Origin of the sequence: Mycoavidus sp. SF9855 (assembly GCF_024582735.1) — a bacterium.
Taxonomy (GTDB): domain Bacteria; phylum Pseudomonadota; class Gammaproteobacteria; order Burkholderiales; family Burkholderiaceae; genus Mycoavidus.
Map to the genome: position 1 here is coordinate 973,383 of NZ_CP102085.1, position 57,671 is coordinate 1,031,053.

Consider the following 57,671-nt stretch of genomic DNA (forward strand, 5'->3'; position numbering starts at 1 on the left):
GCCTGATCCAACCCGTGTCTAGCCCATGTACGTTTGCTCTGCAAGACTTCAAGCACGCGTTTATAGTTCAGACTTGCATTGTCCCGCGGCTGCTCTTGATGCCATAGATGCAATACTTCAGTGGCATAAAAGCCTTTTTTGCGGCGCACGCCGGCGTTGTATAGCCGCGCGACAAAGTCGGCGTCCTCATGACCCCAACCGCTAAACGCTTCATCAAAGCCATTGATTGCATGCACATTAACGGCCCATGCCGCAAGGTTGCAGCTTTTAATGCCTCGCCATTTGAAGCCATTGACGCGGCGTTGTGCGAAGTCGGGTAACTTTATCAATAAAGGCAAAAGCTTGTTGCTGCGCTGTGCACAGCGCTGGCGGACCCAAAAACGCAGATTGGCGTGCGTTAGCGATAAGCGTTGCGTCAGAAGGTCTGAGGTGAGCGCTTGGTTCAATAAAATACGGCTGCCGGTAACTGTCCATCCTGTTTCGGCAAGCGCTCGGTGACGAGCAATAAAATCACCTTGCGGCACGCAATCGCCATCGAGAAAGATTAAGTATTCACCGCGGGCCTGGGCAATGCCTTGATTGCGAATGGCCGCGGCCCGAAACCCCTGGTCAGGTTGCCAAACATGACTCACTGTAAGATCCGTATGGTTTGCCGCAGATTCAATCACAGTCCGGGTTGACTCACCAGAACCATCGTCAGCGACAATCACCTCATAATTCGTGTCAGTTTGGGCTAGGCACTGTGCAAGCACTAACGCTAGCGCATCTGGCCGGTTATAGGTTGAAACAATAACCGAGATCAGAAAGTTAGCGTGCGCCATTTTTGCTGTTTGGCCGATGCATTAGCATCAGCTTGAGATAGCGGTAATATGTGCCTTCTGCATTAGCGATGGCCAAGATAAAGCCTTCTTTACCATCAAGAAAGCCCAGCTGGATCAGGTAAGTGCGGATGAAGGCCCATAAGCCATGCCCGATTGCTTGACTGAGTGAGGCCTGTTTGCCACGCTCGAAAAGAATTTGCGCTCCGGCGCTTGAATAGGCATTCATTTTATCGAGGGCTTCTTTTATATCCGGAATTGAAAAGTGAATAATCGGCGAATTAAATTTGCCGAGGGTGCCGTCAATGATCAAGCTGGGATGAACGGCCACGTCAGTAAAACGCGCGCTGTCTCGCTTAAATAGGCGCTGGATGCGGTCTGGCCACCAGCCTGAATGCTTCATAAAGCGGCCACAAAAGCTTGATCGGCGTGGCGTTGAAAAACCGGCATGAGGGGTGCCGTTGATCAGTATAGAGTCAATTTCTGCGCGCAATTCGGGGGTCGCGCGTTCATCCGCATCAAGACACAGGACCCAGTCGCTGCGAGCTTGCGCCAGTGCGCGATTTTTCTGAGGTCCATCGCCGGGCCAATCGGTTTCAAAGACGCGTGCGCCAAGTTCCCGGCAAAGCGCAGGCGTTCCATCTGTGCTGCCTGAATCAAACACAATGATTTCGTCAGCCCAATGCCGCACCGACTCAAGGCAGTCGCCAATATCGTGTGCCTCATTCATGGCAACTATAATGACACTCAGGGTCGCGCGCTTCATAAGTTGATTATAGTGCGGGTGTTGGGCCGATGAGCGCAGCCAATCAGTATCCCTGTTAAGAGAACAAACATATAGCCTTCTGAAATATCAAGTAATAAAGAATTCACTAAGCACCCCATGGTAAAGATGAATAGCCAATTGCTCAGCAGTTGGCGGCTTTGCATAGGAAGACGGGCTGCCGCCCGTGCAATTTGCACCAGCAAATACATAAAAAGCCCTAAACCAACTAGGCCCAACTCGACCGCAAACAAAAGATATTGATTGTGCGGATTAGCCGTAACTGCGCCACGGGCGCCACTATAGCCATCAGTCAATTGCTTGAATGCTTCATGCACCCCCATGGCACCGTAGCCAAAAAACGGACGCTGGGTAACCAACTCCAGGCTTTTACGGTACCACTCAAGGCGCAAGCCGGTTGCATTAGGCTGGTTGAGTTGCTGGTAGGCACTGATTTCAGAGCCGGTATCCGCGAGTCGAGCACTCTTAAAATAAAGCGAAGCGCTGGCCGCCGCGATTAAAAGAGCCAAAAACACAGCTTGAGCCGCGGCCCGGCGACGATCATGGCGGAAGTTGAGCAGTCTCAATTTACGCACGATTTGGTAAATGGCCAGCATGATAATAACCACTTGGCCGGTGCGGCCTTGCAACATGACTAACACGTTAACCAGTGCTAGCAGCGAGAGTAAATAATAGAATCCTTTCGCGCGTGCAGACGATGCTGTTTCAGCTATATCCAACGCTAAGCTAAAGAGCAGCGCTGAAAAAAGTCCTGCCGTAATATGATTTTTAAATACCCAGGCATAGGTAATGGGATCATTCGCATTATAGAGTGGGCCAATGGCGGTCAGTCCAAGATAGTTGCTGGTAGAGAGCAGTAAGACAAAACTGAGACTGATACATAAACCAAGGCGCGCGACATTGGCTAGCGGCCGGTCTTGAAAGGCCGCAATCAAGAGTGGAATAAAAAGTAGTTTGCGGTATTTCATTAACCATTTTATGCTTTCGTCGAACGGCGCAGCACTGTATAGCACACTGATGATGAGTGCGAATATAAGAGCAAACGTAGCGATACTCACGGGATGAGAAAAGGCGTTTCGCCAATTACGCCATAACTCTGGCGCCAGCAACACCGCGATAGCGAAAAGACCCAGTGCGATATTGGTCAACGCAGTCGAAATAGGCACGCACCATAACGCAATCAGCGCAAACGACTGCGCTGCCGCTAGCGGATATGAAACAGAAAGCTTGGTGCCAGGCATAATAGAGGTATTCCGTTTTGAGCTTGACCAAAAATTATAGCGTATCTCATCATTTATGAATCAACCTTCCACTGTTACTGTCATCCTAACGCGTATTTGGAGTTATCTGAAAGCGCATCGCTGGATCATGTTGTTGGCGATCATTTCAATGGCTATTGTGGCAGCCAGCGAGGCGGGTATTCCCGCTTTGCTTAAGCCTTTATTAGATAAAGGCTTTGGCGCTAAAGAGCAAGCCTCGCGGCTTAAATGGCTGGTGCCGTTAGCGGTGATTGGCTTGGCTTTAGTGCGCGGCGCGGCGCAATATGCCTCTAATTATCTGCTGTCGTGGGTCTCTAATCGCGTGTTGCTCGATTTGCGTTTACATATGTTTCAGCGCATGTTGCATGCGAGTGCGTTTTTTTTCCAGCGCGAGACCGCCAGCGCCATCATTAATGCGGTAGTTTTTGAAGTGAACCAAGTGCTAAATATACTGACAGGTGTATTGATTACATTGGTGCGAGATTCATTAGCGGTGCTTTTTCTGCTGGCCTATCTGTTTTATTTAAATTGGCAACTGACCTTAATTGTGGCGGTGATTCTACCCATCATCGGCTGGCTCGTCGGCAAAATTAATGTGCGCTTACGGCGCTTAAACCGCGAGCATCAGCGCTTAACCAATGAGCTTTCTTATATTGTTGAAGAAACCGTAGGGGGCTATAAGGTGGTCAAAGTTCATCATGGCGAGCCTTACGAAATGAAGCGTTTTGCGGCGATGAGCACGCGCCTGCGCGGTTATGCGATGCGTATGACCGTTTCCGGTGCGCTCGCGCAACCGCTGACACAGTTTTTGGCTTCAATTGCATTGGCCGCTGTACTGGTGATTGCGGTGATGCAGTCGACCACCGATCAAACTACGATCGGCGGATTTGTGGCGTTTGTGACGGCCATGCTGTTGATTATCTCGCCACTCAAACATCTGATTGATATTAACCAGCCGTTGCAACGGGGAGTGACTGCAGCGGAGTTGATTTTTGGGCTGATTGACGAACCCCTTGAACCCGCGGGAGGCGGACGCGCTTTGCTGCGCGCGCAGGGTAAGGTTGAATTCCAACAGGTGTGCTTTAGTTATGGGCAAGCCAATGCGCCTACGTTGCGCGACCTTTCATTTACGGTGGCGCCTGGCGAAGTGTGCGCCTTAGTGGGTCAATCGGGGAGTGGCAAAACCACCCTGATCAACCTGCTGCCGAGGTTTTTCGACCCTAGTGCTGGCCGGATTTTAATCGACGATGTGCCGCTTACCGAGTATCGGCTAACCGATGTGCGCAGTCAGCTTGCCTTTGTCAGTCAAGAGGTGGTGCTGTTTAACGATTCGATCGCGGCCAATGTTGCTTATGGGCAAACGATTGATCGCGTGCGTGTTCAGCACGCACTCGCCGCAGCTCATTTAACTGAGCTTATGGCAGAGCTGCCTGACGGCATGGATACCTCAATTGGGGGCAATGGCATGCGACTATCGGGCGGACAGCGCCAGCGGCTGGCGATTGCACGGGCAATTTATAAAGATGCGCCGATTCTCATTCTTGACGAGGCAACCTCCGCCTTGGATGCAGAGTCCGAGCGTCATGTCCAAGCCGCTTTAGAGGTCTTGATGCGAGGCCGTACAACGCTGGTGATTGCACATCGGCTGGCGACGATCGAACGGGCCGACCGGATTCTGGTGCTTGAAGCCGGCCAGATTGTCGAGCAGGGTCGTCATGCTGAACTGTTGCAGCAAAACGGACGCTATGCGCAGCTTTATCATTTGCAGCATCAATCGCAGCAGGTAGTTTAAAGCAGGCACACCCCCTTCGAGTGCCGTGGGGGTGCGGTCACCGGATCGTTAGGTGCGGACGAGCAACGCTGCCGGTGAGCGTTGCACGAAACCGCGCAATGCGGCGTAATCTTTGGCGGTATATGGTCATCCGACTTTGAGAGGTTCGTGGGCCATAACGAGCAGTTTGAGGGCTAAAAACACGAGTGAATGTAAATTAAAAATCTCGTATTTTACAAAGCAAATGCAAGGTTGATAATCGGGATTATCAGACAAGGGGGACGTTTTTTTGCAGCTCAGAATTCAGCCGATGGCCTGTCGAATGACTTAAAAAAACCCGGGTAAATCGTGCTATGCGACCAACGCTTGAGTGAAGGAACACTCTAGCAAACGGAAAAGCGTTCATCTAAGCTATTTGAGTGTGGTGTTGATATTTGAAATGGTTTAGTCTAAATCTGTGAAATTACTCTCCAGAATCATTGCTCGAATAGAAATTCGAAGATGCTGAGAGTTGGCCTGATTGAATAACGCAGTTGGGGAAGAGAGATGGATGGGATAGGCAGCTCAACTGGTAGCATTAGAGTCACTTTAATTTCTGCTCATGATTATCACCAAGACGCGCTTGATTATCAGAGGCAAGGTAATCTGACGCAAGCACAAGCAAGTTATATGCAAGCGCTGAAGGAGGCGGATCTAGCGTACTGCCGTATCAATTCAACTAAAGCCGATGTAAGCCGGACACTTGCCCGAATTAATCGGGATTATGCTGGCCTGCTAGAGAGATTAGGTTGTCGTGTTGATGCGAAAGAGGTCTATCAGCAAGCGCAAACATATGGAAAAAAAGCCTGCAAATTAGAGCCGGATCATACTGAAGGCAAAGCGTTGCTCGATGATATTGAGTTTAAGTACAGACAATTTCTAGGGCAGCAGGAAGAAAGCACAGAAATTGAAGAGCCACCTTCTGTGCCGCTGCCTAATTGGGTTCAGCCGGCTTTGCCAGCACAGAGACTACCGGCGGTTGCCGCTATTCAGGAAAAAGGTGCGCTGGTAGATCGTCTATTTGAAAAGGCGCTTTCGATACTTGCCTCGTTGGAGACCCCGAATAAACCCAGCTTATTTCTGGTGTATGCCCATAACAATCCGGCTTGTGGAGAAGCCAAAGCGGATATTTCCAAATACTTAATCGAAAAGCTGTCCACCATCCGCGCTCGCCTGTATGCAGATCAAACGCCGTTGGGGCCAACGTATTCGAGTTCTGTAGAAGAAGAGAAAGATGGCAGGCTCGAAGATATCTTGACTAGCCAACTCTGTTTGTTGCCAGCTAAGTTAAGAGAGGGAATAGAGCCAGTCGATAAAGTGGCGGTGTGCTGCTCAGAGGTATTGGGAAATTATCTAACTTGGTCGCATTATAAAAATTTTTATCAGGCGCTTCGTGCAGCTTACCGTCAAGACCTTGAGCAACGGAGTACTGCAGCCATCCGTGAGGTTGTCAGGAAATTTTCCCAAGAAGATCCTTATCAGTCAGGCTTTCATCATGTGCTGACGGAAATCGCATTTTTGCAAATCCGTGCCAAAGTGCACTCAAATGAACATGGCATTATTCCGATTTCGTTAACCCCACAAAGCTATGAAGAATGCCTGGCGCGCTTTATTTCATCGACGACAGTTCGCATGGAGGATATTGTCCGATTTGAAGAGCAAGCCCAAGCGGGAAGAGAGGTGTATCCCAATCAAAGCCGGTATGGCGTGCTGTTTAAGCTGATTGAACGCTTGTTAGCGGGTAATGATGAGGCAAAAACGTTTTTAGACGAGTTTTGGCAGGGGCATGGCAAGCTTATCGCACAATTAAAGGAGACACCTTCGACCTTAAGTGCGCTGGAGTTTGACAACGTCGTAGAGGGCATTTTCGGAAAAATAGAGACAGCGTTTCTTAAACAATTGGCGCGAATCGTGGAAGAAATTCAAGCAGCGCAGAGACAAGCGCTACAAGCGACTTCCCAACCGCTGGCGATACTGGGTAAAAATATTGAACAATTTAAGCAAGCCTATCAAGAGACCTTAAAAAGAACGGGGGAGAGCGATGTCTTATCCATGTATGTTCCTCTTCAAGGTATCAAAAAAGGCCCGCAGGGCGAAGAGATAGTCGATCTTGACGCAGAATTAGAAAAATTCTTTGTCTCAGAGGCAAACGTATTTTTATTACAGGGGATTGCAGGCTCTGGGAAGTCGACCTTTAATCGGCATTTGGCGCTTAAAAAATTGACGGATTACCAGAATCTCTCTCAAACCTCAAATGATCCGTCATTGGTTTTCTTTATTGAACTCAGAAGTATTGAACATCCCAATAAGCAAGTCATCCAACAATTTTTACAAAGCAAAGGTTTTGCGCCAGCACAAATTGAAGCGTTACGAGTGCATTCGCACCAGCGCTGTATTTTTATTTTTGATGGATACGATGAAATCAAAGAGCGCAATCGTAATTTCTATGAGCTCAACGAATTATGGCGCTGGGAAAAAGCTAAGTTTGTGATCACAAGCCGCCCTGAATACTTGGATGCGAATTATCAAACGTACTTCCACCCTAAGGCATCGCCGCAAGCATTGTGGGAAGTGTCGGTGGCGCCGTTTTCGCCAGAACAACGCTCTCGTTACATTCAGCATTATGTCGAAAAAAACAATCCGCGCTGGAACATAGCGCAATACGAGCAAGCCTTTCATCAATTAACGCCACTTGGCAAGGAATTAGAGCGGCCAGTGGTGTTGCGCATGTTGTTGCAGATTTTGCCTGAATTGGAGGTAAATCATCAAACTGCAAAGAATTTAACGTTGGGCGTAGTCTACGAACAATACTTCCAGCATTGGTGGGGAAACTGGCGAGATCGTTTGGGGGCAATTCCCTTAACTGACGAAGAGAAGAACGCTAAGCGAGAACTTGCTGAACGTGAAGGTGGGTTCATATCACAAGGTCTTACCTATATACAAAATTGTGCACTAACCCTGACTAAGTCAGGGTTGACAATCGCTCAGGATGATAAAAATTTCAAGAAGCGATACGCAGACGTGTACGAAGCATTTTTCGAGGAAGGAGCCAAGACACGACTGCTACGCTTTAATGCGCCATTCCAAATTAAACAAAAACAACATTACGAGTTCCCGCATAAGTCGATGCAAGAGTATTTAGTTGCGCGTGCCATATGTCCACCTAAATTTGAGGCCACGGATCCCCATCCAGAAAATGCATTCAATCAACTTTCATTAGTCAATGAACCGGTCATCCTTGATTTTCTGGTTGAGCAAGCTAAGACACAACCCTCATTTAAAGAGCACCTTCGTTCGTGGATAGAAGCTTCTAAAAACGCTAATGCTCTTGTAACGGTAGGCGCAGCCAATGCGATCACGGTGTTAGTCAGAGCGGGGGTACAGTTTAATGATGCGGATTTACGGGCTATTCGTATTCCTAACGCAGATTTGAGCTATGGCGGATTTGATTCAGCGCAGTTGCAAGGTGCCGATCTCAGTGAGACGAACTTAACTGGCATCTGGTTGCGCGATGCAGATTTAAAGGGGGCGCGCATGAACGGGGTGCAGTTTGGGGAATTGCCGAGCTTGCAACTGGAAGAACCGGTGGGTGCTTGCTGCTATTCGCACGATGGGCGCTACCTAGTGGTCGCAGCAGGCGGGAAGTCAGGAAAGCTTGCGCTTTATGAGGCCGAGACGTTTGCACATGTGCATACGTTCGAAGGACATTCCGACTTCGCGACAAGCGTTGCGTTCTCAAGAGATGGCCAAGTGCTGGCATCGGGCAGTCATGATAAGACGGTGAGGCTGTGGTCGGTAGCCGAGAAAAAGCCGTTGCACACGTTCGACGGGCATATCGGCTTTGTGAGAAGCGTCGCGTTCTCAAAAGATGGACAAACGCTAGCATCGGGCAGTGCGGACGGAACAATGCAGCTGTGGTCGGTAGCCCAGAAAGAGCTGTTGCACACGTTCAAAAGAAATACCTGCTCGGTGAATAGTGTCGCGTTCTCAAGCGATGGAAAAACGCTAGCTTTGGGCAGTGAGGACAAGACGGTGTGGCTGTGGTCGGTAGCCCAGAAAGAGCTGTTGCACACGTTCGTAGGCCATACCAACCAGGTGAAAAGCGTCGCGTTCTCAAGCGATGACCAAATGCTGGCCTCGGGCAGTGAGGACAAGACGGTGAGGTTGTGGTCGGTAGCCCAGAAAGAGCCGTTGCACACGTTCGAAGGACATACCTACGCGGTGACAAGCGTTGCGTTCTCAAGCGATGATCAAACGCTGGCCTCGGGCAGTCGGGACAAGACGGTGCGGCTGTGGTCGGTAGCAGAGAAAAAGCCGTTGCATACGTTCGCAGGACATACCAACATCGTGGAAAGCATTGCGTTCTCAAATAACAGACAAACACTGGCATCTGGCAGTCGAGACAGGACGGTACGGCTGTGGTCGGTAGCCGAGAAAAGACTGTTGCACAGCTTCGAAGGACATACACGCTCAGTGGCAAGCATCGCGTTCTCAAGCGATGGCCAAATGCTGGCATCGGGTGGTGATGACAATACGGTGCGACTGTGGTCGGTCGCCGAGAGAAAACAGGTACACACGTTTGAAGGACATACCAATATGGTGACAAGCGTCGCGTTCTCAAACGATGGGCAAACGCTGGCCTCGGGCAGTGGGGACAATACGGTGCGGCTGTGGTCGGTAGCCAAAAAAGAGCCGTTGCGCACGTTCGAAGAACATGTTGACAAAGTGACAAGCGTCGCGCTCTCACCCAAGGACAAAAGGCTGGCCTCGGTCAGTTATGACGGTCAGGTACTGCTGGGGTCGGTAGCCGATAAAAGGCGGTTGCACAGCTTCACAGGACATACAGGCTCAGTGACAGTGACAAGCGTCGCGTTCTCAAGCGATGGCCAAACGCTGGCCTCGGGCGGTCGGGACAATATGGTGACGCTGTGGTCGATAGCCAATGGAATACGGTTGCGCACGTTCGAAGGGCATACCAACTGGGTGACGAGCGTCGCGTTCTCAAACGATGGGCAAACGCTGGCCTCGGGCAGTTATGACAAGACAGTGCGGCTGTGGGCGATAGCTAAACAAGAGCTGTTGCACGAGTTCAAAGGACATGCCGACTGGGTGACATGCGTTGCGCTTTCAAGCGATGGCCAAACGCTGGCCTCAGGCAGTAGTGACAATACGGTGCGGTTATGGTCGATTGCTTCGGGCCAATGTTTAACCGTGATTCAGGGTATTAATGGGGCCGTCAATTCTGTTACTTGGTGCGCGAACGCTGAAGGAGTCTGGCTGGCAACGGGAAGTTCTGACAATGTGGTACGTATTTGGCAAGTGCATCGAGATGATGGGGCATGTTGCGTGACATTACATTGGGCCTCAGCACAAACAACATTAACGACACCAGGGATGTCCATTCAAGATGTGATCGGACTCAGTGCGAGGAATACAAAACTACTAAAACAACGCGGTGCGACGGGAGAGCCGCACCAGACTGAGGAGCGAGAAGCGCGGTCATTGCCAACAGAAGGAGCAGTAGCTCCAGCAATCACGCTACCTGTCCAAGCGGGTAACCGCTCTGGATCGACTTATCTCAATTTCGCTTGAAAACGAGCGAGTCAACTTGCATTTGAAATGGTTTAGCTCAAAAATTACAGAAAGTTCATTTGGTTAAACCTGTTGCACTTGATTCTTTAGAGCACCGTTTTTCGTTTGCGATGGAGGTGATTTTAGAAGGAAGTAGCTAAGTTAGAGGATTTTTCTTTATTTTTACTATTAATAATTTTCCTATTAAAAATAACGCGAGAAATGGGGTTTTATTATGAATGAAATTATATCCACGGCATCTTCATCAAGATCATCAGTTAATAAGTAGGTCCTGAATAATTCGTAAGCTCTTTTGTGGTAAAGGTTTTGCGTCGAAATAGAGTGGCATAAATTGCAAGAAAATGGCACATTAAGAAAATAAATCCTGCAATTTGTGATGAGGCAAGAATGGGACCGAAGGCGCGAGTGAGTGAAGCAGATTTGTTTAGACAACCGTTAATAGAGCAGATCAATCTAAAACATGAGTTGGTTCGTCTAGGAAATTTGATCAATTGGGATGGATTAAGCGTATCGATGAGCTAGAGCTTTACCTCATCGAGAGGGCGTCCTGCCACCTCACCCCGCCTCATAGCTGGGTTGTTGTATTTGCAATATGCGTTCTACTTGTCTGATGAAGAGGTTGTACGGTCATGGCTAGAAAACCCATACTGGCAGGTATTCACGGGGGAGGAGTATCTGCAAATAGAACCACCGATTGATCCATCGAGTCTAACGCGTTGGCGTAATCGGCTTGGTGAAGCGGGCGTAGAAGAGCTATTAGCGGAGACGATCGAAGCGGCCAAACGTAGTGATGTCATCAAAGCGTCGAGCGTAAAAAGAGTAATCGTTGACACCACGGTGATGGAGAAAGCGATAGCGCATCCAACCGATTCGCGACTGCTAGAGCGTTGCCGAGAGCATCTGGTGAAAGCATCTATCACTCTGGCATGCGTCGGGGTATTACCCGTACGCTAAGCGCGATAATCAAACGACGCAGTGCCATCGAGCCCACTATTGGTCATATGAAAGCGGATGGGAAGCTCGGTCGAAATTGGCTTAAAGGAGCATTAGGCGATGCCATGCACGCTGTGCTCTGTGGCGCTGGACATAACTTACGAATGATCCTCAGAAAGCTTCGGCTTTTTTACCTCTTTCTTTTATTCGCTTTATTCCGTCATACATTGGCTGTTGGTTTGTGCTTTTAGATCAAATAATACGCAAAACTATTTATTCAGGATCGACTAATTACCCGTCTATTAGCGCCGCCAATCAATTTGTGGTTTGAGGTGCAGTGGAACGGTTATGGGAAGCTTGTATGCTTTCAGATCTAAACGATCCAGATGGTGCTGCCACGCCCCCTGATCAGCAAAGCTTGTGCTCTCGTGTTGACGCAGCGCGTCCAGGAACACTTGCGAAAGTCTCTGCTTTTTCATGTACGCGAGCGCGTCTTCGTTGATCTGGTAATCGCCATGGTCCGCACGCAACAACTCCAAGAAATTGGTTCGACTCTTCGTGGACGTGCTTTTGAACCACGCGAAATGCTGGTTACCGGTAGCCGCTCCGGCCTTGATGCCGCGTGCCGGTGTCATCGGCTGTTACATACGCCGAGAGCGCCAAGCCGGTCGATAACAGCCCGTCTTTTTCCGCATGAAACCGCTCCTTGCCTTCTTGCAGCAGCGTGTTCACCTGCCCCGCCGAGATCTCGATGCCCCATTCGCTCAGTTGCTCGCATAGCAGCGGCTGGGTGACGTGACAAGGGTAGTGCTGGTAGAGCACATAGCTTGTCAACTCCACGTATCCAAACAAGCCGAAATATGACATGGCTAGATGCCGGGGAAATGGTGAGGCGTCTGAATCAGAAACTAGGCGGATGGGCCAACTACTTCAGTCTCGGCCCGGTTACTTCCGCATATCGATTTCTCGACAAATACACCACGACCCGGCTCCGCCGGTAGCTATGCAAGAAACATAAGCAGCGCAGCGGGGGAGTCGCGCGCTACCCCGATGAGTATTTCTACCAGCAGTTGGGACTCATTCGTTTGCCGAAACTTGCACAGAACCTTCCATGGGCGAAGGCATGATGTTCTGTCCGAGAGCCGGATGTGTTAGTAGCGCACGTCCGGTTCGATGAGCGGGATGTGGAAATGTAGTCACGGTTTGGCTAGTAAGGCACCGCCAAACGAAAGGGGCGAATACAGATACGCAAGACCTAACGCCAACGTGTCACATTTCGACTCTACACGTTTCGTCAAACGCTCCCTACTTTATTATTCAGACCGCAGCACAGCGTTGAGTTTTATGGTCCGGCTATTTCCCCACCTCCTAACCTAAAATGGCTGTCAACTTGAAGTTGGAGGGCAGCTTTTGCGACAGCCTCCAAGGAGAGGCGATTTTTGTCTCTCGAAATTCAACCGATGACATTCCTAAGCGGCTTGAAAAAAGCCGGATGACTGGTGTCTTGGCCAGAGCTTAGAATTTTTTAGAGTGAAGTAACTCTCTAGCAAACGGAAAAACGTCTACCTAAGCTATTTAAGTGTAGTGTTGATTTATGGTGTTCACATAGATAGAAAAGGTTAACTTTGGACCAGATGTCGGCCCACAATGGTTTAAACCCAGTTATTTCTGACCGAGAACAACTGAGCGGATCACTGAACGATAGTTTTTAGTCAAAGACACAAGGGGAAAGAAATGGAGCAAACAGGAAACGTATCGAATAGCCAGAGAGCCAGCACGATATCGACCCACAACTCTCTCCAAGCGGTGCAAAATTTAGAAGACTTGGGCCATCCCGACGCGGCGGTGCCTGCGTCAGGCCTCCGGTTTTCCCTAGGTCCTCGACCAATTGGCCCAGACCATTACGTTCCCAGAGCGCAGTCGGCCGAATTACTCGAACTGCTGAAGAATCAGCCCACCGCCCTGATTGAAGTTACCGGCCCGTCTGGTGTGGGCAAAACCACGCTGGTTCAGCGCCTGATTAAGCCGCGCCTTGATTCATTCTTCGCATCCTACAAGTTGGTTGCCTGGATTGACTGCAGCAGTGTGAGCTGTGCCCATGCGGATATCCAAGCCATTAGTCAAACGCTCGGTCATATGAACCTACGCCCGCAGGCGGCTATGCAGCAGGTGGAGAAATATGTGCGGGAAAATCCCCGTTCGCTGTTGATCTTGGACGGGTTAACACCAAGCAATGTCGATCTTGTTTTGAGTTGGCTCAAACCGTCCTCCGGAAAGTCCGTTTGGTCCGGCCAACTGATCTATACCACGGCCCAGACCTTGACGGATAAGCTGAGCCAAAACCTAGAACGAGAAGTCGAATCGCTTTCCCTTGGCCTTTTTACTGCGGATCAAGCGAAGGATTTAGTTCAGAAGTGCCTGCCGAACGAGCCGCTCGAGGCATGTGATTTTGCGCAGGTCATTCAGATGACGCAAGGGTATCCCGGAGTCATTCAAGAGCTGTGCCAACACTACCAAGGCGATGTGGTGAGTTTTAGGAACTTTTCCGACTTTTTGGCGCAACCGGAGAAACACCAGGATGTGCGAGGTGACTTACTGAGTAAGATCGCCAAGGCGAGTCTAGAGCCACTAGAAACGGAAGCAGGGACGAACCCGATCACGGCCCGTGCATTGAGTCTCGTTAAGCAGGCATCCTGGCTGGGAGACCACCGTATCCCCTTTGATTTTTTTGTGAATGCCCCCCAGCAGTTTGGTAAAGAAGCCATTCAGATGTTGAACAACCAGAAGCTGGCGATTCTGGACATCGATCGAGAGTCCCGTACTATTAAGCTTAAAACGGCCTTTCTGAGCGTGGTGCAAAAACGGTATCCGTCAGAACAACGCGCACTGCTTGAAAAAAATATCCAGCGACTGTCTAAAGTTTTCAGTTATTTGACGGATAACGAAAGCATAAGGGGTCGCAATAGCCAGCCAGAAGAATTAAAACCCTATGCGGATCTGGTGCATACCCTTCTTTTTGAGACCGGTGCCACGGTCTCTTTGTCTGAGAATCCGTCCTTACGGAGCCAAGTGCTGATGTTGAGCAGCAGTTTGGCCAGACTCTACTACCTGTATCACGGTGAGTTGCAGCTGGCCTACGATTGTCTTCAAAGGGCCCAGCACTTCTTTAAGCAGGGGCTGTCCGAGGAACAGATCGCGCACTTTGAACGGGCGCCAGAGGACTTTACTGCCCCGTCTATCACGCAGGAAGAGACCCAGTTACTCAAACTGTATGCGCAAGAATATCTGTATCAAGCGGCCACCTTCGCTTCTCAACTGGTGCCACGCGGCCAGGTTGCGGTGGAGGTGATTCAGGATTTTGAGAAGAGTTACGCTATTCAAGTCAATTTGGGCCCGCAGGGGGATCCTGAAGCGATTGCCTATACGCTGCGCAATCTCACCCGGGCGTTGCGCAAGCAGGGGCGTTTAGTCGATGCGCTCGAAGAGTATCAAAAATTGACGGAATGGATGGACCGCCATCCGGCGGTGTTCGATGAGCGCACGCGCGCAGAGCTTTTGGTCGATCAGGGGATTATCCAGAAGGAATTGGAAGATGCTCAGCCGGAAGGTCAACGAAACTATCAAGCGGCGATAGATCTTCTATCTGAGACATACCGTATCTACCTGAAACACAAAACGGCCAACCAGCACCAGGCATTGGGGATGCTGTCTATTTACCTTGGCGAGGCCTATCTGGCTGTGGGGGATTTTGAGAAAGGTATCACGCATACCTGCCAGATTCTCCATTATGATGGCAAGCGTCGAGAAAGGCAGGGCCGTGCTTACTTCAATCTAGCGCGGATGTTTGACGAGGCGGGGTATGGGGCCCTGGCTAAGCTCTTCATTGATAAGGCTTTGCCCCTCCAAATAAAGGCTTATCAGTCCACGACAGAAGCCTTGCGTCTCAAAATAGAAAAAAACCTGCTGCAACACCATCAGCAAGCCGCGTCGCGCCTAATCGATGCCCAAACAGCCAGCTGGGAGACCCAAGCGAGCCTGGCCGCGTATTGCGAAGCCGGGCTGCTAGCAGGCAGTGCGCCATCGAAACTTCTTTCACGCGACCACATTGATGCCATAGAGGCCAAGGCCGATAACTGGTTGTGGCAGTATCATTCAAAAACTACCTTCGAGACGCAGCAAGCCGCGCTTGTGCAGAAAATCGCTGCGCTCGAAGCACACGAAAAAGCCAAGGCGGAAAAAAGTGCGCTGCAGCTTGAGCAAGAGAAAGTTTGGTATCGCGCTTTGGCGCAGCGTATTGACTTGGCCGCGCCAGGGAACCGGACTACCCGCCTCTTTGCCCATCAATTTAAAGAAGCGCTCCTGGATCTAATTATTCAGCAGTTGCGACTTGCGTATGGGGAAAAGGTGCCGATGGATAAAATCGCGGTGGCAGAAGGGTTGATCCAAGCGCTCTCCGGCGTGCTGCCCAAAATCGAAGTCAGCGCCACGACGGGGGTCACCGGCACGGTGGATCTGGCGGTCATCGTGCAGGGGTTGACGAAAACACTCAGCGACTGGCAGCGCGGTCATCAACAGGCGGGCGCCCAGCGTGTTGCAGACTTTTACGAGGAGCCTGAGCAGCAGCCAAAAAGTCTGCAAGTGTGTATCCGCATCCAGCAGCAGATAGAGGAGATGGCCTACTATGCGGCCCATTGCTGGCAGCCTGTGTTCTCAAGACAAGACTGGCACGAACCAAAAGATATTCAGACGCTGGCCGCGTATGGTGCGCGCCGCGTGATGGATTACCTGAAAACAGGAAGAGCCGACACGCTCACGCTGTCTTCTCAGGAACGGGTGGTACTCGCCCTGATGACGGGCAAAGCGAATACCCGCTTGACACAACGCGAAGCGGGAGAGCCGGGGCGGTCGTTAAAGGGCCGTTGGAGTGTCCAAGGCTTTTTCGCCCAGCCTGGCGTCAAGGTGGAGACGCAGGAAGAGGGGCAAGCGGTGTATCTCCCGTCCTGGCAGGCGCGTCCTAACGTTTACGGGTATCGATTCGGATCACCGGTGGAGGCGCGTACCCGCCCGTATCAAGGGCCGTTTAAGAGTGAGGCTGAGGCGCAACAGCGTGCAGAAGCGGCGCGACATGAGAAAGGTCGCTGTACGGTCATGTAACCCCAGGGGGATTTAAGCGGCCTACTGCCGGACTAGGGACTTTCATATGAGGAGTGTTGATGATGTTGGATAATCCTGTTTCTCAAACTCTGGCGAACCACCAGGCGCAGATTATGCTAGCGAAAATCTGTCTGGATCAAGCCCGCCAACAAAAGACAGCGCAGCAACTCGATGTGGCGTTAGTCTTATATGACCAGGCAAAAGTAACTTTTAAACGTATATCGGATACACGCAAACTTGCCATTGAGTTATCGGAGGTAAAAAGCGCCTTGAGCCAGGCTCAAACACCTCAGACAGAAGAAGATGAGGCACTGCGGCGGCATATTGCTGATATTTATTTTGAGCGCGCAGAAGTTCTGAATGGTTTGGAGAAATTTGACAAAGCGCGAGCGAGTTATAAAAAAGCGAAAGACTGGGGTCATGAACTGACCGAGGCTGATCCCATTGCCCCTGTCGAGCACGATGCACCGATTTTGGCTCAGACGTCCATGCCTGCTTCAATGTCTGTCCGGGAAAAAGGCGAGTTGGTGGATTATCTGTTTGAAAGGGCCCTGTTTACGCTGGGGTCATTAAATGTATCCAATAAGCCTAGTATTTTTCTGGTGTATGCCCACGACAATCCAGATCCAAATTACGGAGAGGCTGATGCCAGCACCTCTAAATATTTCATCAATCATTTATCTAGCATCCAGGTCACCCTGAATTCCGATCAAACGCCGCTGGGGCAACCGTACTCGGACTCCTTCGAAGATCTGAAAGAGGACGGCAAGCTGGAAGATATTTTAACTAGTCAACTCTGTTTGTTGCCTGCTCAGGTAGAAAAAGAGGTGAAATCGGTTAATAAGGTTGTGGTGTGCTGTTCCGAGGTATTAGGAAAATACCTGAAATGGTTGCACTATGAAGAGTTTTATCTAACACTTCAAAAAGCATATCGTGAAGATCGAGAAGCCTATGGCAAAGACAGGGAACAGTCGAGCGCTCCAGCAATCCGCGAGGTGGTAAGAAAGTTTTCGCAGGAGGCCGAATATAAAGCCGGATTCCATCATGTGTTGACGGAAATGGCTTTTTTGCAAATCCGGGCAAAAGAACTCAAAGATCAACACGGTATTATCCCCGTTTCATTAACCCCAAATGGTTCGATGCAATGCTTGGCGCATTTTATTCCAGCGACGACGGTTCGCATGGAAGATATCCCTAGATTTGAGGGGCAAAAATTATCTCCAAATCAAAGTCGGCACTGGGTGTTATTTAAACTGATTGAACGCTTATTAGTAGGCAGTAATGAAGCCAAAATGTTTCTGGATAAATTTTGGCAGGGGTACGATGATTTTATTTCGCAGTTAAACGCCAGGCCAATGCTGGGCCGACTTGAGTTTGCCAAACAATTAGATGGCATCTTCGACAGCATACGGACGGCGCTGCACAGCCAGCTTTTCTTCAGCGTGCAGCAACACCAGCAACAACTGAGGGAGCTCAATGCTAATCCTCGATCTGCTATAAAGGAGCAATATTTCGATGCTTTGGGGCAAGATGAGGAATTTGAGGAAACCCTACAGCTCTATGTTGAACCCCGCGGCAAAGCGAATTCGCATGAGGCCGACACTTTTAATCTCTTACCCAAAATTCAGGCTTTTCTGAACGATGAAAAAGTGAAAGTGATCTTGTTGACGGGGGACTCCGGAGCAGGCAAAACTAGCTTCAACCGTGTCCTGGAAAAGCAATTATGGAAGGATAAAAAAGAACACGATGCGATTCCGTTGTTTATCTCTCTGGCGAGTATTGACAATCCTTTGCACGATTTGATTTCCACGGCATTAAAGAAAAGGGGCCTGTCAAAAGATCAAATTCAAAGATTAAAGAAAGAAAAGCAAAGGTTCATTTTTATTTTGGACGGCTATGATGAGATTCGGCAAACCAAGAATCTGTATCAGAGCAATGGCATCAACCAGCCTGGTAGCTGGCAGGGTCAAATGGTCATCAGTTGTCGCAGCGAATATTTAGGCCAGGGCCAGGGTTATCGAAAATGGTTTCAACCGGATCAATATCGACAGGGTGAGGCCCGGTCATTTCAAGAAGCCGTGATTGAGCCGTTTTCAGGGGAAGAACAGAATTGGTACTTAGAAAAATACGTTGAGCGCAATCAACCCATCTGGTCAGCGCAACAATTTAAAGAAGCCCTCGAACAACCTCATTTAAAAGAGCTGGTGAGCAATCCATTTTTGCTGCGTGTGGTGCTAGAGGTCTTGCCGTACATCAAGAACGAAGGAAAATCGAGATCAGCTATCCAGTTACGCATGGACCTGTATAACCAATTCGTCAGGCAATGGTTCGAACGCAACGAGCAGCGCTTAATCCTACGCGATTTAACGGAGAACAAAAGAGAGATCTTCAGAGAGATGTGCGATGAGGGCTTTGCCGAACACGGTATTGACTTTGTGGAAGATTTGGCGGTACATCTTTATGTAAAGAATGCGGGTAACCCGGTTGTCGAGTATTCGTCGTTAAAAGACAAGGGGAATTGGAAAAAGGAATTTTTTGCGCTGGATGACAAGAAGCAGCTACTACGAGAAGCCTGGCCCCTGAGCCGAAGCGGCAATCAATATCGTTTTATCCATAAATTGCTACTGGAATATTTTGCGGCACGGGTTCTTTTTGCATCGCTTGATGCGTGCATGATGGTGGATACTCGCCACCTTCGTGCTAACAACACTTCAGTTTATAGTTTTGAAAACCAAACAGCTCTACCTCCTCAAACATTGCGGGATATGTCGTTAGCACCCAAGCATTGGATTGGAGATCTGGGCGTTGTGCGCTTGTTAACTGAGCGTGTTCAGCAAGAAACCGTATTTAAAAAGCATCTCTTAGCAATTATCGAGCGCTCTAAGACAGATGCTGAGGTAAGTCAAACAGCAGCTAATGCAATAACGATTTTGGTTAAAGCTGGGGTGCAGTTGAGTAATAAAGACTTTAATCGGATATGTGTGTCTGGTGCAGATTTAAGTTATGGGGTGTTTGACCATACGCAATTCGAAGAGGCAGATTTAAATCGGGCTAATTTGGTGGGTGCGTGGCTACGAAAGGCCAATTTGCGTAGTGCTAATCTGGCTGGGGTTGAATTCGGCGAGTTGCCTTATTTGGAGATGGGCGCTGGAGTCCTAAGCAGTTGTTATTCGCCGGATGGTCGCTGGTTGGCTGTTGGCACGTATGATGGTCGCATTCATATATATCAGGTTGATACCTTGGCACTATTACACACATTGCCAGGGCATACGGGTGCAGTGAATAGTGTGACGTATTCATCAGACAGTAAGCAGCTGGCTTCAGGAAGTTTGGATAGTACGGTGAAGCTGTGGGATGTGGAAAGCGCAGAGGAGTTGTATACGTTGCTAGGGCATACGGATGCGGTGACTAGTGTAGCGTATTCACCGGACGGCAAGCAGCTGGCTTCGGGGAGTTGGGATAGTACGGTGAAGCTATGGGGCGTGGAAAACGCAGAGGAGTTGCACACGTTGCCAGGGCATACGGGTAAGGTGAGTAGCGTGACGTATTCGCCGAATGGCGAGCAGCTGGCTTTGGGGTGTTGGGATGGTACGGTGAAGCTGTGGGATGTGGGAAGCACGGTGCCGAAGGAGTTGCACCCGTTGCCAGGGCATACGGGTGCGGTGCGTAGCGTGACGTATTCGCCGAATGGCAAGCAGCTGGCTTCGAGCAGTTCGGACAAGACAGTGAAGCTGTGGGATGTGGGAAGCGCAGTGCCAAAGGCGTTGTATACATTGACAGGACATACGGGTTCGGTGACTAGTGTAGCGTATTCACGGGACGGCAAGCAGCTGGCTTCGGGGAGTTGGGACAATACGGTGAAGCTGTGGGACGTAGAAAGCGCGGAGCCGAAGGAGTTGCACACATTGGAAGGGCATAAGGGTGCAGTAAATAGTGTGATGTATTCGCGGGACGGCAAGCAGCTAATCTCAGGCAGTGAAGATCAGACGGTCAAGCTGTGGAATATGGAAAGTATTGTGTCGAAGGGGGTGAATAAGTTGGCAGGGCATACTGAGCGTGTGACTGAGGGGATGTATTCGCCGAACGGTAAACGGCTGGTTTCGAGGAGTTTTGACAAGACTGTGAAGCTGTGGGATCTGGAAAGCGTAGTGCCAAAGGCGTTGCACACGTTTGCAGAGCATACGTGGAGTGTAACGTATTCGCCAGACGGCAAGCAGCTGGCTTTGGGGTGTTCGGACAATACAGTGAAGTTGTGGGATGTAGAAAGCGCCGTGCCGAAAAAGTTGCACACGCTGGCAGGGCATATGGGTGCGGTAAGTAGCGTGGCGTATTCGCGGATTGGCAAACAGCTGGCTTCGGGGAGTTTTGATAATACAGTGAAGCTGTGGGATGTGGAAAGCGCAAAGGAGTTGCATACGTTGCCAGGGCATAATGGTGTCGTGAGTAGCGTGGCGTATTCGCCAGACGGCAAGCGGCTGGCTTCGGGGAGTTTGGATGGTACGGTGAAGCTGTGGGATGTGGGAAGCGCAGTGCCGAAGGCGTTGCACACGTTGACAAGAAATATGGGGCCGGTGGGGAGCGTGATATATTCGCCGAACGGCAAGCAGCTGGCTTCGAGTGGTTGGGACAGTGCGGTGAAGCTGTGGGATGTGGAAAGCGCAGAGAAGTTACACACGCTGGCAGGGCATAAGAGCTGCGTGAATAACGTGACATATTCGCCGGACGGCAAGCAGTTGGCTTCGAGCAGTTCGGACAATACGGTGAGAGTGTGGTCAGTAGCCTCAGGCGAATGTTTGAAGGTGATTGAAGGCTTTGTAGGAGACGTCTTGTCTGTGGCTTGGCGAGAAGGGAGCGCAGAAGTCGACACACTGGTGACAGGTGGGACAGATAAAGCGATTCGCCTATGGCGGATAGAAAACGAAGGAGAAGGCTACCGTATTATCTTAAACTGGACCACGCATCAAGCCGTGCTGACGGTAGATGGAGCGTCAATCGAAGGAGCGACGTTAAGTCCGATGAATGCTCGCCTGCTTGAACAGAGAGGTGTGGTGATACCTTCCGAAGAAGACCCTGCCAATTTCATTCCCACCTCCCCCCCCTCCAGCGTAGAGGCAGACACGTTTGAGGACATGCTTGAGGACATGTTTAAGGACATGCTTAAGCACATGGACCTTGAACTCAAAACCATAGGCTTTAGCGAGCAAAACTTACAGAGTGAAATCATGCGTAACCAATTAGTTGACAGCGGTTCTAGCAAACTCTCCTCCCTTAGCCTGCACTTGATAGAAGATCCAAAACGCCTTCAATCTCTGGCCAAGGAAGTCCAGGCAAACCCTAGTTCTAAAAATTTTCTCTTAAATCTGGTTAAGCGCTCGAAGATGGATGCTAACCTCCAAATTACGGCAGCCAATGCACTCACCATCTTGGTTAAAGCCAAAGTGCCTTTGACTGGAGAAGATTTCAGCGGCATTCAAGTAGCAGAAGCAGATTTAAGTTATGGAATATTTGATCACACCCAATTCGAAAATGCTGATTTAAGCCAAGTCAATTTTCAAGGTGCGTGGTTGCGAAGGGCTAACTTCAAAGGAGCAACGCTGGCAGGTGTTGAGTTTGGAGAAATGCCCACTCTAGCACTGAAAGCCGAAGCTTCTATCTGCCGCTATTCACCTAACGGGCTCTGGTTGGCCATCGCAACGAATATGGGTATTAAACTGTATCATCAAGCCACAACCTTAGAGCCCTATATCCTTGAAGAAGGCACCAATACCGGCGCAGTTCATAGCATAGCTTTTTCGCCAAACAATGAGTGGCTTGCTTGCGGCAAGCATGACGGAACCATCCAGCTATGGTCTATGGAAAAGGACACGCCCGTCCTCCGGCACACGCTTAAAGAACATAATCATAAGGTCCTAGGTGTCGCGTTTTCAGAAGATAGCAAGTTGCTTGCCTCGAGTGATAATGAAACTATTAAGCTATGGAAACTCAACGATATACCCATATTCGTGCATACGTTTATAGGACATACCGATAAGATATTAAGTGTCGCATTTTCACGTAGTGCAGGTTCGGGTATTCAATGGCTAGCATCGGGAAGTAGCGACAATACTGTCAGACTTTGGGATGTTAAAAAGGGAACACTCGTACACATCCTTGAAGGGCATACTAGCTGGGTCAATAGTGTTGCGTTTTCACCTGATAACGAGTGGCTAGCATCTGCCAGTGCTGATAAAATCATTAAGCTGTGGAAACTCGGTGTTAACAAACCACCTTGCGAACATACTCTCGAAGGCCATAGCTATTCGGTCAGAGATGTTGCATTCTCATCAGACAACAAGTGGCTAGCATCGGCTAGCATTGATAGAACTGTCAAATTGTGGACACGCGAGTCATTCGAACCCAAGCACACCTTTGAAGGCCATAGCGATTCAGTTGAAGGTGTGGCGTTTTCATCAGATAGCAAATGGCTAGCCTCAAGCAGCATCGATAAGACTGTCAGGCTAAGGAAGGTCGAAATAAGCACATCTTACCCAATATCTGAAGGGCATGCCGCTTGCATTAAGAGCCTAACATTTTCTCCAAATGGCAAATGGCTTGCTTCAGGTGGGGCAGATAAGACAGTCAATCTATGGGATGCTCAAACGCACAAACTATTGCGCAAGTTCCCGGAGCGGAATGCTGCCGTATTTTCATCGGATAACAAATTAGCCCTAGTCAATCATGAGAAAATCGAACTGCATTCAATCGAGACTCTTTCGTCTATACCTTCATCTACATTAGAAACAGACTCTGGCTCGGCAATTTTGAGCATGGCATTTTCACAGGATGGCAATTGGCTGACTTTAGTTAGCGAGGATAAAACTGCCGAGTTACGGTCATTCCAAGCTGGTAAGTTTAAGAAAGGATATATTAATTCGGCTTGCACTGCATTTTCGTCAGACAGCAAGCGGTTAGCCTCCGTCAATGACGATGGAACTATTAGTTTATATTCACTCGAGAGCAACGAACCTGAATTTCTGTACGATCTTGAAGGCCATAGTGATCAAGTTTATAGCATAGCATTCTCTCCGTCTCCAAACAGCAATTGGTTGGCATCAGCCGGTTACGACAAGACCATTAAACTGTGGAATGTCAGAACTGATCAATCTACACCTAAGGCCGAGCCTTCTAAATGCACGTTTGAAGGACATACTGATTCAGTTTACAGCATTGCATTTTCTCCAAACGGGGAATGGCTAATTTCAGGTAGTGCTGACATGACAGTGCGGCTATGGTCTATTGCCTCAGAGAAATGCCTAGCCGTGATTCAAGGTTTTTATGGCGGCGTTTCGTCCATTGTTTGGCAAGACGACAACACTTTTCTAACTGGTGGAGAAGATAAGGCTATTCGCCTTTGGCAAATAATAAAGGCTAAAGACGATACTGATGCTTTCCAGGTTAATTTACGTTGGGCTTCTCATCAAACTGTGCTAGCCACTGTTGATATATCTATCAGAGAGACAAAGGACTTAAGCGAGATAAATCAACTTCTGCTCACGCAAAAATCTATACAAGAGCGGCCCCTTACGCCTATACAGAGCAAACCAGTACCCAGTTATCTCAAACTTTATCGCTCAGGTTATGCATAAAATGGTGGAAATACTATTGCACACAAGCAAAGATGGCTAGTTAAAGTAGCAGCAATCGCACAGCTATATGCTCTGGATTGCTGCGATAAGCAAAGGGGAAATCCATGACTATCAGTCCGGTAAATAGAAGCATTGGACCAAACCAGGTCTATTCTGGTCAAAGCAATCATACCAGTCAACCTAATTTATTAGCTGTGGGTAGAGACGCCTTGGAAAAAGCTCTCGAATACCACAAGGAAGCACAAAAGAGTAGCCTAAACCAAGCAGAGGCCAGCCTCGACGGAGTAAAAGACAACCTCAAACGAGCAGAAGAGTCATTTGATCAAGCTGCACAATCCAATCCGAGGCCTCAGAATATTGAAGCTTCTCTAGCCGCATCTTATGTGGAACTTGGAGATGTGTTATGTGAGCTTTCTTTATTTTCAGCAGCAGAACGCAATTATAAAAAAGCAAAAGAATACATATCAGACGAAAAAAACAAGGTAGTAGTAGATCGAAAGTTAAATAGCTTACCAAGATTCTTTAAGCAGAACCCTGGACCTAAGAAGGATAGACTGTTTCCCACTACTAAGCTGGCGCCAAGCGATATGATCGATACCGCGCACTTAGCTTATTGCCTACAAAAAGAAAATCTCTCTCAAGATCAAAAAAATGATCTAGTTACTTTAGCAGATAAAATAATCGATATCTTCACACATAGATCCAAAACCATGGAAATTATGCGAGAAATCGTACCGTTATCGAAAATCCCTAATAAAGTCCTTTATGGGAGATTAATTTCTGAAACTGTAAATGTGTTAGCTTCTCCTCAGTATTCAATAATGTCAGAAGTAGCGGCAGGTTTAGCAGTAATGATTCGAAACAGCCCCAGAGAGGCTGAAATAAACCTTAAAGAACTATTGGAAACCTTAAAAAAGTGCCTAGAAAAAGCAAAAGAGACGGGAGAGATGGGAAGGGGGTGTCTCTTGAGTTTATTACAAGCCACCTCGCAACTATTAGATGCGATAGTTCAGAGTAGCATAAGGACAAATGTAAGGATCGAAATTAGTCGCGAGAACTTAAAAAATCCGCTCATGCGCATTCTAAGTGAATTCATCAGGGAACTTAAAGAGCCGGAGTTGACCTATCAAGCCAATTACGCGTATCAAGCGCTTATGAATATTCCCAATGATGAAAGTCATTTGCATCAAATCTGGCGCCACATCTATAATATAGGTGGGAGCGCTGTGCTAATAGCGAGTGGAATAACTTCCCAAGATATATCTAAATTTGTGGATGCTCTTGACCGGTTAAAACCAGAAAGCGATAGTTTACTCCATTGCTATGAAAAAAGCCGTATATCTCTCAATAAGATGAGAAGGAGCTTCAAGGGTGAACGGTCTGCCAACTATAATGAGTTATATATAGAATTAAAAACTATAGATTTTCTGCTTGATGGAAACCAGTTAGACCAGTTTGAATATGTTGTTCGAAAGAGTGGTTATTGTAAGGATAAATTTTATTTACAGGCTTTGTGTCAACGCTTAGAAAGAATTGCCACCACCATCCCAGAAAATGAAATTGCAAAAAAAGCTATCGAATTTTTAGGCGATTTGGTTCACTGGAATAATTCTAAAGATGTAGTACAAAGTGTGGCAAATGCTCTAAAGCGGTTGGAAAAACAGTCCCGACTAAAAAACTATATCACAGATATTAGAAGGAATCTCCGTCTCCAGGATCCGACAGCTAGCTATGATAAAGTAATACACATTTGGGATCCAATTTGGCAGAAAATCCCAAATAAAGGCCTATTATCGGACGTAAAGCAAACCCTCGAATCTGATGAACCACATATTGATTGCTTGCAAAAAGATATTTTGACAGATGCGGCCAAAATAATGCTCAAAAAGAGATATGTGAAACGAACAGCCTATATTGGTATCGATGACAACTCTAGTCACGTCAATTTACGTAAAACTATCCGTACGTTTCTCAACTCAGAAGACAAAAAGATACTCTTATTGTTAGGCGAAGCCGGCTCTGGTAAAACAGTTTTTAACCAGTTTCTCGCACAATTCCTATGGAAAAAGAATCACAATCCAGCTGCAGATAATCCTTGGATTCCTCTCTATATTTTTCTACCCTCTCGAAAAGAGTCTCATCATAATTTAATTCCAGAATACCTTAAAGGTAAGGGATTTTCAGCACAGTATCCCCATCTCAACGCTTGGAGAGACAAGCGCTTTCTTTTTATTTTAGACGGCTATGATGGAGTTATGGATCCCCAAAGAACAATCTATGCTGATGGCACACTCGGGATCTGGATTGATTCTAAATATAAATCTAAAATTATTTTCACTAGCCGTCCATTAAATCAAGAGGGATATCAAGAAAGATTCCATCCATATGGAGAAGAGCAATTGCTCCAGGAATATAAATTATCACCCGTCAATATTCAAAAATATACTAAAAAATATCTAGTTCAGCATGGATCGGTGTCGGAAACTCAAGACTACGATGATGCTTTCCGAAATACACCTGACTTACAAAGGCTACTAAAGAATCCTCTTTTACTGGAGCAGACTTTAGAAATTTGGCCAAAAGCAAGAGATAAAAAAGTTAAATTGTATGACAAGCTTATAGACAGATGGTATAAACATGTCTACTCTTCTTTAGAGAGAGCTAGCCCAGTGGCTTCTACTAAGTTAGAGCGATATGATGATTTTAAAATGCATGCTATCGAGTTTAATAAAGCTCTTGCAGTAGCCATGTATCAGGCTGAGTATCCGGCTGATCAAGACGAAGATCAGCCGGATGAAGACGAAGACTATCCGGAAGCTATAAATCTACCAAGCCGGTATGCAGCTTTCCTGAGGAATACCCTACAACTTTTAAACGCCCCTTTAATCTATAATTACGAAGAGGGAGAGTATCAGTTTATTGATAAATCCCTACGGGACTATTTTGTAGCTCGAGCTCTGTGGGAGCCCGAGCCCGAACCAAAACCAAGACGTTGGAAACGGAACGAAAAGGAAGAAGTCAAACAACTTAATCTCCTGAAATTAGATCAAGAATTAAATCAAAATTTATTAGTACTTGATTTTTTAGTTGAGCGGGTTCAACAAGCGCCGGACCTGAAAGAACGGCTAAGCTCTTTACTCTCGTCACAAGATTCAAGCCAAGAGCTCGCTGCGCAAAATGCACAGGCTATCCTAAATCTAGCCAGACCAGAAGTATTAAATGATTTGGTGTCTAATCCATCGAATTCCAGTGGATCAAATAATGCGCTAACTTTAAGTCGAATGGACGTGCCCTCAATTGCGCAAAGACGGAGTTCAGTCTAATTGAACGCTTGATTGCGAAAGGACCGGAAACTGAATTAGAAATCGCTAATAAAAAATTAACCATCGATAATAAATATTTCCTTGATCAAGAAAGTGTGGCCTAAGACGCAGTGCTCATACTTGCCCTCATCTAAATTTAGATGGAGCAATAGAACAAAGATGAGATTAGGAGAAAAATTTTGGTTAGCCCATTTGGAGGCAGCCAAACACGAAGGCAGCTCATTGAGTAGCCAGTCGGTCCTGAATAATTCGTAAGCTCTTTTGTGGTAAAGGTTTTGCGTTGATATAGGGTGGCATAAATTGCAAGAAAATGGTATATTAAAAAATAAATCTTTATATGGTAGGCTACCGGTTTGCAAGGTAATTTTTCAATAATTTTTTAAGAAAGGAAGGATTGCAGACTTATATCCGGCCTTGAGAAGCAGGCCAAGCCTGCGGGTCCTAATGGAATTCGCCGAGAACGACCTCATCTGCAAAAAGAACTGCACGCGCTTCAGGATTTATCCAATTTTAGATAAATCTGCTACATCGCAGAAAAACGCCCTGTTCATCCAGTACACTCCTGACACAGGGCTTATTGGCTGCTACTTATTGATGGGAAGCCGTGCTCAATAAATAAGCAATGAGAGCGCAGTCCATTCCCACCACCCCCAAATTTTCTAAATCTAGCTATTTTGGTCGAAGAAATGCTTAACTTCTTTTTTGGCTTCTTCAAGTGTCTTGCCATATTTCTCTTGAATCAACCCGGCTAGTCTTTCAGCGTTGCCTTCTACTTTTTCTAAATCGTTATCTGTCAGGTCGCCCCAAAGCACTTTTGCTTTACCAACGATTTGCTTCCATTTACCTAAGGCTATGTCTTGGTTCATGATGCAGTCTCCTTGAAGAATTGTATTGCGGTTTAAATCTGAATCAATTGCTTAAAGTTGACACATTCGCTTTCGCTAAATCTATAGTGCAGGATGTTTGCCCCTTTGTCAAATAGGGCCTGATTCCCGTGTAGGGCGCTCGGGGCCTAAAATCCCTTAAAGCAAAACAATATCGTATTGCTCTTGACTCAGACCTGCCGCGACTTGCAATGAAACGGGCTTACCAATGAAATCACAGAGCATGGCAAGGTGTTGAGATTCTTCTTCGAGAAATAGATCGATCACCGTTTGCGAAGCGATAATACGAAATTCACGTGGCTTAAATTGTCGCGATTCGCGTAGGATTTCACGCAGTACATCGTAGCAAACAGTGCGTGCTGTTTTAACCTGTCCTCTGCCGGTACAGGTTGGGCAGGGCTCGCATAACATGTGAGCCAGCGATTCGCGGGTTCGCTTGCGCGTCATTTCAACTAAGCCCAGCTGAGAAAAACCACTGATCGAGGTGCGAGTGCGGTCGTTCGCGAGAGATTTAGTGAGTTCATTGAGCACAGCCTCGCGATGCTCGGTGTTTTCCATATCGATAAAGTCGGCAATAATAATACCGCCGAGATTACGTAGCTGTAGCTGGCGTGCAATTGCGTGGGTGGCTTCTAAATTGGTTTTAAAAATGGTGTCGTCGAAATTACGCACTCCCACATAGCCACCGGTATTGACATCAATTGTTGTCATCGCTTCAGTTTGATCGATAATCAGATAGCCACCGGATTTTAACTCGACGCGTTTAGCCAACGCCCGCTGGATTTCGGTGTCAATATCATACAGTTCAAAGAGCGGCCGCTCGCCAGTATAGTGCTGTAGCTTTGCCTGCACAGCGGGGGTGAAGGCAGCCGCAAATTCGAGCAAAGTTTGAAAGGTTTCGCGCGAATCAATTTGGATTGCCTTGGTTTTATCTCCAACAAAATCACGCAGCACGCGTGGCGCCAGTTCAAGATCTTGGTAAAGCACGGGAGGAGCCGGGGAGAGCTGGGCTTGCCGTTGAATGGTGGCCCAAGTTTTGCGCAAATAGAGCACATCATTGGCCAGTTCTGCTTGGCTTGCATCCTCGGCAATCGTCCGTATGATATAGCCGCCTTTTTCGTCGGCCGGTAAAACTTCGGCCAAGCGCGAGCGGATTGCTTCGCGCTCGGCCTCACTTTCAATTTTTTGCGAAATACCGATATGGGGTTCGCGTGGCAAATAAACCAAGGTCCGCCCGGCAATGCTAATTTGGGTTGAAAGTCGTGCGCCTTTGCTGCCAAGTGGATCTTTGGTGACCTGCACCATCAGCGTTTGCCCTTCTTGGAGGATTTTTTCGATCGGCTGCGAGGCGACGTTCACTTCCTTGGCACCCGCTTGCCAAAGATCGGCAATATGCAAAAAAGCTGCGCGCTCAAAGCCAATATCGATAAAAGCCGACTGCATACCGGGTAGCACCCGGATGACTCTACCTAAATAAATATTGCCAACCAGCCCGCGTGACAAAGTGCGTTCAATATAGAGCTCTTGCACCACGCCTTGCTCAACAATGGCAACCCGCGCTTCTTGCGGCGTGATATTGATTAGAATTTCTTGGTTCATTATATGGCGTGGGGAACCTTGGCTGTTAAGTTGAGCGGGAAGGGTCTTTTAAGATAGAGGAGGGGATGAGCGGCTATCGTTCTAGGCCCGGTGATAAGGATGCTGTTGAGTGATGCTCCAGGCGCGATACAGTTGTTCGGCAAGGAGCACGCGTACCATGGCATGGGGCAAAGTGAAACTTGACACGCGTAATAATACCTCTGCTTGCTGCTGGAGTGCGCGATCTAGGCCATCTGCACCGCCAATCACAAACGCAATATCACGCCCGTCTTCGCGCCAACTCGGCAGTGCTTGAGCCAGCTGCTGCGTGGTCCAATCTTGGCCATGCTCATCGAGCACGACTAAGCGCGCATTTTTGGGCAGGGCGGCTTCGATCCGTTGTTTTTCAGCATTCAGCAGACTGGCTGTATTGTGTTTGCTTGAGCGGGGTTCCGGTTTGATCTCGCGTAGTTCTAAGGCGAGTTCGGGCGGCATGCGCTTGGCATATTCTGCAAAGCCAAGCTGAATCCAGTGGGGCATTTTATGGCCCACTGCGAGCACCCATAATTTCATTGCAAGGAGGATGGTGGCGCTGAGAGTTTCATGCGTACCGGCTTACTGCCCCAAATGTCTTCGAGCCGGTAATATTGCCGCAGCGGGGGTAATAAAATATGCACAATGGCATCGCCGCAATCGACTAATACCCATTCGCCAGTCTCGTCACCCTCAATGGTCAGGACCTGACCACCCGCAGTTTTCACATGGTCCCGCACGCTGAGCGCAAGGGAGCGGGTCTGCCGGTTTGAGGTGCCGCTAGCGATGATCACTCGGTCAAAACAGTCGCTGAGATGGCTGGTATTAAATACTTCAATATTTTGCGCTTTTCTGGCTTCAAGACCATCAACAATTGCGCGTTGGAGTGTACGTATATTCATATTATGATTCGGATTGATAAAGATGATGTTGGCGGATATAACGCCAAATGGAAGCGGGTAAAAACGACGGGGGCGTTGCTTCGTTTAAGGCCTGAGCAGATTCTCGTATCTGGGCGCGGATGCCGGTGGCGGAAATCTCCAGCGCGAGCTCAGTATCGATAAAAATCAGGCCATGTTCTTGGGCCTGTAGCGCGTGCGCAGGGGCTGCGCGCTGCGCAATTTCTGCTGCAATAATAGGCGAGGCTGCTGCAAGTGAAAAGCCTGGACGCGCCGCGACACAGAGGTGAGCGTAATCGAATAGGCGTGGCCACTGATGCCAGGTATCAAGTTGCACAAGTTGATCAGCCCCCATTAAAAACGCTAGCGAGGCGTCGGCGCCAACCTTTGTACGCCACGAGGCCAGTGTGTCGACCGTGTAACTCGAGCTAGTGCGGTCAATTTCATCGCTGGCGACGATCACTTCGGTCTCAGGCAAGTCAAGCTGGGCCGCGCCCAAGCGCGTCATCGCTAAGCGGTGATGGGCCTCGGATACTGGGTTGAGTGCACCATGCATTTTTTGCCAAGGCTGGCCTGCCGGCAACATAATCAATTGATTGAGCTGCAAGCGTTTGGCAAAAGCGGTGGCCAGCGCCAAATGCCCATGATGAATTGGGTCGAAAGTGCCGCCAAAGATACCCACACGTAGCATCATTTTAATTGCATCATAGCCAATCGCGCGCAATCAGGAAATCACTATACAGCCGAGCCTCAGGCGAGCCAGGTTCTGGTGTCCAGTTATAGCGCCAGTGAGCGACCGGGGGCAGCGACATTAAAATCGATTCAGTCCGTCCGCCGCTTTGTAGTCCAAATAGGGTACCCCGATCGCACACGAGGTTAAATTCAACGTAACGGCCTCTGCGGTACGCTTGAAAGGCTCTTTCGCTAGCGCTAAATGGTATATGGCGGCGGCGGTTAATAATCGGTAAGTATGCCTTGGTTAAGGCATCGCCGACACTTTGCATCAGTTTAAAGCCTTGCTCAAAGCCAAGTTCAGAAAAATCATCATAAAAAATTCCGCCAATGCCGCGCGGCTCATTGCGGTGCTTTAAGAAAAAGTATTCATCACATTCTTTTTTGAAGCGCGGATACAGTTCCGCACCAAAGGGTGCCACCGCATCGCGGCAAGTACGGTGAAAATGGCGGGCATCCTCCTCAAAACCGTAGTAAGGGGTTAGATCCATGCCGCCTCCGAACCAGAATGTAGGCGCTGCATCAGCGCCTGCGGGAGTGGCGACCAGCAGGCGCACATTCATATGCACGGTTGGGCAGTAGGGGTTGTGCGGATGGAGCACGAGTGAAACGCCGAGTGCTTCGAAGCCGCAGCCAACGAGTTGTGGCCGGGCAGAGGTGGCTGAGCTAGGTAAAGTATCGCCACTGACGTGCGAGAAATTAACGCCGCCGCTCTCAAGCAGGTCACCGGGTCCTATGATGCATGAAACACCATCGCCACGCAGGCGCTCGCCCGGCTCGCGGCGCCATGGATCATGCCTAAATCGCGGCTCATCGAGTTGCTCAAAAGAAGTGGTGATCTGTTGCTGCAGATGAAGCAAATAGCTGCGCACACGCGTAATGTCGATTTGAGTATCCATGCCTTGATTGCTTATCAATGAAATAAAAGTGACAGAAGTACGCCAGATTCAAGTGTTAACACTCATAAAATGACGCACCCCAAGCCCCTCATATTTTTAATTCAATGGTTTTCGATTCAATGCACGGTAACCAATATCTCGCCGATATTGCATCCCATCGAAAGCAATCTGATTGACGGTATCGTAGACGGCTAACTGTGCACTGCGCACGGAGTCTGCTAGCCCAACCACACACAGTACGCGCCCGCCCGCCGTCACCAGCTGACCATCTACCAGCGCCGTGCCTGCATGAAAGGTTTGGATGTGCTCAGTTTGGGCTGGGATGCCGGAAATCAAATCACCTTTACGCGGCGCTTCTGGATAGCCGTGAGCCGCCAGCACAACCCCTAACGCAGTACGGCGATCCCACTCCAATTCAACCTTATTTAAGGTACCCGCAATAGCGTGCTCAATCACGTTGGAGAAATCCCCTTTCAAGCGCGCCATGATCGGCTGCGTTTCTGGATCGCCTAAACGGCAATTGAATTCAAGCGTCTTGGGGTTACCTTGTGCATCGATCATAATCCCCGCATACAGAAAACCTGTATAACGAATCCCTTCTTGCTCCATGCCTTGCACCGTAGGCAAAATAATTTCTCGCATAATGCGCGCATGCAATTTAGGCGTCACAATCGGGGCGGGCGAATACGCTCCCATGCCACCTGTATTGGGACCTGCATCACGCTCAAGCAAACGCTTGTGATCTTGGCTAGAAGCCAGGGGCAAGACATATTTGCCATCTACCATGACGATAAAGCTGGCTTCTTCGCCGCTGAGAAATTCTTCAATTACAACGCGCGCACCGGCGCCCTCGGCCAACATCGTATCAATCGCGGCATGTGCCTCAGCCAACTCAGTGGCCACCACCACGCCCTTGCCGGCGGCCAGGCCATCGGCTTTAATGACAATTGGCGCGCCTTGAGCTTCAACGTAACGGTGGGCGGCTTGCGCATCCTCAAAACTAGCGTAGGCGGCAGTCGGAATCTTGTGCCGTAGCATAAAGGCTTTGGCAAAATCTTTTGAGCTTTCCAGTTGAGCGGCTTCCCGCGTTGGGCCAAATACTTTAAGCCCGCGGGCTCGAAACAGATTGACCGCACCGGCGGCCAGTGGTGCTTCTGGCCCGACGACAGTAAAGGCCACTTGTTCTTTGTGCGCAAACTCGGCGAGTTCTTCTAAATCGGTTAGGGCGATATTGCGTAGACGCTCGTCACGGGCCGTGCCGCCATTACCCGGGGCAACGTAGACAAACTGTACACGTGGCGATTGGGCAAGTTTCCATGCCAGTGCATGCTCACGGCCCCCAGAGCCAATAACAAGTAACTTCATGCGTATGTGTATCCTAGAAATGACTTAGATTTCGTCGATCAGTGCATTCGTAAAGACGGCTTGTACATCATCGAGATTTTCGAGGGTATCAAGCAATTTTTGCATTTTTACGGCATCTTCACCGGTAAACTCGACTTCGCTTTGTGGTTTCATGGTGATTTCGGCCAGTTCAGCCTTCAACCCCGCGGCTTCCAGCGCGCTTTTGACTTGGCTAAAATCATTGGGCACGCACAAAATTTCAACACTGCCATCGCTATGGCTGATGACGTCATCAGCGCCCGCTTCAAGCGCTATTGTCATTAAGCTTTCTTCCGGCGCGCCCGGTGCAAACAAAAATTGCCCACAGTGCGTGAACATAAAAACCACAGAACCGTCTAGACCTAAGTTACCGCCATGTTTTGAAAAAGCATGCCGGACTTCAGCGACTGTGCGTGTGCGATTATCTGTCATGCAATCGACAATAATGGCAGCACCCGCCAAACCATAGCCTTCATAACGGATTTCTTCGTAGTTCGCGCCTTCAAGCCCGCCAGCGCCACGTTGAATTGCCCGTTGAATATTGTCTTTGGGCATATTGGCATCCGTGGCTTTATCAATCGCTAGCCGCAAGCGCGGATTGCTATTCACCTCGCCTCCGCCTAAGCGGGCCGCTACTGTAATTTCTTTAATCAGACGTGTCCAAACTTTGCCGCGCTTTGCATCCGCTGCAGCTTTTTTATGTTTGATATTAGCCCATTTAGAATGGCCAGCCATACGCTGTTTTCTCCTTGTCTATGCTAACGATCAACGGTCACGAGGTCGGTTACGAGAGTTACCGCGGGGGGCGGTCGGGTCGCTACGATTACCATTGCTGCGTCCCGCACCCATGCTATTACCGTTGCTGCGTCCTGCACTCATGCTATTACCGTTGTTACTACGTCCCGCCCCCGTGCTATTGCCGTACGAAGCCTCATTGTGGTAACGATTACCATTGCTATTGCCAGTGCGTTGACCGCTGCTGCTACGCACGCCGTCATTAAAAGGTGCTCGCGCTTGTCCATAACGGTTAGGTGCGGTCGAACGGTGATTGTAGTCAGCAAAGCCAAGCGCCGTTTGCATCGGATCAGGCTGGCGGCGGCGAGGCGCAGTTTGGGCTCCGCCCGTTCTGTCGGTGTAGCGCGCTGGTTTATTGCCATGGGCAGGCGGCTTCAATCCCACCGCAGTCAATAATGTACGCACTTGATTTTCGTCCATTTCTTCCCAGCGGCCGCGTTTTAAACCTCGAGGCAAAGCAATTGAGCCGTGGCGGGTGCGGATCAGCCGGCTCACCAGCAGGCCAACTGCTTCAAACATGCGCCGGACTTCGCGGTTGCGGCCTTCGGCCAAGGCGACGTGATACCAGCGATTGGTGCCTTCGCCGCCGCCTGCTTGCAGCCGCAGAAAATTAGCTGGGCCATCATCGAGCATCACACCTTGTAAAAGCTGTTGGCGCGCAGCCTCTGATAATTCACCCACCACCCGCACTGCATATTCGCGCTCAACGTTGTAACGCGGATGCATAAAACGATTGGCTAAATCGCCAGAGGTCGTGAGCAATAGCAGGCCTTCAGTATTAAAATCAAGCCGACCAATCGACAGCCATTTCGCCATTTTTATAATGGGTAATTTATCGAAGACAGAGGGTCGTTGCTCTGGATCAGCGTGGCTGACAATTTCTCCGGCCGGCTTGTGATAGAGCAGCACACGGGGTGGTTGGGTCGAGACTTTACGCGCGACCAATTTGCCGTTAATGCGCACGAGGTCAGTCGGCATAATGCGCTGCCCAATATGGGCTGGCTCGCCATTGACCGAGACTCGGCCGGCCATAATCAATTCTTCCATTTCGCGCCGTGAGCCCATGCCCGCTTCAGCCAGCACTTTGTGCAACTTAGGCACATCCTCGTCCGGGGCCAGCACGCGTTTTTGCGGCATGTCTTTGCGCGGCCGTCCAAGCATTGGAGCGTGTACACTGCCGCCGGTATTATCCGCATCATAAGCTGGCGAAGTGACATAAGAAAAAACATCCTCTGTTGCCTTGCTATTTTGAGCAGATGGCTTTTCATCGGAGATCAGCGCTTTTTCTGGCCTTGGTGAGCGTTTGGGGCGCGGGTTAGCGTCCCGGCGTGGTGCGCCTGGGGGCGCATCTGCCGACTGCGGTCCTTTGGTTTTTTCAGCGCGGCGGCGAGCAATTAAGCTACGTGGGCCACGGCGCAGACCGCGCCGGGCGGGTCCTTCGCTCGGCGCGGTTTCTTGGGCAGGCGTGTCTACTGGCCCAATGCCAGTACCTGCATCATATGCAGCGGAGGGTGTATGAGTATCACCTTGGCTGACCTTAGGTAGATCGGTTTCTTGACTATGTTTCAAAACAGCCTCTGGAAAGTAAAAGTGGGCGCCACGGATAAAGTGATGCGTTTTGTTTTTTTAATCATTAAATTCAATTGTATGTTGCTCAATTTGATTATGTGTTGATAGATTGGACAAAGCCGGTAATGCATCGAGCGCACTTAAACCAAGATCATCGAGAAAAGATCGGGTCGTGGCATACAGCGCCGGCCGTCCTGGCACGTCACGTTGACCGATGACCTCAATCCAGCCGCGTTCTTCAAGTTGCTTGATCACTTGGGTGTTGACGGTCACGCCACGGACCCGTTCTATATCGCCTCGGGTAACAGGCTGGCGGTAAGCAATAATCGCTAAGGTCTCCAGTACAGCACGTGAGTATTTGGGCGGTTTTTCAGGATGTAGCTTGTCTAGCAAAGGCTGCATTGCAGACTTACTCTGAAAACGCCAGCCACTGGCTAATGAAACAAGCTCAACGCCTCGCCCAGACCAGTCACGGCGCAACTCTTCAAGTAGGCTGTGCACGCGATCGGTGGTCATATCAGCCGCAAACAATTTACGTAAATCATCGACTTTGAGCGGTTCCTGCGCACATATCAAAGCAGTCTCGAGCGCAATTTTTGCTTCTTCAGCATTCATCTTGCCAGTATCCTGTCCCATCAATGAATTTACAGCTTTCATCAAAAATATCACATGTACATGTAGCGCGCGCTAGTTGCAGATACTACTTTGCAAGCTCGTGGCGTTGTCTCGCAACGCTAACGCTTTTGTTTGTTTCATCATAACCAAAAAGAGGTGATTTATTTCCATTTTACCGCTTTGCTCAATTAAGTTGACTGTGCTTGCACATTTTTGCACATCCTATTTTTAGGACATCGTCATTAAGAGCTGCGTTAGAATGAATGTTGTTAAACTTTTTTGCTACGCGCTAAGCGTAAGCCATGTGCAATGCAATACAGATTTTTGCGCCGGCTGTCGGCCGTTTTGGGCTTTGCCCTAATCGCCGTTTCCTTAGCTGGGTGCAGTTCATCATCGGGCTACTACCGGGTACGGCGCGGCGATACTTTAGGCCGTATTGCACAACGTCACGGCGCTAATGCAAAAGATTTAGCACGTTTGAACCGTCTATCTAAACCTAATGCCTTGGCGGTTGGCCAAAGATTGCGCGTCAAACCCTCTGGGCGCCGCAGAGCGCCGGTTCGAACAACTCATACTCCACCGCCTCGCTCAGCGCAAATACTTTCCAATTTGCCGTCTAGTATAACAAATATACCTGCTTCTGTTTCGTTTGCCTTGCGCTGGCCCGCTCAAGGAGCAATTATCCGTGGTTTTGATGGAATCAATAATAAAGGCATCAATATTGCTGGCAAGGAGGGGGACCCCGTCTATGCCGCAGCAGATGGTACCGTTGTGTATGCAGGCAATGGGCTGCGCGGCTATGGTAACTTACTGATTATTAGACATCCTGCCGATTTTTTAACCGCCTATGCCCATAATCGGAGGTTATGTATTCCTGAAGGACAAAATGTAAAAAGAGGGCAACTCATTGCCCAAATGGGGAATACGGATAGCACCGATGTGATGCTTCACTTTGAGTTGCGTTACAAGGGCCGCTCGCTTGATCCACTACGCTATTTGCCTGCTCGTTAGAAGGGGGTTATGTGTTAGAATCCGCCTTTATCCAAAGGCCTTGCGCCATTTATTTCTGCCCATAGCTCAGTTGGATAGAGCATCGGCCTTCTAAGCCGAGGGTCGGGGGTTCGAATCCCTCTGGGCAGGCCATTCTGCGTATTTATGAGTCGCACGACCACTCTGCTTGCCATTGATACATCCACCGAATTTTGTTCTGTGGCGCTTGCGGTAAGCTCGACCGCGAGGGCGCAATCGCAACTTTTTATCCGCCATGAATTGACGGGAGCCGCCGCCAGTTCGCGTGTGTTGCCGGCTGTGCAAGAAGTATTCGCTGAGGCCCAGCTCAATCTGCGTGAGTGCACGGCGCTTGCTTTTGGCGTGGGGCCCGGCTCGTTTACCGGCTTGCGTACTGCAACCGGCGTGGTACAAGGATTAGCCTTTGCGCTGCAGGTGCCGGTGGTGCCGGTGAGCACTTTGCTGGCCTGCGCGCAAGCTGCGCGTGAGCGCGCGCCAGCGATCACAAGAGTGCTGGCAGCACTGGATGCGCGTATGAATGAAGTGTATTGGGCGCAGTTTGACTGGGATCAAAGCACACATAGTTGGCAGATTGTGCAACCTGTGACACTTACCTCACCTGAAGCTGTCAAAATCCCAGATGCTCCATTCACCCTGGCGGGCAATGCTGCCGATATCTTTGGCGAGCGGCTTGCTGCCTTGCCACACGCAGCGAGTATTGATCGGTTAGCGCTGCCTCATGCAGCAGCGATTGCTACCCTGGGTTTATGCAGTTTGCGGGCGGGCCATACTGTATCTGCTGAATGTGCGATGCCGCTTTATATTCGCAATAAAGTGGCCTTGACGACTGCCGAGCGCGCGGCTCAAGCGGTTAGCAGCTCATCCATGCCTAGCAAGGCGGTGAATGTATCTACTATCCAGCGAGGATGAGCGGGTGAGTGCAGTCATGCCTACGGCATATCATTTTGCGGCAATGCGTCAGATTGATTTATCTGAAGTGATGGCCATTGAGCATGTTGCCTATGCTTTTCCGTGGAGCCTGGTTCAATTTGAAGATGCGTTACACAATAATAATCTTGGCATTTGCATGCGTGATATCGGTGGGACCCTACTAGGTTACTGTGTTTTAATGCCAGTCGTGGACGAAATGCATATATTAAATTTATGTGTCGCGCCACCTGCTCAGGGCCTCGGTATGGGCCACGCGCTGCTGAATGCAGCCATCCAATGCACGCGTACGGCAAAGTTGCCTCAGCTTTTACTTGAAGTAAGATCCTCGAATCAGCGTGCCCTCCGGTTATATCAGCAATTTGGCTTTATGGTTATCGGCCACCGGAAAGGCTATTATTTAGCTCAACATGGCACGCGTGAAGATGCGACTGTCATGCGGTTGACATTATCCATGGAGAGTGCAGATGTCTCGACCTGATCCGATTTTAGAAGAACTGGGTTTGCTGCCGGTATGGGTGAGGCGTGCCGCGGATACAGCCAACGTCGCTGGACCCGTGGCGGTTGATTCAAGCCCAATCACGAGCATCGAGGCGCAAACAAAAGAACTTGAAGCCACGCCTGGCTCGTTCCCAGTTTCCTCTGAAACGCCAATTAACCTGCTTGATTGGGACACTCTCAAAGCACGCGTTGCCAATTGTACGCGTTGCCGGTTATGCGAAAAGCGCACTCAAACGGTATTTGGCACTGGCGATGAAAAGGCGAGTTGGATGCTCGTAGGCGAAGCGCCTGGCGCAAATGAAGACCGCTTAGGAGAGCCTTTTGTAGGGCAGGCCGGTAAGCTGCTTGATAATATGCTGCGCGCAGTAGGGCGCACGCGTAATAATGGTGTCTATATTGCGAATGTCATCAAATGCCGCCCGCCTGGCAATCGTGATCCTCAATTTGATGAAGTGGCTCAATGTGAGCCGTATCTAAAACGACAGCTAGCGATCATTCGACCGCAACTGATTATCGCGCTTGGCCGCTTTGCGGCGCAAAGTTTACTCAAAACCGATGCCAGTATTTCATCGTTACGGACGCGTGTGCATCAATATGAAGGCGTGCCTGTGATTGTCACGTATCACCCAGCTTATTTGTTGCGCAATTTACCTGATAAAGCAAAAGCGTGGGCGGATCTATGCCGAGCGCAAGAAATTTATCAAGAAATAAGTCGTTAGTTAATTTCAATTCTTGTGTTGGCGTATCGCGATAATGGTTGGGATACGAGCTACCGGCACCTTAATTGCAGACCTTCCTGTCTACCCAGACGTTCAATGCTGGTTAAGTATGGCATATTGCGCTCCTACTCTAATACGTACAATTCAATGAAATGTAAGTGCTTTGATTTTATCGTCAGAAAGTTTAGTGGCTTGCTTGATCAAATCTAGCGTGACACCTCTTGCTAGCAAATTTTTAGCAATTTCAAGCGCAGCTTTTTGCTGCCCTTCGAGCAATCCCTTTTGCTGCCCTTCAAGTAGCCCTTTTTGCCGGCCCTCTTCAATTAAATATTGTGCAGCAGACATAATATCCTCCCGATAATGTGGTTTAGGGTACGAGCATCCATTCTATTGCGTACGATTCAATGACATGTAAGCTCTTTGATTTTATCGTCAGAAAGTTTAGTGGCTTGCTTGATCAAATCTAGCGCGGCACCTCCTGCTAGCAAATTTTTAGCAATTTCAAGTGCAGCTTTTTGCCAACCTTCGAGCAGTCCCTTTTGCTGCCCTTCGAGCAATCCCTTTTGCTGTCCTTCGAGCAGCCCCTTTTGCTGTCCTTCGAGTAGCCCTTTTTGCCGGCCCTCTTCAATTAAATATTGTGCAGCAGACATAATATCCTCCTGGTAATGTGGTGCGTGTAGGCCCCCAATAGTAATGTCCTATTTTAGCTCAGTACAAAAGTCCTACTTTTAGATCACTAGCCTTATGCTAAGGGGCTTATTTTGCTGATCTAAGGCGTAGTATGGCTAAACCAGGATGGATTACGATGAGCATGCTCGAACTTGAGCGGGTCAAGGTTATACAAGCAGTTATCGAACGTCGTTTGAAACGTTACCAGGCAGCAGAGCACCTAGGTTTGAGCCTTCGGCAGATGACACGAATCGTTGATCGGTATCGCAACTTCGGGGCGGCTGGAGTACCGTCCCGGCACCGTGGCAAAGCGAGCAATCATCAGCTACCAGCGGGTATTTCTGGGCGTGCGATTGCACTCATTCGTGAGCACTACGTGGACTTTGGTCCAACGCTGGCTTGCGAGAAGCTATACGAATGTCACGACATTAAGCTGGGCAAGGAAACGGTGCGTCGCTTGATGATTGAGGCAGGTCTATGGGTCCCTAGACGACAACGGTCTGCTAAGGTTTACCAGCCTAGAAATCGACGATCCTGTCTGGGCGAACTGATCCAGATCGATGGCAGTGACCACTTTTGGTTTGAAGACCGTGCGCCCTCATGCACATTGCTAGTGTACGTTGACGATGCGACCAGCCAATTGATGGCGCTACACTTTACGGCAACCGAATCTACTTTCTCATACTTCGAGGCCACTCGTAAATATTTAGATAAACACGGCAAACCTGTAGCGTTCTACAGTGACAAGGCTAGCGTTTTTCGAGTCAATGCCAAAGACGCAACTTCGGGTAAAGGACACACCCAATTTGCTCGAGCGATGTACGAATTAAATATCGAAAGTATCTGCGCCAATACCAGTCAAGCTAAAGGTCGTGTAGAACGAATGAATTTGACCTTACAGGACCGTTTAGTCAAGGAGTTACGGCTACGCGGCATCTCTACCCAGCAAGAAGCAAATGCCTTTGCGCCACATTTTATTTGTGATATCAACGCTCGTTTTGCCAAACCGCCACGTAGTGACTTCAATGCTCACAGAGGGATTCGTAGCGATGAGAATTTGGATCATATTTTTACCTGGCGAGAGCTCCGCAAAGTCTCCTGCAACCTGACCTTGCAGTACGATAAAATTTTATATTTGTTGCCAGATAATCCCGAGATGCGCTGTTTGATCCGTAAGTATCTCGAAATCGTTGAATACCCGGACGGTCACATCGAGGTCTGGAGCAATGGCACCTCTGTGCCCTACACAATTTATGACCGCTTGTCGGAGATTGATCAGAGCTCAATCGTGGAAAATAAACGCTTAAGCCATGTCTTGAGAGTAGCTCAGACCGTACAAGCAAAACGGGATAACCGTCGTAATACACACGCCCCCTCGCGGACCCATGCAGGCCAACCCGTTAAGTCCAAAGTGAAGGATAAAGGCCTTAAAAAACAGCGAGAATTGAACGCTGCAGATCTCAATCATGCGATTTCTGTTGTTAACAATCTGACACAGAATTGAATCATCGCTTTTGCAACGAAGTGGGCTTAATTTTGCACAATGATTGCTGTAACACTGCTAACCGGGTTGTCCACGGCAGCCCCCGCTCTTGGGCTTGATAGAGCCCGGCGAGGGCTGCCGTGGACAACCCTACGCTTTCTATTATTTAAAGCTAGACAAATAGGACATTTCTATTAAGTTAAAAGTGGGACATTTGAATTGAGCCTTGACAGTGCGATGTTAATCATAGATTGGACAAATTGCGTGTCTATTCCTCGGCCTTCCTTTGCTAGATAATATAGTAATGCTTGTCTTTTTTCAATCGAAATTGGATAATGCTCAAATAGCTCAAATATTTTCGGTGCAAGCTCCATCAACTCCAAACTATGAATGTATTTTTGCGCCAATTCCATTACTGCACAACGTTTATGTGTCATCAACACTGCGTCTGGTATAGTCGATAACGCAATCAGTTGAATGGGTTCTGTTAACGCAAATATTTTTTGTGCTATTGGCTTGTGTCTGAAACACTCTAAGAGGCAGAGTGAGCCTTTATATGGATCTGCACCCCGATAAAAAATTAATGGCAATACCACCGGTAGCAATGTATCGCCTTGATTAAGGTGTTGTTTCATGATGGCACTTTGATAACGCCACAGCTTAAAAGGCGTTAACTTACCCGCCGCACTTTCATGTTCTAGCAGGATATACGCTAAGCCTTGGTTTTTCATTATGTGGACTGAATAAACAATATCGCTGTAATGCTGGCTTAAATTGGACTCAACGAATGCGCCCGGAGCAAGGGATAGAGTATTGAAATCAAATTCTTGTTGCCAAGAGTCAGGCAAATGGATTTGTAGAAATTCTTTAGCAATCTCGACATCCATAAGAAATAATTTAAATAAGGCATCGTGCGGCATTGATAAGTTGTTCATCTAGCATTTATCTTGTTTGTTGACTTACCGCCAACAGGTTGAGAATGCTAAATATTTTGGCACGATGCCCTAATAATAAATACTAGGCCGAATGGCTAATTTGTTTTCCCTGAAAGAGTTCTTTTTAATGAGGGATTATTCGATCTTCCACATTTAATAAACACCAGCGGCTATCTATGTGAATTTGACAAAACTCGCTACGATGATGCGCTTTTCGCTCAGCACGAGATTGAGTCTGCGCCTTCCCTAAACCGTGCAAACATTAAAAGAAAAGCGGAATTTTTTGCTGGGCGTTATGCTGCGCATCAGGCCATTAAAAGGCTGGGGACAGTTGTCATGATGGCTACCACCACTGATAAAAATGATGCACCGGACCGATGCCGCTTCCTACCGTCAAGCTTGAGCTATGCATTAAGGTCTGGGTCAGGTAAGCCTTGGCATCACTGACCGCACTTTCTAAATCTAGCCGTTGCGGTCTTAAGGCCGCAATCGCCGAGGACAACGTGCAGCCTGTGCCATGGGTATGGGCACTTAGAACGCGTGCACCACCCAGGCGGGTATTGCCATTTGCTTCAATCAACCAATCAGGGCTGAATTCACCATTCAGGTGGCCGCCCTTCATCAAAACCGCGCGCGCGCCTAGAGCCCGCAGTGCTTCGCCTTGGCGTACCATCTCTTCTTCACTGGTCGCGCAGTCTTGTTCGAGCAAAGCGGCCGCCTCAGGCAGATTTGGGGTAACCAACTCGGCCAGGGGCATGAGTTCTTCGCGTAAGGTGGCAATGGCCTCTGTATCGAGCAGTGCATGCTTGCTTTTTGAGAACATCACCGTATCCAGAATCACATGCGCTGGTTGGTAGCGACGCAACGCAGCCGCGACCGCCCGCACAATACCTGCATTTGCAAGCATACCGATTTTGATGGCATCAATCTTGATATCGCTTAAGACAGCGTCGATCTGTGCGCTGACAAATTCTGCTGTCGGCGTATAAACGCTCTGTACGCCATGAGTATTTTGTGCGGTGAGGGCAGTAATCACCGTTGCCCCATACACGCCCAGCGCTGAAAAAGTTTTCAAATCAGCCTGCACGCCAGCGCCACCTCCAGAGTCGGAGCCTGCGATCGTGAGTACATTGTGAATAGAAGTAGGCATAGAGAGCTTCCTTGGCATTTCCCTAAGCTAGAGGTTAATGTTTATGCTCGCCAATCAACGCCACTGAATCAAATTGGCGTTGATTGGCTTGATGTAAGCGCATCAAAGCCCACATCATGAGGCAAACCGAGATCCCGAACAAGACGATCACTAATTTAACTGAAATATCAAACCAAATCAGAGCCGAATACAGGCATAGCATCACCAGGACTGACAAATTCTCGTTGAAATTTTGCACTGCAATTGAGTGGCCAGCGGAAAGTAAAACATGTCCTCGATGCTGCAGCAAGGCATTCATCGGCACTAAGAAAAAGCCTGAAAGTAGACCGACTATCAGTAAGAGCAGGTTAGCCAGCACCAAATACATAGGTATTTGTAGATAACCCAGATTTAAGCTCCAGCTTGGCGCAAGATCATGCGTGATAAATGCCATCACGATTAGCGCCAGGCCCATTAAAATGCCGATTGGCAGGACACTGAGCGAGCGCTGCAGTGGAATTTTGGCGGCGGCAATGATGGCGCCTATCGCCACCCCTAACGAGACTACGACCTGTAGCGCCGCTCCTTGGGACAAGCTCATGCCAAGCGATATCTCCGCCCATTTCAGTACAATAAATTGCAAGCTCGCGCCTACGCCCCAAAATAAAGTCGTGACGGCAAGCGAAATCTGGCCAAGTTTGTCATGCCATAGGGTGACAAAGCAATGAGAAAAATCGGCCAATAAGCGCAACGGATTAGATTGCTGCTTCGGATAGCGGGCGCCGGTATCTGGAATGCCAAGATTAAACGCTGAGGCCAGAATATAAACCCCGGTAATCACCAGCATGGCAGCTTGTGTGCGAGTCTCGATTAACGGTAGATTGAGTTCAAGTAGATGACGCGCAATCGGAGGGCTAATCAAGAGGCCGCCAAGCGCTGTGCCAAGAATGATTGAGCTAACCGTGGTACCTTCAATCCAACCATTTGCAGCAACTAATTTTTCAGGCGGTAGCAGTTCAGTGAGAATGCCATATTTGGCAGGTGAATAGGCGGCTGCGCCAAAACCTACAATGCCATAAGCGAGTAGTGGGTGGGCGCCAAACAACATCGTTAGGCAGCCGGCTACTTTAATGGCATTGGTGATCAACATCACCCGGCCTTTGAGCATAGAATCGGCAAAAGCGCCGACAAAAGCCGCCAGTAGCACATAAGAAAGCACAAAAAAAAGCTTCAGCAGCGGAGTCATCCACTGCGGTGCAAGTAGATCGCTCAGTAAAGCGATGGCAGCGATGAGTAAAGCATTGTCGGCCAGCGAAGAAAAGAACTGCGCGGCCATAATAATGTAAAAACCTTTTTTCATTGAAATCAAGTAGCCTAGGCTGCTGCGAAAAGAGTTATGCAAAAGAGGGTTGTTTTCGTGACGTTATAACACGAAAATACGGTTTTCTGAGTGAACAACCTTAGGACAACACGATTTGTCCCTACTATCATAATCCATGCCCCGTCCAATTTCTGCCGCTATTAATCTGCTCGCACTGGCTCATAATCTCGAGATTATCCGCCACCTTGCGCCGCACTCCAAAATCTGGTCTATCGTTAAAGCGAATGCTTACGGGCATGGACTTGCCCATGCTTTGCGAGGACTTTGTAAGACCGATGGTTTTGGCGTGATTGATGTTGAGTCCGGGATTAAATTGCGGGAGCTTGGCTGGGCGGGGCCGATTTTGTTGCTTGAAGGATTTTTTCATCCTAGCGACCTTGAAATGATCGATCGTTACAGTTTGAGTACCGCAATTCATTGCGATGCACAGCTGCAAATGCTTGTCGCAGCACGCTTAAGCAAGCCAATCAATATTCACTTAAAAATGAATACCGGCATGAACCGGCTTGGCTATCGGCCAGAGTCATATCAAGCCGCTTGGCAACGTGCTCGTGACTGCACGAATATCGGTCAAATTACGCTCATGACGCATTTTTCTGATGCCGATAACGGCCGCGGCATTGAACACCAAATGGATGAATTTGAACGCGGCGCCAAAGAGTTGGCTGGCTCGCGTTGCCTAGCCAATTCGGCTGCTGTGCTGTGGCATGCGCGCACCCATGCCGACTGGGTGCGCCCAGGTATTTTGCTCTATGGCGCATCCCCCTCTGGTGCGGTGGCAGCGCTTACCGGCCACGGCTTTTTGCCCGCAATGACGCTGACCAGTGAGATTATCGCCGTGCAAAACCTAGCGCCAGGAGACACAGTAGGCTATGGTTCTATTTATAAAGCAGAAAAACTCATGCGCATTGGCGCAGTAGCGTGTGGTTATGCAGATGGTTATCCACGCGCAGCTCCCGCTGGCACGCCAGTCTTCGTAGACGGCGTGCGGACTCAGCTTGTTGGCCGCGTGTCGATGGATATGATGACGGTTGATTTAACCTCACTACCCAACGCCGGCGTCGGCTCTAACGTACAATTATGGGGTGAGCAGCTAGCGGTTGACGAGGTTGCACAGGCTTGTGGCACGATAGGGTATGAGTTGTTATGTGCGCTTGCGCCGCGCGTCTCTGTACAGGTGAGCTAAAATGGCAAAAAAAACGCTTTATGCCTGTGGTGTTTGTGGCGCGCAGTCGCCCAAATGGCAAGGGCAGTGTCTTGCCTGCAATGCATGGAATTCACTGATTGAGACCGTAGCTGAAGCACCCGCCACCCACCGCTATCAAGCGCTAGCCAAGACCGCTCCGGTGCAAAAACTGGCGGCCATCGAGGCCGCCGATGTGCCACGCTTTTCAAGTGGCATTCAAGAGTTTGACCGGGTGCTTGGTGGTGGTTTAGTGGCAGGTGGGGTGGTCCTAATTGGCGGAGACCCGGGCATTGGTAAATCAACCCTGTTATTGCAATCGCTTGCCGTCTTGGCCCGTGAGCGTCGCGCGCTTTATGTGAGCGGCGAAGAGTCGTCTGCACAAATCGCTTTGCGCGCGCAGCGCTTGGGTTTAATGGAAAGCACGGCGCCCGCAAGCGAGCTGCATTTGCTAGCCGAGATTCAGCTCGAGAAAATACAAGCAGCAATTACTGCTGAACGGCCGGCAGTGGCGGTGATTGATTCGATCCAAACCGTCTATTCAGAGGCGCTGAGCTCAGCGCCTGGCTCAGTTGCCCAAGTCCGCGAATGTGCCGCGCAACTCACGCGCTTAGCCAAGCAAATGGGCGTGACTATCATTATGGTCGGCCATGTGACCAAAGAAGGCAGTCTGGCCGGGCCGCGGGTGCTGGAACATATTGTTGACACAGTGCTGTATTTTGAGGGGGATACTCATTCCGCCTACCGGCTGGTGCGGGCCTTTAAAAATCGCTTTGGCGCAGTCAATGAGCTCGGGGTGTTTGCGATGACCGAGCGCGGTTTGCGCGGGGTAGCGAACCCCTCTGCGCTTTTTCTATCACAACATGAACACAGAGTGCCCGGCTCTTGTGTGTTAGTCACGCAAGAAGGCTCGCGGCCATTGTTGGTTGAGATTCAGGCCTTAGTCGACACCGCTCATATACCCAATCCCCGTCGACTCGCAGTAGGGCTTGAGCAAAATCGGCTGGCGATGTTATTGGCGGTATTAAACCGGCATGCAGGCATTGCGTGTTTTGATCAAGACGTGTTTTTAAATGCCGTAGGGGGCGTCAAAATCTCTGAGCCAGCCGCGGATCTTGCAGTGTTGCTGGCAATTCAATCCTCCCTGCGCAACAAACCGTTGCCTAACGGCTTAGTGGTATTTGGCGAAATTGGGCTGGCTGGCGAAATCCGCCCTTGCCCACGCGGACAAGAGCGCTTGAAGGAAGCGGCCAAGCTTGGTTTTTCAATGGCTTTGATTCCAGCCGCAAACGCCCCTAAGCAGCCGATTGAAGGGCTTGAAATAATTGCTGTTGACCGGATTGAAAAAGCGATTGAACAGATACGGGCACGCAATAATAATTCATGATAGCCAACCTACCTGTGTGCCCGTGCATTCAGTTGATATGCGTGCCAGTTTGCAGCACCATATGCAAAAATGCTTTGCACAGCTCGGCTTAGCCATTTTTTTAATGAGAGCTATTGCCGTCGCACCCAGCGGATAAAAAACCATATCCCTACGAGCGCGTTACAGAGCACTAGCATCCATTCTGTCGGCTTGATGCTAACCGCATTTGCACTGTAGAGCGCAGGTTCTACCACAATCGATGAAAAAGAGGCGAGGGCGATTCCCGATAAACCAAAAGTACCGATAATTTTGGTCGGAATATGCGGATTAAGCACCGCCCAAGTTGTAATCAAAAAAATCACGCCATAGCCAATCGCAATTAAAATATTCATGGTTTTCCCAACAAATAGCGCTTGATTGTGCCGATGAAATCCGCTGATTGAATTTCTTTGAAGATTTGGCTGATGACCGCCAACGCAAACAACCCCACCAGAAAATTAATACAAACTTCTGTTTTTTGGCCAGTAATGCCCAAAATTTCGACCAGAGCAGGTGCAATAAAAACCGCACAGCCGACTCCGATCAGAAAAGTATAGAGCTTTTGCCATCTATGCAAAGGCTCGCCCAAACATTTTAACGAGCAAGCCGAACCCGCGGCGCTAGGCAAAAGTAGGAGTAGCCAGGCTTCGCTATCGAGCCATAGGGCAACCGCTGCATTTACGATCGGTTCAATCATCTTTTTAACTTTTGTGAATAAAGGGCGAGCCTCAACCCAACGTTATGATTTGACAATTTTTTCTACTATTTTGACACACTCTAATCTATAACGCCTGGGAGTTGAAGTCCAGCGGAACCTAAAACTGAGGCAAGCAGCAAAGACTGCGTCTCAAACCTTGCGCTTGATGATATGCTGAGAAATACTATACATGTACCGGCTAACCTCGCCCTTTGACAAGGGCTTACTGCCCAACCAAGTAGGAACTACTTACGGTTTAATGCAAGCAGGAAAACTTTGAGATTAGGAAAAAAATGAGCAAAGCTATTTCGCTAACGCCGCCGTCAGCCAACCGTCCCCTCTTTATTCTTCAATTCATCATTGCCACTGCTCTGCTAATGGAGGGCATTGACAGCAGCATGCTCTCGACGGCGCTACCCGCTATTGCTGCGAGCTTTCAGGTTGAGGTCATACAGTTAAAGTTAGCTTTTGTTGCCTATTTTTTAGCCATGGCCATTTTCATTCCGATTAGTGGTTGGTGTACAGATCGTTTTGGTGCCCGCAAGGTTTTTTGCAGCGCGATTACTCTTTTCACATTGGCCTCGATTGTCTGCGCCAGCGCCCCCAATTTTTATATTTTTGTAGCAGCTCGCGGTCTGCAAGGCGTTGGTGGTGCGATGGTTTTTCCTGTTGGGCGATTAATCCTGGTGCGCTCAATGGCTAAGAGTGAGTTCATCCGAGCTTTCTCAAACATAACCATCCCTGCCACCATCGGAACTATCATTGGCCCAATGATTGGGGGCTTGGTGACGACTTATGTTCACTGGAGCTGGTTATTCTGGATCAACGTACCCATCGGCATCGCGATCATCGTAGTTGGCATTAAATACGTTCCTAAATTTCGTGACGCACCTTCAGCTTTCGATCTAATTGGCTTTCTCCTTTCCGGACTAGGCTTGGCAGCAATCGGATATGGTTTTTCGGCGATGGGGGACCGCTCATGGTGGCCATATGCATTGATAATGTCAGGGGTTGTTTTAATGCTCGTTTATTTTTGGCGAGCAAGAAAGATGGTGGCTCCCGCATTAGATTTGAGACTTTTTGCGATCAAAACGTATCGAGTAGGTATCGTCTGTGGCTTCATCAGCCGTGCTGTAGGCGCTGGCGCTTTTTTCTTTCTTTTACCTATGATGCTGCAAGTGGGGTTCGGTTTTACTCCGCTCCAATCTGGCAGCGTGATTTTCGCGAGTGCGGCGGGATTTCTAACCGGTAAATTTTTTATTCAAAAAATATTACGTTGCCTAGGTTTTCGTCGGACCCTCAGCATCAATGCGATCATCGGTGGTCTCAGTATCAGCATGCTGGCGTTATTTTTGCCGACAACCCCACGCATTATCATGCTCGCGATCTTATTTGTAGGTGGGCTTAGCAGGTGCTTGCAATACATGGCGTTGGAGGCCCTGTCTTATGCGGATATGCCGCTGTCAGCAATGAGTCGAGCCTCAACCGCCTCGAGTGTTTCGAAGCAACTCGCAATCGCGGTGGGAGTCGCTTTTGCGGCGTTGGCGCTAGAGAGCGTTGAAGCTGCGCGTGGCGTTATCTCGGTCGACATGAGCAATTTTCAAATTGCGTTTATGCTTGTTGCAATTCCTACCATGATCACCATTTTTATGATCTTGCGCATGGACCCAGACGCGGGTGCAGAGGTGTCTGGCTACCAATCGACTTAGTCCGCATGCCTTTGAAAGAGGGTCAGCCACAGCGGCAATCACCTGCATGGTCATTTTTCCTGCCGGACTGGTGAGGTCAACGCCACCCAGCGCAAAACAATGCACACGCACACCTAAAACCGTAAGTTGCTCGACGGTTGCTCGAATATCCATTGTCGAGAGGGAAAGATGAGATCGTATGGGGAAACTCACTTGATGAAATTGAAATAATTTCTTGCCACATGTTTGGGTTGTTTGCTATATTTCTCAAAAAATATAAAGCACCAAAGTAGTCCCGTTGTTTCACCTTGTATACCTAAGGAAAGTGTTCAGTTCTGGGCGCTGACCGCTAAATATAGAAAAAGGGAGTGGGTAGGATGGGCAAAAAAACATGTTTTATCAATTCGCTTAGAAGAGCTGTTTCAGGCGTTCCCAACGATATTAAATATTGCTTTAGATCAGGCATTGCAGCGATCAAGTGGCTGCAGCAGCTTAAAGAGCGTTTGATTATAGAGCTCAAAGTGCTCTGGGAAAAAGAGCGGAACTAGGCTGACCTAAATTTCCTGCGACTCAGTGCTATCCCAAACCAAACTTTAGATCCTTAGCTGGTGCGACCAGCAAAGGGATTGGTTCAATTTTTCTAACGAGAAAACCATGGTGGAGAACAAAAAAAGTAGTCCTTTGCTAGCTAAACTCCCCTCATCAGGCACTGCTGAGGCGGGCGTGGCGAATGCGCCGACGGATTTTGCAGCAATCATGGCCGAACAGGGCTATCAGTCGGTTTTTGATATTATCCGCTAACCTAAATCATTGTTTGCTTCCAAATTACGGGGAGTGTGGAAAGGAGACGCAGAGCATGCATTATGACAATGCGATGTGCTATGCAATACAGATTGCCCGTTCTTTTCGTGAACGGCAGCTGTCTTCTGGCTCTGTCCCTGTATCAGGGCAACGCACGGGGACGAGATCATTAGTTGAGACGGGTCCTACTTATGCCAATTTGTTTAAGGAAAACTGGGATGCTTTTTGCAAGGTTGGTGCGCTAGAAGCGATTGATTCACCGGTTTCGTATTTGACGGATATTTATCGCTGGACGAAGAAAATAGAAGAATCAGGAGTGGGCGACAAACGTATCCAGCTGGATATACGCCGGCCAGACTTTGCTCATTTATTGATCGACCATCAGAGCACCCATCAACCGATTCCGGCACTGCAACTGGCGAATCAGATCGTTGCAGATGGGATTAAGGCCTATCTGAAAACAATGGAAAATCCAGATTTATCAATCTGACTGGAAATACGTTAGTGATGATAGTGCCCGTATCGAACTATTTGCCGATACGCACTTTTACGACCCAGTTGGACGGGAGTATAAGGTGCTCACCGCCAAAAAATACTTGCGTAGATATCAGGTATTCCCTTGGTTTACCGTGAGTGAAGATGAAAATGATACGGCAGCCGATGTTAATCGATAAATCAGGCTCTTTGCTATATGTTTGCCGAGGCTTTTGTGCCTGACTATGCCTAAGCGGGCTATTAAGATTCCTATAATTAAGGAGACGACACATGGCATCCACTTTCTTGCCCGAGCTCCATACCGGTACACCTACTGTTAGTATTCACGACAACCGTGGCCGGGCCGTGCGCACACTTGTCTGGCACCGTACGGCAGTGGGCGGTACAACTGAGACGCGCATTACTCGCCATCAATATAATATTCGCGGGCAGTTGGTGCAAAGCATCGACCCACGTCTGTATGCTGCTCGGCAGAGCAATACTAACGTTAAACCCAATTTCACTTGGCATTATGACCTGGCTGGCCAACCCTTGCGTACGGAAAGTGTGGATGCGGGGTGTACGGTATCACTCAGCGACTGCGAGGGCCGCCCTTTATTAGCCGTGACAGCTACAGGCGCTATCAAGCGCTGGCAATATGAAGATCACTTACGGCCTGGACGTCCGCTGGCGGTCAGCGAGCTGACGCCCGGACAGTCAACTCCGTGTACCACGGATCGATTTATTTGGGCCGGGAACACACAGGCTGAGAAGAACCATAATCTGGCCGGCCAATGCGTGCGCCATTATGATAGCGCTGGCCTAAACCAGCTTAATAGCCTGTCCCTGTCAGCGACAGCCCTGTCCTTGTCTCGGAGGCTGTTGCTCGATGACCAGGAAGCCGACTGGGCAGGTAACAGTGAAGAAAATTGGCAGGCTATGCTCGCTGAAAATGTCTATTCTACACAGAGCACGACCGATGCAACCGGCACTTTGCTGACCCAGACCGATGCAATGAGAAACCTGCAGCGTGTGGCTTACGATGTGGCCGGGCAGTTGATGGGGAGTTGGTTGACTTTGACGGGGAAGGGGGAACAAGAAATCGTCAAATCCCTGACGTACTCGGCAGCCGGTCAGAAATTGCGTGAGCAGCATGGCAATGGGGTCGTGACCGAATATACCTATGAGCCGCAGACCCAGCGCCTAATAGGAATCACTACTACCCGTTGTCCATCCGACCATCCTGCTGGCGCAAAAGTACTGCAAGACCTGCGCTATGAATATGATCCGGTAGGCAATGTGATCAATCTCCGGAATGAGGCGGAAACAACTCGGTTTTGGCGCAATCAGAAAGTGGTGCCGGAAAATACATATACCTATGACACCCTGTACCAACTTACCTGTGCTACTGGGCGAGAGATGGCCAACATTGGCCAACAGGGAAGCGCGCTTCCCTCGTTGATAGCTCCGTTGCCTGCTGATAACAGCGTCTATACTCAATATACCCGGACTTACACCTACGATTGGGGAGGCAACCTGAACCAAATCCGGCATTGCGCGCCAGCCACGGGTAATAACTACACCACAGATATCACGGTATCGGATCGTAGCAACCGGGCGGTGCTTAGCCAGGCTGGACTGACGCCGGAAGGAGTGGATGCGTTATTTGATGTCGGAGGGCATCAGCTGTCGCTGAGGCCTGGCTTGCCCGTGGACTGGAATGCCCGTGGAGAATTGCAGCACATTGCTTTGGTGAGCCGTGAAGAAGGCACTAGCGATCGGGAAAGGTACCGGTATGGTGGTGATGGAATGCGGCTACTCAAAGTGAGCGAGCGGCAAACCAGTAATACTGTGCGAATACAGCAAGTTGCTTACCTGCCAAGGTTAGAGCTGCGTACGACACGCAACGGAACCACCACAATTGAAGACTTGCATGTTCTCACTATTGGCGAGGCGGGTTGCGCGCAGGTGCGCGTGCTGCACTGGGAAAGCACGCCGCCATCAGGTATTAGCAACAATCAGGTGCGTTACAGCTACGATAATCTGATTGGCAGCAGTACGCTGGAGCTGGATGATCGAGGGGAAATCATCAGTCAGGAAGAATACTATCCGTACGGCGGAACGGCAGTGTGGGCAGCGAGAAACCAGATCGAAGCCAGCTACAAAACAGCGCGCTATTCGGGTAAGGAACGAGACGCGACGGGGCTATATTACTACGGATATCGGTATTATCAGCCCTGGGTGGGGCGATGGCTGAGTACCGACTCAATGGGGACGGTAGATGGGCTAAACCTGTATCGAATGGTGTTGAATAACCCGGTATCTAACTTCGACTATGCAGGAACGCGTTCATTGACGGGCGGGATCATTAACGCTGCGGCTAATGTTTTCTCCAATGGTTTTTCTTTACCAGATCTATCAAGCTTTTCTCTACCGAGTTTTTCCCTACCCAGTTTTTCCCTATCAGATTTCTCCTTACCCAGTTTTTCTTTTTCAGATTTCTCTCTGGATTTCTCTCCGGTCGGGATAGCCAGGTCAGTAGGCTCTTTTGTTGTAAATCAGGGTTGGAAAAGATTCACTCGCTATCTGTTTAAAAACAGTACGCATGAGCAGAGGGTGAAACAAATCCGATGGTTGAAAGCGATTTCTATGGGTGTGGGCGCCGCAATGCTTCTTGGAGGTATTGCGGCAACAGCTGGAGCTGCGATCCCTGTGATTGCCGGCGTTGCGGTAGCAGGTCTTATTAGTGCTGGTGGAATTGGTTTTTTCAGTAACAAAATATCTAATGCATTCGCTAAATTGATGACCAAACTTCCAGGGAGTGTCACTACTCGATCTAATATTACTACTGTAGTCGCGAATGAAGTTCATGGCGGGAGTGTAGAGTCGGCAGTAAACTCGGTTGCAATAAACACCGTTTCCCAACAAGTCTATGAAGGGCTTGGCATGAGTAATGAAGCTAGAATGGGAGCAGCAAATGCAATCGGCGCTGCCTCTGGTACGGATAATACGATTAATAATGGGCGCCCTGGGCGTGTAACTGGGCTTACGGCTCCGGCTGCTGCTGCTATCGTAGGCACTTTGCTTGAGAGTCCTGAGCATAGTGCTGAAATGGGAGTAAATGTCGCAGTAGGAGCTAATGATGGCGCTCGGAAAGGGAGATGGATCGATAGGCAATTTGGGCTCAGTATGGGAACTTCGTTGCTTGCCCCACTAGGCATAGAAATTCCTGGTATAGAGGCGATAAATGCTGAACTGGTTTTATCCACCACATATGGTGTGGGGAGAGGAATAAATTATCTGGCAGAGAATCATCATTACAGAAACCTCAGAGAGGTGGTGCCCAATATTGATTAATTTTTTACTTTAACTTAAATTTGGCTATTTGTGCCCATCCCCCAAAAATGTAAAATTGGCCAAAAAACATCCCTGAAGAGATGATGGTCACGCGGGTGATCCTTCATCTCCCTCTTCAAGTGCTTTTGAAGTTGGCTTCTTTTCGCGGACACTTTTAAACTACCTAAAAGGAGTCCGTAATGAATCAATCTAGAGCGCCGTATCCAGCGGCCTTTCGTCAACAAATAATAGAGCTAATGCAAGCGGGTAAGAGCGCTAAAGAGCTATCCAAAGAGTTCGGATGCTGCACTAAGACAATCCTGAATTGGGTAGCCCAAGCTTCAATAGCACTTTTGGCCTGTTGTCAATAACGACGATTACAGAGATTCACATATGTTGGTCGTTCTCACGCGTCCCTAGCCCCTCTCCGCTTTAGTGCTAGCAGATTTTGCCTGTCCTCACGGCTTGGCATACCGAATGCTCGGCGGTTACATTGTCCTCAGAGCTTCACACGCGGCTGTTACCGGCTGCGCATGTCTAAGTAGGGAACGGCTGATGGAGCAACCGGTTTCATCAGATTTGTTCCACCTGTGAAACAGAAATTCAAGCGACCTCAGGTCGCACCTAAAGCCTTCACTTGGACCGGATTGACGATGGAAACCGCAACACCCGCATCGTGTAAAGCTTGAGCCGCTTGCTCATGATAACTCCCCGTGGCTTCCATTGTGACGTGAAGATCGGTAAGTTTAACGCTTTGCTTAACAAGCCACGTTAATAGTTCGCTGAACCCCGTTTGGCTATTGGTGACTTTTTTAGATTTGCGTTTAAGACCAGTGTCATCAAGTAATAACGAACAATCCAACTTGGCTTTAGCAACATCTATACCCAGATAAAATATCTTCATATTTTCAATTCAAAATTAATACTACCAACCCACTCACTTTCCTTGTGCATGCAGGGTCGAACCCTTGGCTACCGTTCAGTATTTTGTTGGCGAGAGGAAGAGGTGAAGGACTTAATCTTACGGACAAGGTCCAGGCCTTTAGGATTCGTAAAAGTTCTCTCCACCTCACATGATGGGAGCTAACCATCATAAAAAAGATGATACAAGGGATTCGTTTCTCGGAAGCAAGGTCAAGTTTTTGTCATTGTAATGCTCAAATGCGATGGCCAGGTTGGGTTGACTGTGTCCGATGATCTAAGGAACAAGCCCAGTAAAAAAATTTCTTGAAAATTTAGAAAATATACTTTACATTTGAGCATCACCTCGATAAACAGGTCCTGAATTGTGCGAGAAGTTATTTTCATTGTCGCAGATGGAGTGGGTCTAAGTCATAGAAAAATGAGGTGTCAGTGAGCAGGAGCGGTAAAGTTTACGACCCACGTTTTGCGTTGCAGCAATGAATATATAAATAGGCGACGCTTGCAGTATGCGGGTTCTGTAGATTGTTTTCTAAGAATGTTAAAAATAGAAGTAGAAGCGGCGAATCAGCTGGAAACGTATCAGGTGGAGAGGGCTCCTTAGTTATATCAAGGCAGTCATGAGTTAATAGGCGAATGGTTTGTGCCGGGTGAAAACTCGTTTGGCGCATCGGCGTTTATCGCTGCCATCGCACGTGACCGTGACGCCCACCGGATGGGAAGACAGAGATGTTCGCCTAAACCAAGGTAATGATACGCATTGGGGGTGGGGACGGAAGATGAAAAAGAATTCTCCTGAGAAGCAACAAACGCTTTCGCAATGGTTAATGGCGTCGGAGTCGCAGGCAGTGCGCGACGTCGTGGCGAAATCTGGTTCGGTAGTGTCATTGGCGCAACGTAGTTTACGGGGGTTGATCACCTCTGATCAGCTGCACGTGACTGAGGCAAGGCAACTGCATGATCGAGCACGTAGCGTAGCGGTGGCGGTTGCGCGGCAGTTTCGTGAACGGGAGCTGAAGGGCGGTAGACGGGCTTTTGAGTCGCGTCATGGCTTACATGCGTTGACGGCTGGGCCTCGCTACGATTTTCTTTTTAACCCCGACTTCGACGCGATGGCGCAATCAAACGCCATCGAAGCCCGGATCTCGCCGGTTGCCTACCTCACTCAACTATACCGTAAGGCGCTTGAGTTGGAGGCGGGTTCAGAGAGCGATTTTAAGCTAAGGCTGTCTAAACGCCGACCCGACCTTGCGCAAAAAACGTTGGACACAGCGGTGATGAATAGCCCGTGTCGCACCCTATCTATTGTCAATGAGGTGCTTGAACACGCGATTGGCCAGTATCTAGAAACCTTCTTTAAGGAAAGCGATGAGGGCGATTCAGCGGTAGACAGGGCGTTGGTCCAATGCCGCTATCCGTGGCGTATGCCCTATGAACACTGGCAAGAGCAAATTAATACGATTCTGTCTTTTGCCGAATCTGCCCTGACGTTGGGTGATGTCGCACGCCAAATGGATAATGACTATCCCTACTTTTACCGGAAGGGAGCGCATTCAAGTATCTCGGATGTGGCTATGCAACAAAGCATCGGACTGGGACCCAACCGGCGCGCTGTGCTCATTGAGGCACCGTACTTTCCTGTGTCGGACGATGCCTCTATCCTTCCGGTGACGAATGACGCCTCTGTTGTACGCCGCGGCAATCCCCA

At 49.1% G+C, this 57,671-nt stretch carries 42 protein-coding genes, 1 tRNA gene and 4 pseudogenes (2 of these 47 cut by a window edge); 23 read left to right on the forward strand and 24 right to left on the reverse strand.

Going from position 1 to position 57,671, the window contains the following annotated elements; all coding sequences use genetic code 11:
* The 3 genes in view from NQD60_RS03980 to NQD60_RS03990 are tightly spaced (each overlapping or abutting the next) and all read right to left on the reverse strand, a layout consistent with a single transcriptional unit that may run on beyond the window.
* Positions 1–821, reverse strand: partial view of a glycosyltransferase family 2 protein gene (locus NQD60_RS03980; RefSeq protein WP_257101153.1) — the 5' portion only. The gene continues 91 nt to the left of window position 1, outside the view; the window shows 821 of its 912 coding nt (coding positions 1–821); the start codon lies at positions 819–821; its stop codon lies beyond the left edge, outside the window.
* Positions 808–1,584 (reverse strand): glycosyltransferase family 2 protein, encoded by a 777-nt coding sequence (locus NQD60_RS03985; RefSeq protein ID WP_257101154.1) that lies wholly within the window; start codon positions 1,582–1,584, stop codon positions 808–810. The genes NQD60_RS03980 and NQD60_RS03985 overlap by 14 nt, the downstream gene beginning before the upstream one ends.
* The gene (locus tag NQD60_RS03990) at positions 1,581–2,843 is read right to left on the reverse strand and encodes an O-antigen ligase (protein ID WP_257101155.1); all 1,263 of its coding nucleotides are present in this window, start codon (positions 2,841–2,843) and stop codon (positions 1,581–1,583) included. The genes NQD60_RS03985 and NQD60_RS03990 overlap by 4 nt, the downstream gene beginning before the upstream one ends.
* A gap of 55 nt (positions 2,844–2,898) precedes the next feature.
* Between NQD60_RS03990 and msbA the strand changes: the two genes are divergently transcribed.
* The 3 genes and pseudogenes from msbA to NQD60_RS04005 all read left to right on the forward strand — a co-directional run bounded on the left by msbA (position 2,899) and on the right by NQD60_RS04005 (position 11,447).
* Complete coding sequence (msbA, locus tag NQD60_RS03995) at positions 2,899–4,653, forward strand: lipid A export permease/ATP-binding protein MsbA (RefSeq protein WP_257101156.1); 1,755 nt, start codon at positions 2,899–2,901, stop codon at positions 4,651–4,653.
* Between the two features lie 525 nt (positions 4,654–5,178).
* Positions 5,179–10,263 (forward strand): NACHT domain-containing protein, encoded by a 5,085-nt coding sequence (locus NQD60_RS04000; RefSeq protein ID WP_257101157.1) that lies wholly within the window; start codon positions 5,179–5,181, stop codon positions 10,261–10,263.
* Positions 10,264–10,650: 387 nt separating this feature from the next.
* Positions 10,651–11,447, forward strand: a pseudogene (locus NQD60_RS04005) (transposase).
* 51 nt (positions 11,448–11,498) lie between these two features.
* On the opposite strand, the gene NQD60_RS04010 reads toward NQD60_RS04005, so the two are convergent.
* Complete coding sequence (locus tag NQD60_RS04010) at positions 11,499–11,831, reverse strand: hypothetical protein (RefSeq protein ID WP_257101158.1); 333 nt, start codon at positions 11,829–11,831, stop codon at positions 11,499–11,501.
* Positions 11,788–12,063 (reverse strand): hypothetical protein, encoded by a 276-nt coding sequence (locus NQD60_RS04015; protein ID WP_257101159.1) that lies wholly within the window; start codon positions 12,061–12,063, stop codon positions 11,788–11,790. Before NQD60_RS04015 ends, NQD60_RS04010 begins: the two co-directional genes overlap by 44 nt.
* A gap of 17 nt (positions 12,064–12,080) precedes the next feature.
* On the opposite strand from NQD60_RS04015, the gene NQD60_RS04020 reads away from it, so the two are divergent.
* From NQD60_RS04020 to NQD60_RS04035, 4 genes are all read left to right on the forward strand, one after another.
* The gene (locus NQD60_RS04020; protein WP_257101263.1) at positions 12,081–12,197 is read left to right on the forward strand and encodes a group II intron maturase-specific domain-containing protein; all 117 of its coding nucleotides are present in this window, start codon (positions 12,081–12,083) and stop codon (positions 12,195–12,197) included.
* A gap of 733 nt (positions 12,198–12,930) precedes the next feature.
* Positions 12,931–16,350: an NACHT domain-containing protein gene (locus NQD60_RS04025; RefSeq protein ID WP_257101160.1), complete on the forward strand. Its 3,420-nt coding sequence runs from the start codon at positions 12,931–12,933 to the stop codon at positions 16,348–16,350.
* A gap of 59 nt (positions 16,351–16,409) precedes the next feature.
* A complete protein-coding gene (locus NQD60_RS04030; RefSeq protein ID WP_257101161.1) occupies positions 16,410–23,975 on the forward strand; it encodes a pentapeptide repeat-containing protein in 7,566 nt (2,521 codons plus the stop codon).
* A 104-nt stretch (positions 23,976–24,079) separates the two neighbouring features.
* On the forward strand, positions 24,080–27,298 hold the full coding sequence (locus NQD60_RS04035) for an NACHT domain-containing NTPase (RefSeq protein WP_257101162.1): 3,219 nt from the start codon (positions 24,080–24,082) through the stop codon (positions 27,296–27,298).
* 665 nt (positions 27,299–27,963) lie between these two features.
* On the opposite strand, the gene NQD60_RS04040 is transcribed toward NQD60_RS04035, so the two are convergent.
* The 10 genes and pseudogenes from NQD60_RS04040 to scpB all read right to left on the reverse strand — a co-directional run.
* Positions 27,964–28,164 (reverse strand): CsbD family protein, encoded by a 201-nt coding sequence (locus NQD60_RS04040; RefSeq protein ID WP_257101163.1) that lies wholly within the window; start codon positions 28,162–28,164, stop codon positions 27,964–27,966.
* A 156-nt stretch (positions 28,165–28,320) separates the two neighbouring features.
* On the reverse strand, positions 28,321–29,781 hold the full coding sequence (gene rng / locus NQD60_RS04045; protein WP_257101164.1) for a ribonuclease G: 1,461 nt from the start codon (positions 29,779–29,781) through the stop codon (positions 28,321–28,323).
* Positions 29,782–29,862: 81 nt separating this feature from the next.
* Positions 29,863–30,333 (reverse strand): 23S rRNA (pseudouridine(1915)-N(3))-methyltransferase RlmH, encoded by a 471-nt coding sequence (rlmH, locus tag NQD60_RS04050; RefSeq protein WP_257101165.1) that lies wholly within the window; start codon positions 30,331–30,333, stop codon positions 29,863–29,865.
* Positions 30,333–30,695: pseudogene (gene rsfS / locus NQD60_RS04055) on the reverse strand (ribosome silencing factor); the annotation flags it as partial. The pseudogene rsfS and the gene rlmH, both read right to left, overlap by 1 nt.
* A gap of 1 nt (position 30,696) precedes the next feature.
* The gene (locus NQD60_RS04060) at positions 30,697–31,386 is read right to left on the reverse strand and encodes a nicotinate-nucleotide adenylyltransferase (protein ID WP_257101166.1); all 690 of its coding nucleotides are present in this window, start codon (positions 31,384–31,386) and stop codon (positions 30,697–30,699) included.
* 10 nt (positions 31,387–31,396) lie between these two features.
* Positions 31,397–32,323, reverse strand: coding sequence for an oxygen-dependent coproporphyrinogen oxidase (gene hemF / locus NQD60_RS04065; protein WP_257101167.1), 927 nt, complete (start codon positions 32,321–32,323; stop codon positions 31,397–31,399).
* A gap of 96 nt (positions 32,324–32,419) precedes the next feature.
* The gene (gene purD, locus NQD60_RS04070) at positions 32,420–33,688 is read right to left on the reverse strand and encodes a phosphoribosylamine--glycine ligase (RefSeq protein ID WP_257101168.1); all 1,269 of its coding nucleotides are present in this window, start codon (positions 33,686–33,688) and stop codon (positions 32,420–32,422) included.
* Between the two features lie 24 nt (positions 33,689–33,712).
* On the reverse strand, positions 33,713–34,441 hold the full coding sequence (locus tag NQD60_RS04075) for a YebC/PmpR family DNA-binding transcriptional regulator (RefSeq protein ID WP_257101169.1): 729 nt from the start codon (positions 34,439–34,441) through the stop codon (positions 33,713–33,715).
* 30 nt (positions 34,442–34,471) lie between these two features.
* On the reverse strand, positions 34,472–35,983 hold the full coding sequence (gene rluB / locus NQD60_RS04080) for a 23S rRNA pseudouridine(2605) synthase RluB (RefSeq protein ID WP_257101264.1): 1,512 nt from the start codon (positions 35,981–35,983) through the stop codon (positions 34,472–34,474).
* A gap of 147 nt (positions 35,984–36,130) precedes the next feature.
* A pseudogene (gene scpB, locus NQD60_RS04085) lies at positions 36,131–36,685 on the reverse strand (SMC-Scp complex subunit ScpB); the annotation flags it as partial.
* 309 nt (positions 36,686–36,994) lie between these two features.
* Here scpB and NQD60_RS04090 point away from each other — a divergent pair.
* The 5 genes from NQD60_RS04090 (at position 36,995) to NQD60_RS04110 (ending at position 39,861) form a co-directional block, all read left to right on the forward strand.
* The gene (locus tag NQD60_RS04090; RefSeq protein ID WP_257101170.1) at positions 36,995–37,696 is read left to right on the forward strand and encodes a peptidoglycan DD-metalloendopeptidase family protein; all 702 of its coding nucleotides are present in this window, start codon (positions 36,995–36,997) and stop codon (positions 37,694–37,696) included.
* Positions 37,697–37,751: 55 nt separating this feature from the next.
* Positions 37,752–37,828, forward strand: a tRNA-Arg gene (locus NQD60_RS04095).
* A gap of 12 nt (positions 37,829–37,840) precedes the next feature.
* Entirely contained in the window at positions 37,841–38,623 is a 783-nt protein-coding gene (gene tsaB, locus NQD60_RS04100) for a tRNA (adenosine(37)-N6)-threonylcarbamoyltransferase complex dimerization subunit type 1 TsaB (RefSeq protein WP_257101171.1), read from the forward strand.
* A gap of 16 nt (positions 38,624–38,639) precedes the next feature.
* Positions 38,640–39,122, forward strand: coding sequence for a ribosomal protein S18-alanine N-acetyltransferase (rimI, locus tag NQD60_RS04105; RefSeq protein ID WP_257101265.1), 483 nt, complete (start codon positions 38,640–38,642; stop codon positions 39,120–39,122).
* The gene (locus NQD60_RS04110) at positions 39,109–39,861 is read left to right on the forward strand and encodes a uracil-DNA glycosylase family protein (protein ID WP_257101172.1); all 753 of its coding nucleotides are present in this window, start codon (positions 39,109–39,111) and stop codon (positions 39,859–39,861) included. The genes rimI and NQD60_RS04110 overlap by 14 nt, the downstream gene beginning before the upstream one ends.
* Before the next feature lie 144 nt (positions 39,862–40,005).
* On the opposite strand, the gene NQD60_RS04115 is transcribed toward NQD60_RS04110, so the two are convergent.
* Together NQD60_RS04115 and NQD60_RS04120 are read right to left on the reverse strand one after the other, a co-directional pair.
* Entirely contained in the window at positions 40,006–40,206 is a 201-nt protein-coding gene (locus NQD60_RS04115; protein WP_257101173.1) for a hypothetical protein, read from the reverse strand.
* Between the two features lie 56 nt (positions 40,207–40,262).
* Complete coding sequence (locus tag NQD60_RS04120) at positions 40,263–40,511, reverse strand: hypothetical protein (RefSeq protein ID WP_257101174.1); 249 nt, start codon at positions 40,509–40,511, stop codon at positions 40,263–40,265.
* Between the two features lie 131 nt (positions 40,512–40,642).
* Here NQD60_RS04120 and NQD60_RS04125 point away from each other — a divergent pair, with 131 nt between their 5' ends.
* Positions 40,643–42,034: an ISNCY family transposase gene (locus NQD60_RS04125; RefSeq protein ID WP_257100571.1), complete on the forward strand. Its 1,392-nt coding sequence runs from the start codon at positions 40,643–40,645 to the stop codon at positions 42,032–42,034.
* Positions 42,035–42,207: 173 nt separating this feature from the next.
* On the opposite strand, the gene NQD60_RS04130 is transcribed toward NQD60_RS04125, so the two are convergent.
* Complete coding sequence (locus NQD60_RS04130; RefSeq protein WP_257101175.1) at positions 42,208–42,948, reverse strand: Rpn family recombination-promoting nuclease/putative transposase; 741 nt, start codon at positions 42,946–42,948, stop codon at positions 42,208–42,210.
* A 228-nt stretch (positions 42,949–43,176) separates the two neighbouring features.
* Between NQD60_RS04130 and NQD60_RS09165 the strand changes: the two genes are divergently transcribed.
* A complete protein-coding gene (locus tag NQD60_RS09165) occupies positions 43,177–43,395 on the forward strand; it encodes a hypothetical protein (protein ID WP_368736115.1) in 219 nt (72 codons plus the stop codon).
* Here NQD60_RS09165 and thiD read toward each other — a convergent pair.
* Both thiD and lplT read right to left on the reverse strand, forming a co-directional pair.
* Positions 43,292–44,098, reverse strand: a complete 807-nt coding sequence (gene thiD, locus NQD60_RS04135; protein WP_257101176.1) for a bifunctional hydroxymethylpyrimidine kinase/phosphomethylpyrimidine kinase — start codon at positions 44,096–44,098, stop codon at positions 43,292–43,294. The two genes, NQD60_RS09165 and thiD, sit on opposite strands and share 104 nt — an antisense overlap.
* A gap of 34 nt (positions 44,099–44,132) precedes the next feature.
* Positions 44,133–45,437: a lysophospholipid transporter LplT gene (gene lplT, locus NQD60_RS04140; protein WP_257101177.1), complete on the reverse strand. Its 1,305-nt coding sequence runs from the start codon at positions 45,435–45,437 to the stop codon at positions 44,133–44,135.
* 136 nt (positions 45,438–45,573) lie between these two features.
* On the opposite strand from lplT, the gene alr reads away from it, so the two are divergent.
* The gene (gene alr, locus NQD60_RS04145; RefSeq protein ID WP_257101178.1) at positions 45,574–46,644 is read left to right on the forward strand and encodes an alanine racemase; all 1,071 of its coding nucleotides are present in this window, start codon (positions 45,574–45,576) and stop codon (positions 46,642–46,644) included.
* Between the two features lies 1 nt (position 46,645).
* Positions 46,646–48,028 (forward strand): DNA repair protein RadA, encoded by a 1,383-nt coding sequence (gene radA / locus NQD60_RS04150; protein WP_257101179.1) that lies wholly within the window; start codon positions 46,646–46,648, stop codon positions 48,026–48,028.
* A 110-nt stretch (positions 48,029–48,138) separates the two neighbouring features.
* Here the strand turns inward: radA and NQD60_RS04155 are convergent, their stop codons facing one another.
* Positions 48,139–48,399 carry a hypothetical protein gene (locus NQD60_RS04155; RefSeq protein ID WP_257101180.1) on the reverse strand — a complete coding sequence of 87 codons (261 nt, stop codon included), beginning with the start codon at positions 48,397–48,399 and terminating at the stop codon, positions 48,139–48,141.
* Entirely contained in the window at positions 48,396–48,743 is a 348-nt protein-coding gene (locus NQD60_RS04160; protein WP_257101181.1) for a holin, read from the reverse strand. Before NQD60_RS04160 ends, NQD60_RS04155 begins: the two co-directional genes overlap by 4 nt.
* Before the next feature lie 293 nt (positions 48,744–49,036).
* On the opposite strand from NQD60_RS04160, the gene NQD60_RS04165 reads away from it, so the two are divergent.
* Positions 49,037–50,452, forward strand: a complete 1,416-nt coding sequence (locus tag NQD60_RS04165) for an MFS transporter (protein WP_257101182.1) — start codon at positions 49,037–49,039, stop codon at positions 50,450–50,452.
* Between the two features lie 21 nt (positions 50,453–50,473).
* On the opposite strand, the pseudogene NQD60_RS04170 reads toward NQD60_RS04165, so the two are convergent.
* Positions 50,474–50,611, reverse strand: a pseudogene (locus NQD60_RS04170) (recombinase family protein); the annotation flags it as partial.
* A gap of 197 nt (positions 50,612–50,808) precedes the next feature.
* Between NQD60_RS04170 and NQD60_RS04175 the strand changes: the two are divergent.
* From NQD60_RS04175 to NQD60_RS09170, 5 genes are all read left to right on the forward strand, one after another.
* Positions 50,809–50,979, forward strand: coding sequence for a hypothetical protein (locus tag NQD60_RS04175; protein WP_257101183.1), 171 nt, complete (start codon positions 50,809–50,811; stop codon positions 50,977–50,979).
* 106 nt (positions 50,980–51,085) lie between these two features.
* Complete coding sequence (locus NQD60_RS04180) at positions 51,086–51,232, forward strand: hypothetical protein (protein WP_257101184.1); 147 nt, start codon at positions 51,086–51,088, stop codon at positions 51,230–51,232.
* Between the two features lie 55 nt (positions 51,233–51,287).
* Positions 51,288–51,722, forward strand: a complete 435-nt coding sequence (locus NQD60_RS04185; protein WP_257101185.1) for a Tc toxin subunit A — start codon at positions 51,288–51,290, stop codon at positions 51,720–51,722.
* Between the two features lie 275 nt (positions 51,723–51,997).
* Positions 51,998–55,063 carry an RHS repeat domain-containing protein gene (locus tag NQD60_RS04190; protein WP_257101186.1) on the forward strand — a complete coding sequence of 1,022 codons (3,066 nt, stop codon included), beginning with the start codon at positions 51,998–52,000 and terminating at the stop codon, positions 55,061–55,063.
* A gap of 236 nt (positions 55,064–55,299) precedes the next feature.
* Positions 55,300–55,413, forward strand: coding sequence for a hypothetical protein (locus NQD60_RS09170; protein ID WP_368736116.1), 114 nt, complete (start codon positions 55,300–55,302; stop codon positions 55,411–55,413).
* A gap of 242 nt (positions 55,414–55,655) precedes the next feature.
* On the opposite strand, the gene NQD60_RS04195 is transcribed toward NQD60_RS09170, so the two are convergent.
* On the reverse strand, positions 55,656–55,946 hold the full coding sequence (locus tag NQD60_RS04195; protein ID WP_257101187.1) for a transposase: 291 nt from the start codon (positions 55,944–55,946) through the stop codon (positions 55,656–55,658).
* 796 nt (positions 55,947–56,742) lie between these two features.
* Between NQD60_RS04195 and NQD60_RS04200 the strand changes: the two genes are divergently transcribed.
* Positions 56,743–57,671: the beginning of a Tc toxin subunit A gene (locus NQD60_RS04200; protein ID WP_257101188.1), read on the forward strand. It continues 3,952 nt past the right edge of the window; only the first 929 of its 4,881 coding nucleotides appear in the window; its start codon is at positions 56,743–56,745; its stop codon lies beyond the right edge, outside the window.

Excerpts from the sequence above, each read along its gene's own strand:
- NQD60_RS04020 (WP_257101263.1), top strand. The coding sequence starts at position 12,081 with ATGGTGAGGCGTCTGAATCAGAAACTAGGCGGATGGGCCAACTACTTC.
- NQD60_RS04030 (WP_257101161.1), top strand. The coding sequence starts at position 16,410 with ATGATGTTGGATAATCCTGTTTCTCAAACTCTGGCGAACCACCAGGCG.
- NQD60_RS04180 (WP_257101184.1), top strand. The coding sequence starts at position 51,086 with ATGGTGGAGAACAAAAAAAGTAGTCCTTTGCTAGCTAAACTCCCCTCA.
- rng (WP_257101164.1), bottom strand. The coding sequence starts at position 29,781 with ATGAACCAAGAAATTCTAATCAATATCACGCCGCAAGAAGCGCGGGTT.
- thiD (WP_257101176.1), bottom strand. The coding sequence starts at position 44,098 with ATGCCTACTTCTATTCACAATGTACTCACGATCGCAGGCTCCGACTCT.
- NQD60_RS04110 (WP_257101172.1), top strand. The coding sequence starts at position 39,109 with ATGTCTCGACCTGATCCGATTTTAGAAGAACTGGGTTTGCTGCCGGTA.
- hemF (WP_257101167.1), bottom strand. The coding sequence starts at position 32,323 with ATGGATACTCAAATCGACATTACGCGTGTGCGCAGCTATTTGCTTCAT.
- NQD60_RS04190 (WP_257101186.1), top strand. The coding sequence starts at position 51,998 with ATGGCATCCACTTTCTTGCCCGAGCTCCATACCGGTACACCTACTGTT.
- NQD60_RS04010 (WP_257101158.1), bottom strand. The coding sequence starts at position 11,831 with ATGACACCGGCACGCGGCATCAAGGCCGGAGCGGCTACCGGTAACCAG.
- NQD60_RS04015 (WP_257101159.1), bottom strand. The coding sequence starts at position 12,063 with ATGTCATATTTCGGCTTGTTTGGATACGTGGAGTTGACAAGCTATGTG.
- NQD60_RS04090 (WP_257101170.1), top strand. The coding sequence starts at position 36,995 with ATGCAATACAGATTTTTGCGCCGGCTGTCGGCCGTTTTGGGCTTTGCC.
- NQD60_RS03990 (WP_257101155.1), bottom strand. The coding sequence starts at position 2,843 with ATGCCTGGCACCAAGCTTTCTGTTTCATATCCGCTAGCGGCAGCGCAG.
- NQD60_RS04130 (WP_257101175.1), bottom strand. The coding sequence starts at position 42,948 with ATGAACAACTTATCAATGCCGCACGATGCCTTATTTAAATTATTTCTT.
- NQD60_RS04120 (WP_257101174.1), bottom strand. The coding sequence starts at position 40,511 with ATGTCTGCTGCACAATATTTAATTGAAGAGGGCCGGCAAAAAGGGCTA.
- NQD60_RS04175 (WP_257101183.1), top strand. The coding sequence starts at position 50,809 with ATGGGCAAAAAAACATGTTTTATCAATTCGCTTAGAAGAGCTGTTTCA.
- tsaB (WP_257101171.1), top strand. The coding sequence starts at position 37,841 with ATGAGTCGCACGACCACTCTGCTTGCCATTGATACATCCACCGAATTT.
- NQD60_RS04040 (WP_257101163.1), bottom strand. The coding sequence starts at position 28,164 with ATGAACCAAGACATAGCCTTAGGTAAATGGAAGCAAATCGTTGGTAAA.
- NQD60_RS09170 (WP_368736116.1), top strand. The coding sequence starts at position 55,300 with ATGCAAGCGGGTAAGAGCGCTAAAGAGCTATCCAAAGAGTTCGGATGC.
- rimI (WP_257101265.1), top strand. The coding sequence starts at position 38,640 with ATGCCTACGGCATATCATTTTGCGGCAATGCGTCAGATTGATTTATCT.
- NQD60_RS04125 (WP_257100571.1), top strand. The coding sequence starts at position 40,643 with ATGGCTAAACCAGGATGGATTACGATGAGCATGCTCGAACTTGAGCGG.
- NQD60_RS04185 (WP_257101185.1), top strand. The coding sequence starts at position 51,288 with ATGCATTATGACAATGCGATGTGCTATGCAATACAGATTGCCCGTTCT.
- NQD60_RS04000 (WP_257101157.1), top strand. The coding sequence starts at position 5,179 with ATGGATGGGATAGGCAGCTCAACTGGTAGCATTAGAGTCACTTTAATT.
- rlmH (WP_257101165.1), bottom strand. The coding sequence starts at position 30,333 with ATGAAATTATGGGTGCTCGCAGTGGGCCATAAAATGCCCCACTGGATT.
- NQD60_RS04035 (WP_257101162.1), top strand. The coding sequence starts at position 24,080 with ATGACTATCAGTCCGGTAAATAGAAGCATTGGACCAAACCAGGTCTAT.
- NQD60_RS04160 (WP_257101181.1), bottom strand. The coding sequence starts at position 48,743 with ATGATTGAACCGATCGTAAATGCAGCGGTTGCCCTATGGCTCGATAGC.
- NQD60_RS04060 (WP_257101166.1), bottom strand. The coding sequence starts at position 31,386 with ATGATGCTACGTGTGGGTATCTTTGGCGGCACTTTCGACCCAATTCAT.
- NQD60_RS04195 (WP_257101187.1), bottom strand. The coding sequence starts at position 55,946 with ATGAAGATATTTTATCTGGGTATAGATGTTGCTAAAGCCAAGTTGGAT.
- msbA (WP_257101156.1), top strand. The coding sequence starts at position 2,899 with ATGAATCAACCTTCCACTGTTACTGTCATCCTAACGCGTATTTGGAGT.
- purD (WP_257101168.1), bottom strand. The coding sequence starts at position 33,688 with ATGAAGTTACTTGTTATTGGCTCTGGGGGCCGTGAGCATGCACTGGCA.
- NQD60_RS04165 (WP_257101182.1), top strand. The coding sequence starts at position 49,037 with ATGAGCAAAGCTATTTCGCTAACGCCGCCGTCAGCCAACCGTCCCCTC.
- lplT (WP_257101177.1), bottom strand. The coding sequence starts at position 45,437 with ATGAAAAAAGGTTTTTACATTATTATGGCCGCGCAGTTCTTTTCTTCG.
- NQD60_RS04075 (WP_257101169.1), bottom strand. The coding sequence starts at position 34,441 with ATGGCTGGCCATTCTAAATGGGCTAATATCAAACATAAAAAAGCTGCA.
- alr (WP_257101178.1), top strand. The coding sequence starts at position 45,574 with ATGCCCCGTCCAATTTCTGCCGCTATTAATCTGCTCGCACTGGCTCAT.
- NQD60_RS04155 (WP_257101180.1), bottom strand. The coding sequence starts at position 48,399 with ATGAATATTTTAATTGCGATTGGCTATGGCGTGATTTTTTTGATTACA.
- NQD60_RS04025 (WP_257101160.1), top strand. The coding sequence starts at position 12,931 with ATGGAGCAAACAGGAAACGTATCGAATAGCCAGAGAGCCAGCACGATA.
- radA (WP_257101179.1), top strand. The coding sequence starts at position 46,646 with ATGGCAAAAAAAACGCTTTATGCCTGTGGTGTTTGTGGCGCGCAGTCG.
- NQD60_RS04115 (WP_257101173.1), bottom strand. The coding sequence starts at position 40,206 with ATGTCTGCTGCACAATATTTAATTGAAGAGGGCCGGCAAAAAGGGCTA.
- NQD60_RS03985 (WP_257101154.1), bottom strand. The coding sequence starts at position 1,584 with ATGAAGCGCGCGACCCTGAGTGTCATTATAGTTGCCATGAATGAGGCA.